This is a genomic window from Aureibacillus halotolerans (genome assembly GCF_004363045.1).
Taxonomy (GTDB): Bacteria; Bacillota; Bacilli; order Bacillales; family DSM-28697; genus Aureibacillus; species Aureibacillus halotolerans.
In genome coordinates this window covers 57,672-115,342 of sequence record NZ_SNYJ01000004.1, presented here as the reverse complement: position 1 = coordinate 115,342, position 57,671 = coordinate 57,672, and the positions used below count along the sequence as shown (strand labels likewise).

The following is a 57,671-nucleotide window of genomic DNA, read 5'->3' as shown; positions in this document are numbered from 1 at the left end:
AGCAACCACCAAGTGGCGCATCTCTCTATCGGTCAGGTTCGGGCGCCTCGGGAAGACCTTGTTACGGAGTTGCGCCGATTGGCTGCTGAGAAAACAGCCATTGTTACGGCTGATTCCGTGGAAGATACTGATTTGCGCCGTCTGTGCGAGGCATCCGCATCCTCTGGCTTGCGTGTTGTTTATGCGGGTTCGGCGGGGTTGATTCATTATTTGCCTGAAGCTCTTGGCAGGCAGGTGCAACAGCCTCGCGTTTTAGGAGAATTGTCTCCGGAGAACGTATTGTTCGTCGTTGGGAGTGTGAGCACGACTGGCCGCAGCCAGCTCAAGCAGTTAATGGCATCTGGAAAGAATATTACCTTTATCGAAGTGTACCCGGAACAACTGTTGCAAAAAAATTTCCCGTCATCTGATGACTGGAAACGGCTCGTGGAAAAAGCGGGGGAGGCAAGTGATTCAGGAAGGCATATCGTTTTGTTTTCCTCGCCGGCAAAGCCCGCTGCCTTAGATGGTAACGATGCGATTGAGCAAAGTGATCGAATTGCCGCTATGTTGGGGGAGCTTGCCGCCTTCATTGCAGAGCATAAAGGAATTTCCCGGTTGTTTTTGACAGGTGGTGATACAGCTGTTCGTGTCATGGAAAATCTCCATGCCGGTTCATTGCAGCTGTTAGGTGAAATAGAGCCTGGCGTTCCTTATGGGAAGCTGTCAGGGTCAGACAGAATTGCCGTGACGAAAGCGGGAAGTTTTGGTTCGGCGGACGTCATGGAGAAGGCGCTCGTACTGCTAAAAGGAGTTGATCATGTTGAAGCCGATTATCGGAATTACAATGGGTGACGCTGCAGGCGTTGGCCCGGAAATTATCGTCAAGTCTCTCAGCCATGCCTCAGTATATGAGCAGGCAAAGCCGTTTGTCATCGGTGATGCGAAAGTAATGGAGCAGGCGGCTGCCGTAAGTGGCATAAACACAGCTTTTCACAAGGTCCAGTCGCCGGCGGAGTGTCGGTTTGAACCGGGGACCATTGACCTTCTTGACCTCCACCTTCTGCCTGATGGTGTCAAGCAGGGAGCTGTTTCCGCCGAAGCTGGAAATGCTGCTTTTCATTATTTAAAAAAGGCAGTTGAGCTCGGCATTGAAGGCAAGCTGACAGCCATCTGCACGGCCCCTTTAAATAAAGAAGCTCTTCATCTGGGAGGGCATAACTATCCTGGGCACACGGAAATTCTCGCAGAATTGACTGGGACAAAGGATTATTCCATGATGCTGTCTTCTCCGAAGTTGCGCGTGATCCACTTGACAACGCATATCGGTCTACTGGATGCAATTGCTTCTATTACGCCGGAACGCACATATACGGTCATTAAGTTGGCGCATGACACGCTTGTCAAGGCCGGCTACGAACAACCGCGCATCGCTGTCTGTGGCATTAATCCGCATGCCGGTGAGAATGGACTGTTCGGAAACGGTGAAGAAGAGGATAAGCTTATTCCTGCCATTCAAAAAGCCGAGAAGGAAGGCATCGAGGTAAGCGGTCCACACCCGGCAGATACGCTCTTTTTCCGGGCTGTTAGAGGAGATTTTGACATTGTGGTTGCCTGTTACCACGATCAGGGTCATGTTCCGATTAAAGTGCTGGGGCTGGAAGAGGGAGTCAACATTACCGTTGGCCTGAATGGCGGACTCGTAAGAACGTCAGTTGACCATGGAACCGCCTTTGATATTGCCGGAAAAAATAGAGCGGATGAACGCAGTATGTTGGCGGCGTTAACGTCAGCCGCTGATTTGGCCCCAAAAGTCTAAAGATATAAGCAGATACCTCAAGACTATCTGCTTTGCTTTCATATGGAATGTAAGCGCGAACAATGGTCGTAGGGAAAGCTCAATGATGAAATGGTTCTGCCTGTCACGAAGGAGTTGTGTGGCATAATTCTGCGTTTCATTATGGATACGCGTTCAAAAAATCCACTGTTCAGCAACGGGAAAAAGCTAGAAAACGGATGGGCGGAACGCAGGGAGGCTTACGCGAGCACTTTCAATGGAGCTCACTCCCATCGTGATCAACAGTGGACGTTTTGACAATCAAAAAAGCAGTAATCAGAAAATCAATCAAAAGAAAAGGTGATGATTATGAGGAACACTAAACTGGTCGTAAATGAGTCCATTCCAAACGGTAAATTATATCACGATGCATATACAAACATAGATTTCTCTTTAATTCCATCAGGACCTTTCTCAACGGCACATGCACCAACTGTTACAAAGTTGGAAAACGGGGATGTATTATGTGCATGGTTTGCAGGATCATATGAAGGCAGTCCCGATATCTCAATTGTGCTATCGATATTTGATAATAAAACGCAAGAGTGGAGCGAACCGAAAATAATCTCACAGGACGATACGCGAAGTGAGCAAAACCCATCCTTTTTCCATGCGCCAGATCATTCGGTTTGGGTGATCTATACGTCCCAACAAGGAAGACAACCAGACAAAGATAATATGCAATTCACGTCGATTATTAAGTACCAGAAAACGTACGACAATGGCGAAACGTGGTCTGAACCAGAGGTGTTATTCAATCAGGAAGGAACATTTGCACGGCAAGCGATTCAAGTATTAAGCAATGATCGATGGATATTTAGCACGTGGGTATGTGAAGATTCTAAATTCGGACTAACTCACGATCCTACTGTTTTTCAAGTGTCTGATGATGCGGGACAGACATGGAAAGAAGTACGTATGCCGGATAGTAACGGCCGAGTACATGCAAATGTTGTAGAACTCGAAGCGGGTCATTTAGTGGCCTTTATGAGAAGTCGATTTGCGGATTATATTTATAGAAGTGAGTCAACCGATTTTGGAGATTCTTGGTCCGTTCCTGAGCCTACCACCTTGCCAAATAATAACTCGAGTGTAAGCGCGATTAAGCTAGAAAACGGCGCAATTGCTATTGCATACAACGCCAACTCTGCTAGTAACCCTGAAAAAGGGAAAGTGGCATGGCCAGGATTAAGAAATCCAGTCGTTGTTTCAGTGTCTGAAGATGGAGGAAATACGTGGCCGATAGGTAGAATCATTGAACACGCAGAAGGTTTCATCGGTGCAGAGAATAAAACCAATAATTCTCAATTCGAATACCCAACCATCTATCAAGATGCATCGGGCCACTTACATTTGGTGTATGCATATAAGAATCGAATTTGTGTAAAATATAACGGCTTTTCAGTAGAAGATCTTTACGGTAAAAAGCGCGAAAATGAAGGTGTTTACAACCCTACTTCTGGAGAAATAGGCTAAGAGCTTTACGATTCAATGGATAGACTAAGGGGTCGGTTATAAGACTCAAATTCTCTGGCAGCGGTGTGCTGCGTTTCAATTTAGCGTAGCACACTTCCTACAAATTGGTTGCCTACCAGATGAAAAAATATCTTAGTCATACTGCATTGCCCATGTACTGATGTACAAGGGAGAGAAGGTTACTATCTATTTGTTCCTATCACGGAACTCTTCAATATGTGTAACCGCTTTCCGTATGAAAGTGAGCTGGGGAGAAAAGGAGTAGAAATTAGATTACAGTAGAAGCTCAAAAGTACTAGAACTTTAGTATTTTTTGGATGATGACATCGTGTGATCACTTAGGAGAGGAGTCATAAAAATGACACTTGAAATGTATCTTGCACTTGGAATCTTAGTCCTTATGATTGCAATGATTATGTCAGATAAATTTGCATTTGGGGCACCACCACTTATCGCTTCACTTTTACTTGTGGTGACAGGACTGGCTACAGTTCCGGAAGCGTTTGCCGGCTTTGTCAATTCAACCGTTATCATGGTTGCCGGTTTTATGGTTGTTATGGCGGGACTGATGAAGACGAGCTTAATTAGTAGGGTTCAAACCTCCATGCTGAATTTGGTGAAGAAGGGAGGATACAAAAGTTACGTTCTTTTAATTATCGTCGTTATGGGTGGGGCAAGTTTAACGGGTACTGGTTCTACAGGGTATTATGTCCTAATTTTATCTCTTATCGCTATGATTCCTTATAATAAAAAAATGCCTACGTCTAGACTGATGATGCCTTTAGGATTTGCAACAAACCATCCGTTAGTTCCTTTTAATGTAGCGCTTTTATATGGCGTTACTGTTAGTGTTTTAGAAACAGCCGGTGTTACTGGCGGACTTTCAATGTCTAAATTTGCTATCGTTAACTTGATCGTAAGCCTAGGATTTTTGATATGGGCCTTGGTTGCGTATCGTCTGCTGCCGGATCACCCGGTGGCGGGAGTGGAAGATTCGGAAGTAGATGATGCGGCCGTTTCAACTCAAGTAGATGCCATGCCTGCTTGGAAAGAATACGCTACCATCGCTGCATTTATCATCAGTGTTATTGGTATGATGCTTTTGAATGTTTTAGGAGATGCGGCTTATGTTATTCCTGGTCTTGCAGGAGCCTTCTTATTAATTATCAATGTTCTTGGTTTCAAGGAAGTTCGAGATAACATGGGAGCACCTGTAATCCTTTTAATGGCGGGGGTCATTGGTGTAGCCAATACATTGGCTGATACTGGGTTTACAGCGATGATTGGTGAATATGTAGCGACTTCATTGGGTACGGTTGTTAGTCCATTTCTGCTTATCCTCATCTTTGCCCTATTGACTAGTGCTTGCGCTACATTTACTGGTTCAGCTATGGGTTCTGTCTATATCTTTGCGCCAATTGCGATTGCAACTAGCTTAAGTTTAGGACTTGACCCTACTGCAGCAGCAATTGCGGTTGCGATCTCTGCATGGAACGGTGGCTTCATGCCAGTCGATGGGATGCCTGCGATGATTTTAGGGATGGGGAATTACAAGCTTTCGCACTTCTGGTTGTTCTCAATCCCAATGTATTTCGTTCGTATTGTGTTACTAGTGATTGGTGCGATGCTAATGTTCCCTGTAAGTTGAAAAAATGATTGTGGCACTGTTGAAATCGTCCAGAACTCTTTATTGGTCAGATCAAGGAGTTATGTAAAAAGATAAGAAAGTATACATTCTGACTTGCCAAAGTGCCCAATACTAGTGCTTTTTCAGGTAATGTAGATCCTATTTTATTTAGAAAAAAGTGATGTGCGTGTACTCTTGCAACTGACCATTTAGAAAACATTTTCTATAAGCAAACCCAAACGTTCGCGCTCACCCCAAAGGGCACAAGTGCATCACCGATACGAGGGAACCTCGTCGTGATTTCTTTGCCGTGGAGTCTCGCTAGTAGCCATTTTTGGTTTATGATAAAGGGAGAATCAAATGAGATCGACCTTTTATGGTTCACTTGACTCCTTTACCAAACGAATTTCATGTAAATGGTACTAGGTGATCTAACTTGAAACGATACACTTACTTGCCTTATTTGGTCTCAACACGGCTTTTTATCCGCTATACGAGACCGAGCCACAATAAAAACAATGTACGCAGAAACAAACATCAGCGTAGTCAACATACGTAGACTCCAGCGGGAACAGCGCGAGCTGAAGATCCCGCAGGAAAGCTTTAGCTTTCCGAGGAAGCTGAAGCCGTGCCCGCGGAAAGCGAAGTATGTTGACGAAGCGGTCGTAATTCCAGTGCACCCTAGCGCATCTTCAACTCGAAAAAACCTCGTCGTGTTTTCTTTTCACCCTAAAGGGCACAAGTGCAACATCGACTCGAGAGTACCTCGTCGTGATTTCTTTGCCGCTGGAGTCTCGTTATTCGTCGCTTTTGGTTTTATGTAAAGAACGAATGAAATGAGAAAGACCTTGATGGTTCATTTTCGACTATTACCAACTAAATTAGTGGAAAGGGCACTAGTACAAATGATCGAATGTGCTCTAGCCCAAAAAGGACTGAGCGTGGGTGGTTTTCCTGCGCTCAGTTTTTCATATGAATCCTCCTAAAGTCTAATGAGAAAATCAGACCTCAACCTCTTTCAATTCTGAAATGAAAAGGTATACTTAAGATAGATAAAATTTGTCCAATGGATACATAGGTGCACGCGACAACGAAGGATATGTTGCACGCTGTAAAAAAGTATGGAACAATGAACCTTCTCTAATAGATTGAAAACAATAGCTAGGAAACAGGAGTGTGTTATGGAAAACTGGATTACGGACATTATGGAGCAGTTTGGGTATTTCGGGATTTTCTTATTGATCGCCATTGAAAATATTTTTCCGCCGATTCCGTCAGAGGTCATTCTTACCTTCGGTGGGTTTATGACAACTCAGACAAGCATGACCATTCCTGGGGTTGTGATTGCATCGACGCTTGGTTCTGTTGGTGGAGCGGTTGTCCTGTATGGAATTGGTGTGCTCGTAGATTACAAGCGGCTTGAGAAGTTTATTGAACGCTGGGGGCATATTTTTCGTTTGACGAAAAAGGATATTTACCGTGCCGATACATGGTTTCAAAAATACGGCGTTTGGACCGTTTTTTTCTGTCGCCTTATTCCACTAGTAAGAAGCTTAATCTCTATTCCAGCCGGGATGTCCCATATGAATTTTTGGGTCTTTCTCTTTTTCACTACATTAGGGACATTGATTTGGAACATCTTCCTTGTTTGGGTTGGAGCTGCCGTTGGGGACTCATGGGAGGACATCGTAGTGTATATGGATGTGTATTCAAACATTGCCTATGCGGTTCTGGCCGTCCTTTTAATCGTGTTTATCGTATTATTTATCCGCAGGAAACGCAGGGACTAACAATGAAACTAGAAGCAGAATCACGTATGGATTAAACGTGATTCTGCTTTTTAGTGCGGCATTCTAAGCTTCTATGGGCTAGTGGCTAACGTAGATGTTGCTTCTCAGCTTGTTTTAGCCATTACGGAAGAGTACACTTATTACGAAGTACTTACAACGTTCATTATGAAAAGCGCTCACACCAGTAGAAGGGATGAAAGTTACATATGAAACAAATGATGTTGTTGCTTGCCCTAACAATGTTGATGGTTAGCACGGCCTGTCAGGGTGGGGCACCGGAGGATACACAAGAAACTGGGGAAACAGAACAATTGCTGACGGGCGACATTGACGTCGAGCTGATAGTGGCAGGGGCTGTACAGCCTGAGGAAACAGCTGAAATACAAGCAATTCTCACAGAGAATGACGCGCCAGTGGTGGAGGCTGATACAGGCAGTGTGACCTTTGAATTTTGGAAGGCTGGAGAGAGAGAACAAGGATGGAAGGAAGAAGGAACGATGGTTGAGGAAGGCACATATACAGCTGAAGCCACATTTCCAGACAGTGGCGTCTACTTTGTCCAATCGCACGTAACCGCCAGAGGCACTCATGCCATGCCGAAAGAGCAGATCCTTGTCGGAGACGTAAGCGAGGAGGACATCAAGGCAGCTGAGGAAGCTGAAGCTGAGAGCGACGTGTCTGATATGGACAGCATGGACGGAATGGAAGGTCACCATCATTAATAACGAAAAACGATCAAGGCACAGAGGTGTGCTTTGATCGTTTTTTCGTGTGAGGCACCTCTATTCTTTAACCGATCCAAGGACGATCCCTTTGACAAAATAACGCTGCAAGAAAGGATAGACCAAAAGAATTGGCAATGAACCGATAAAGATCTGCGCAGATTGAACCGCTCGCTGGGAAAGCATGCTAATCTCATCGGGGTTAATGTTCATCTGACTAAAATCTTTTTGCACAATCAATGTCTGCAAAAATGTGGAGAGGGGGTATTTAGCTGAATCTGTTAAGTAAATCAAGCCATCAAACCACGAGTTCCATTGACCGACCATCGTAAAGAGCGCGATCGTTGCCATCGCAGGGAGTGATATAGGCACATAAATCGTAAACAGGATGCGAAAATGCCCAGCTCCATCCATGAGCGCTGCTTCATCCAGTGATTTGGGAACACTCGTGCGAAAGAAATTGAGAAGCAGAATGAGATTAAACACATTCACAGCACCAGGCAAAACGAGCGCCCAGATTGTATTAATCATCCCAAGGTTCTGTATAAGAATATACGTCGGGATAAGCCCACCATTAAACAGCATGATAAAGACGAAGTAAAAGATATAGATTTTTCGTCCCTTAAATTCATGGTCTTCTTTTGATAGAGCGTAGGCGGCCAACACTGTAATGGCGAGTGAAATCACGGTCCCTAAGGCTGTACGATAAAATCCCATGCCTAAAGCTCTTAAAAAACTTTCATTTTCTAATGTGAGTGCCCAAGAAGCGACGGTAAAGTCAATTGGCCAAAACTTCACAAGATTGGCGTTTGCGGCAGGGGCGGCACTGAATGAGACCGCCAGTATATGCAAGAGCGGTGCAATGCACGTGATAGACAAAAGCGCGAGAAACACAATGTTAAGAATGGAGAAAATCCGGTACGATCGGCTGATATGAAACATAGAACCCCTCCTAAAAAATCCGATAGTCTGCGTATTTGTAAGCTAGGCGGTACCCTGTAATGATGAGAATGAAGGCAATCACTGACTTGAACAGTCCAACGGCTGTGGCATAGCTGAACTGCCCGCCGAGCAAGCCTTGACGGTAGACATACGTATCAATGATATCTCCTTTTTCATACACCATCGGATTGTACAGATTTAGGATTTGATCGAAGCCAGCATTTAAAATATTTCCAAGTGCGAGAGTGGCTACAACAATCGTGATAGGCAATAAAGACGGTAACGTAATATAGAGCACCTGTTGAAAGCGGTTCGCTCCATCTACGATTGAGGCTTCATACAGACTAGGATTGATCCCAGCTAAGGCAGCTAAAAAAATGATGGCTGAAAAGCCAAATTCCTTCCAAATATCACTTAAGATGATTGTAAAACGAAACCAATCCCCGTCTCCTAAAAAGAAAATAGGCTCAATGCCAAAACTCCCTAGAAATTGATTCACAATGCCACCTTCCACAGAAAGCATATCAAGAAGAATGCCCCCAAGAATGACCCATGAAAGGAAGTGAGGGAGGTACACGAGCGTTTGTACGGAACGTTTGAACCCCATTTGCTTCACTTCATTGAGGAGAAGCGCAAACAAAATAGGAACGATGAGCTGAAACACAACTTTTAACGAAGCGATAATTAATGTATTCCAAATGACCTGACGAGCTTCAGCAAAGGTAAACAGCTTATTAAACTGCTCCAAGCCTACCCATGGCGAATTGAAGAACCCTAGCCAAGGCTTAAATTCTTGAAAGGCCATGACGATACCTGGAAGAGGAAGATAGCTGAACACAAAGGCAAGCGCAACGGCAGGAAAAAGCAACGCGTGCAAGGGCCAATTTCTCTTCAAGTTCCACTTTGTTTTAACACGCAAGCCAGAGCTCGCGCGGGATTTTGTTTTTGTTTCATGAGAAACACTCATTTGATCGCTCCTTTCAAAACCTCTGTGAGCAAGCAGCTCACGAATAATGGTGTCTGTATTCCGCAGGCGTTTTCCCATAATGCTTGCGAAACACGCGGATAAAATAGGATGCGTCCCGAAAACCAAGCGTCCCAGCAATGTCGGTGATTTTTTGGTTTGTTTCTGTAAGTCGCTGTGAGGCAAGCAGCATCCTGTAATGCAGGACGTAAGAGCTAAAGCTTTGACCAGTTTCTTGCTTGAATATTTTTGAGAGATACGTAGGGTTCAAAAACACGTGATTTGCTGTATCCTGCAAAGTGATGGAATGCTGAATTTTGCCTTCTATATATTTTTTGGCCTGCGTGACAGCGAAGGTGGTTGAATTGCATGATAGTTGATTCGTTTGCGCCAAGCAATCCTGAAAATAGCTTGCGAGATCAAAGGGAAATGTTCCCCATGGACTCACTGCAATATGTGAAGTGTTCATCTGTACGGCAAGGTCTTTCATTAGCGCTTCTCTTTCAAGTGCATCATCGAGGTATTCTCTACTATGAAATGGTGAGGCACAAAGGTACACCGCATACCCATCGACCGTACCATGCCAGAAGGAGAACAAACTCTTCATTAACAATGGTGCTGTTTGGTCGACTGCTGTAGCGGGGCGAACGACCATACAAAAAGGTGTCCCATACTGCACAGAAGCATCTAAAGGAAGATATTCGTCGAGCAAATCTTCAGTCGTTTTTTTAGGTGAAAGGAGGTGTTTAATAGACGCGCTAATTTCATTCGACTGATACAACTCCATCGTGTGTAATGCTTCATTTAATGAGGCATAGTGTTGACCATCATAAGAGCGCTGAACCGCTTTTTGTACAGCATCAAGGAGGTCTTCATCAGCAACGGGCTTTAGAAGGTAGCTCACAGTCTGTAACTCAAGCGCTTGCTGTGCATAGTGAAAATCGGCATATCCTGAAAGCAAAATGCTCTGAAGCGACTGCTCTTTGGAAAGGGTTTTAATTAGTTCTAGGCCATTCATGCCAGGCATGCGTATGTCCGTCACTAAAACGTCCACTTTCTGACGTTGAGCAAGCGTCAACGCTTCGGCAGCGGATTGTGCTGTAATGACATGATCAATATCGACTTGACTCCATGTGAGGAGTTTTAGCCCTTCAACAGTGGCCCACTCGTCATCAACGATCATCAAGCTAGCCATCCTCATTCCTCCTCTTGTTCCAAATCAGAACAACCGTCAATCCACCTTCAGCATTTGACTGCAACGTCGTACTTCCACCAGGAAGATGGTGAACCATCCGCTGATGGACATTCCATAACCCGATCTGGCTTTGGGGGGCAATAGAACTGTATATCTTCTCACGAAGGTCAATAAGCGCGTGGTTTTCCATTCCTTGGCCATTGTCACTTACGGCAATGAATAGCTGCTCGCCATCCTCTTGAATGGAAACCGTAATACGACCATGACCGGTCAACGAATTCATACCATGCTCAACGGCGTTTTCTACTAAAGGCTGCAACAAAAGTCGAGGAATCCGAATGGTTCGCATATGCTCTGGGAGTGAGATCTCGTAACTGAGATGTCTTACCCTCAGTTGATGAATGTTTAAGAAGCTTCCGGCAAACTTACACTCCTCTTCAAGCGTGGCGTGGGTTAGTTGATTTTGCGTCATATAACGATAATAATGGCCTAAGTGCAATGCCATGGCTTCGACAGCATCATTATGGCGAATTTTTGCCATATTTTTAATATAAAACAAACTATTGTACAAGAAATGCGGGTTGATTTGATATTGCAGTTGGCGCAATGTCGCTTCCTGTGAGTGGATCTTCTGCTGCAGCACTTCTTCAATTAATTCCTGCGTTCGAGCTGCCATTTGATTAAAGCTCATAAACACATACCGAAACTCGTTTTTCATATCCTTCTCTAGGCGAACAGAGTAATCGCCTCGACGAATTCGCTGAATGCCTTGAATTAAAGATCGTATTGGAACATGCACGTGACGATACAATAAAATAGCTGCCAATAGACCGACGGATACGAGCAGGGCGATGGAGCCATAAAACCACGCACGTGACACGGTAATCGGTGCTAGGAGCGTATCTAGCCGAATAAAGTCAACAAGCTGCCATCCATCTATTGACGATTGCAAATAGCTGACATGATACGTTTGATCGTCCGCTTTAAGTCTTGTGGTCCCTTGAGCGTCTGAAAAAAGTAAGGAAGACAACGCTGGGAATGACGATAGTTGGGTGCGATCGTCAGAAATAATACCGTGCTCTTTGTGGTATAAAAAAGGTGAAGCGGTTACATTGTCGTTCATGTCAATTGATGCGAGCAGCTCGCGAATATAATCTGCAGGGAAGTTCGCTTCGATCACTAAGGACGCTGCATCTCTTTTGGCATAGGACGGACGGTTAATTTGATAGTAAAAGGCGTCTTCTTCCGGCACATAGGTCCAATTCCCGGTGTTGTCTAACAATGGCGTATCATGGACGGGACGATCATTAACACGCAATAACAGCGCTTTGTCCCCATCATAGATAGCGATGTCCCCGAGGAAGGTGTTTGTTTGACGATATAACTTCAATTTCTCAAATAAATTTCTCCGGATCATAACTTGTTCATACGGGGTATATAAGGAAAGATTTTTAAGCTGGTTCACCTGTGAATCAACGCTAAGCGTCACGAGAAGCTTTGCGAGCTGTTCCATATTGGTTTCTAATTGATGGAGTGTGATCGCCAAGCGGTCAATCACCCGTTGATCCGTTTGTTCCCGGATGACTTGCTCACTTACATGGTTTGAATACGCATATAAAAAGACGATAGGGGCCAGGAGGGCGATCACGAGCCCTATCGTCTTTTGGAAGACATTAAACGTTTGGTTCAATAGCTCCATCCCCTTTCTTAACGAAAGTATACGGGATGTTCTTTTTCATTAGCGAGAATTATTTTACAGACTCGTACCACGCATTCACTTCTTCAGTGATCGTGTCGCCTCCGGAGGATTTCCATTTCTCTACAAACTCGTCATAGGCATCGACCGGCAACTCCCCATAGATGATTTTGTTGTAGGTTTCCTTCCACATCGTCGTAAGGGCATCCCCTCGAGATTTCATCGTGTCAGTTGGAGGTCCAAGGAAAAGACTTGGCATTTTTATGTCCATTTCATCAACGACAATTTTTGCAGCATGTCGCATTCCTTCTGGGTAACGAATGGCAATACGTTTTTCAAACGGCGTCTCTGCTTCACGGTCGGTAAGTGCAGCTAAAGAGTTAATATACACCGATGGCTTTCGAGCCGCATCAAAGGTTAATGTGTATTTTTCGGCAGGGACGAGATCTTCTTCTGAAGTCGCCACATACAAAGGCTGGCCATCTTCCATCAAATAATCATAACCTTCGAAAAAGCCAAATTCGAATTCACTGCCCTCGGCGGGGTCAGCATAATGATCAAACAGGTAGTTTTGATAGACGAAGAAAGCTTGAATTTGTTTTTCTGTGGCATCTTTGTTAATAAGGACAACGCCGTTATGGCTTGTCAAACCCCCACCTTTCCCAGACTCTCCATCCGGCCCAGTAGGCATATGATAGGCTTTGACCTCAGCTCCAGCCACGTTTTCCGCTAGATCCTTGAAAATCCAATCGGGTAGGTAATGTGGACCTGCCATAATACCTGCGTTGCCCGCTGAAAAAAGCTCACTTGCTTTAAAAGCATCCCATAAGCCAACTTCAGGATGCATGTAGCCGCTTTCCATCCAGCTGTGCAATGTGGAAAGCCCTTTTTTTACATCAGGATTAGTAAAGCCATTAACGAGAGTGCCGTCATCTCCCTCCAGCCAAGCGTTTGGCATCGTACCGTACGCGCCGAACACCCAACTGCCATCAGATATCCACGTATTTACATCAGTAGCAAGACCAAATGTGACGCCATACGTGTCGTCCTCGCCGTTGCCGTCGGGATCTTGTGTCACAAATGCTTCCATCATAGCTTCATAATCTTCTAAGGTTTCTGGAGGATCGATCCCGAGCTTCTTACGCCAGTCCTCACGGATAAACATGACACTGTCGCCGTTGCCATTGTAATCAAGGATGGGGATGCCGTATTTTTTCCCATCTCTCATATACGGCTGCCAGGCTTTCGGGTCATTTTCCATCGCTTCTTTCCATGATTCAGAGGCGTACTTATCAAACACTTCACCGACATCTAAAAATAGCTGTGAGTCAATCAAGTCTTGAGCCACATTGCTGCGTAATGGAAGGACGTCAGGCATTTTCTCCCCAGCAGATAAGGCAAGCTGCAATTTTGTATCAAAGGTATCGCCTGGACCACTTGTTGTCCAAAGGTAATCAAATTCAAGGTTGAAGCTGTCTTTTGCCCATTGCGTGACGACATTGTCTTCAATGGACTCCCCATCTTTAAACGTAATATCAGAACTGATATGTTTGATGAGGGAGAGTGTAACAGGTTCATCAAAACGTTCGGGAAGCTCTTCAGCGGATGCAACAGGTTCGATATCAGGCTCTTGTGGTTGTTGTGTCTCCTGACTCGTGCATCCTGCCACTAGCAAGAGCAGACCGGCGAAAAAACTAACCATCTTTTTCATTTAAATCGCCCCTTTTTCTAATGATAAAGCGCTTACATATTTAGTTTATTTCATTTTCCTAATCGTGGATATATGAAAACGTTTAGGTTTATAGAAAGATCTTTGGCTCTTAGGTCTATGCAAGCGGTTATACGCTCGCTTTTCACAACGTTTAGTTAAGGAGTCTCGCGATTAACTAAGGCACTGACTCAAGAAACATGTAAGGTTCATCGACGATCATTTGTATCATTTTTAGAGAGGCGAGTGTTCATTACGAAACCGCGGATTTCTTGGCCTTTGTTAAAGTTTTGAAGAGGAAAAACACCCCGGGTAAAACAATCAATGTACCGATAACTACGTATAGTTGACGTGTGCTTAAATTTAGGAAGGACGTCGAGGCGAATAAAATTCCTAACGGCATCGTCACTCGAAGGAAGAGCAAGCGAACAGCACTAAGCTGCGTCAAACGATCTCGAGGCGCTTCACGCTGAAAAATGGCTGCGCTTTGAGCGTTAAATAGAGGAAATAACAGTCCTCCCAGTAATTCACACAACCACGCTAATGGAATAGTGGTTACAAAAAACAAAAGGATAAATGAAAAACCTCCTCCGATTAAACCGATGTACATCGTAGGCTCGTTTTTTGGGAGCTTTGCGACCAGCACCATTCCAATGGCATACCCGATTGGGAATGCGCCCGAGAAGAGTGCATATTCCCATGCCTCTCCATTAAGGTCTCCACGAATAAAAGGAACACCTACAACCAGCGTTGCTCCAACCGCAAATCGCACAATTGAAGAGAGCAACGTGAGTCGTAAAAGATTAGAATGTTGAAAAAACAAAGTGTACCCTTTTTTCATTTCTTCCCACCAAAAACGTTTTGTCCATGCAGCTACTGTCTCCACACTTGATTGCGGGAGTCGCGAAAGTGCTAAATAGCTAGCTAGAAACATTATAGAGGAGACGCCATAAATGAAATGCATAGGCATCAATAGTAACAGTAGGGACGTCATGCCAGGAGCGATAAAGCTCATTAATCGGATCGTTCCATCAAGTAAACCATTTGCTTCAGCAAGCTCTTTCTCTTCACAAATATCAGGCAGAAGCGAAAAAGAGAGGCTTGCGTAAATGGGTTGAAGCAAGCCTAACAAACTTTGCAAAATGATTAGCCCCACAACAATACCAATCGTGTTCCCGAAAACGAATCCGACGAAAGGAATCAAATAGGCGGCAGCACGAACGATTTGGATGTTCTTAAGCATTTTTTCTTTGACGACATGATTGAGAAAAGGAGCACTCAGACCTTGTAACACTAAAGATGGTATGAAATAAACCAGCCAAAGTGCGCCCATCCACTCCTTCGAACCTGTGATTTCATAGAGGATGAAGCCATTGATAATTGCCCCGGCGGCTCCACCAAACTCGGATATAATCTCACCGACCCAAAGGGCTTTAAATGATGTAGAGCATCGTTTCATTCGTGAAGCCCCAGATACTTTGGAAGCCCTGCAGAAAAGGAATGAATCTGTGTAGGATTTAGCGAATAAACCCCTTTTTCAGCGCGAACAAACTTTGCTGCTTTTAAGATTGAAAGCTGATGGTGGAGTGTGGTTTTAGATATACTGAACTGTACGCTCAACTCTTGAAGCGATAAAGGACCTTTGACAAGCTGGTAAAGCAACCTCAATCGGAGTTCATCTCCTAATGCCTTATGACTCCGAACTAAAGCTGTAGGAGGCACTCCTGGTTCTATTAAATAGTCTTCGTTCAAGGGGTAAAAGAAAAGCTTTGTATTCGCTGTGCGGTTTTCTAATACCCAAGGTCGATAGGAGGCATGTGGGATTAATTTTACAGTCCAAATAGAAGGCTCGGGGTAATATTGAACGCCACCTGTAATTCTTTCGATGGCTTCAATCGGTTTAGTGAGATCCACTGACCGATGTCGCTTGCTTTCATATGTAAGGGCCTGGAGCCATTGTTTCCAGTCCGGATGTTGGCTTATCCAATTTTCCCACTCTTGAAGCGTCGTTGTGAATAAAACGCAAATGTCTCGATATGAATAATGACCAAGGCTACGTACATATCCGCCTAAATATTCATGTGTTTCAAAACACGAGGCATACGTCTCAAACATTTCTTTTTTATCATGATGTTTCGACGTTTGTTTTCTTTTTGCCTCAGTCTCTCGATCTTTGTATGGGAGAAGCATCTCGTAAAAATCATCCACCTCAATTTCATAAAGTAGATTCGAAAACTCTTGAACAGACGATGCTGGATGCTCATTCTGAAGCATTATAAGCCCGAACCATAAATTCGTTTCTTGTATTTCCTTCAAACGCTCTACGAGTATCGGTGACATTGAGACTAGGTAGGACTCCCATGCTTTATCCATATCAAACGTGTGTCTTAGGTTTTCATAAGTGTATCCTGCAATACCAAGAATCATTTCCCAAACCGGTGACCATTCTACTTCTAAGGTAATGGACTCGGTTGGTTGTGGGGAATAAAGATACTTCATAAAAAAAGACCTCCTCAGTGTTTTGTGTTGTTAATAATTCTATAATAATAGAATAATTTATTCAATATAATTCGAATAAAAATCGAAAAATAATGCTTGATCAAATTCTTAAGTAAATTGCAGAATGAATACCACACGCTAGATGGGTTCATGTTCCCCTTATGCGCTTGAATGGATTAGTATTTCAAACTGCATGATATTCCAATCGGATTAGAGTAAAAAAAAGAGATGTAGTGTTATTGAGTATTCTTTTCTATAAAATGATAGAGAAGGGGTTTTTGTTTGGGATGGAATAGATGAGGAATATAAATTCTTACATTTGAAGGTGTGGAAGATGACATTACAAACTAAAAAATCAATGATAAGTGATTTGGAACAGTTAGGCGTCAAAAAGGGGATGACTTTAATTGTTCATTCTTCATTAAAGTCCTTAGGAGATGTAGTAGGAGGACCTGTTAGTGTAATTTTAGCTTTAGAAGAGGCAGTAGGAGTGGAAGGAAATCTTGTTATGCCCACTCAAACTGAACATTTGTGTGAGCCAACGGAGAATAACGATAATTTGAGTGAGGACGAAATAAGAATCATTAAAGATAATTTGCCGATATATTACCCTGACCTGACACCAACGTCATATATGGGTATTATTCCTGAACTATTCCGTAAACAGAATGGAGTACTAAGGAGTTCACATCCGCATGTCTCATTTTCTGCCTGGGGAAAAGATGCCAAAAGGATAATCGGAAATCATGATTTGAATTATGCATTAAATAAAGATTCTCCGTTAGGGAAAATTTATGATTTAGAGGGCTATATTTTATTTATTGGAGCTCCTACGAATTCGAATACGTCATTGCATCTGGCAGAGTACAGTCAGAAGAACACGTACATTCAACCGAAAGTCTGGGGTGTGAAACTTTTGATAGAGGGAAGAGAGCAATGGAGTACGTATAATGATATTAATAATGAATCTGATGACTTTGGCCAGATTTTTAATGAATTCAATTCTGCTACCGGTTTGGTCAAGAAAGGATCGATAGGGGAAGCTGAAAGTTTTTTGATGCCTCAAAAAAATATTGTTGATTTTTCTGTGGATTGGATGAACAAGAATAGGAAGTGAGAGTAACTTAACAATAAAACGTACTATTTTGCGCTTTTGCTTTTGATTGTTTTTGTTCACCCAATTGGTAGATACGCTGTTCTTTATAGTGGGTGAAGTCGGAGCCCTAGCTTAGACTTCTAAAAACTATGTTTCCCTTGCTAAGGGGATGGTTTTTTTCAAAGCATATATTTTGAACATTTCGAAGCGAATGTCTATATTGAAAATAGGACGATACTACATAGAATGGAGGAAGGTACATGAAATACGCTACTCTTGGAAGAACGGGAATGAAGGTTAGTCGCTTATGTCTTGGCACGATGAATTTTGGTGTAGAAACAGATGAAAAAGAATCGTTTGCCATCATGGATGCGGCTGTGGATGCAGGGATCAATTTTTTTGACACGGCCAACGTGTATGGTCGGGAAAACCCTGGCAGGACGGAGGAAATCATTGGGCGTTGGTTTGCTCAAGGTGGAGGTCGCCGCGAGAAGGTCATTTTAGCGACAAAGGTGTTTGGCAAAATGAACGAAGAGAATGAAGGACCGAACAATGAGCGTGGCTTATCAACGTATAAAATACGCCGTCATTTAGAAGCTTCATTAAAGCGTTTACAAACGGATCATATTGATCTATACCAAATGCACCACATCGCACGTAACGTCTCATGGGACGAGCTTTGGGGCACTTTTGAACGTGAAGTCAATGCGGGCAAAATCGACTATATAGGCTCTAGCAACTTTGCAGGCTGGCATCTTGTTAAAGCACAGGCTGCCGCACAGGCGCGCCATTTTCTTGGTTTGGTAAGTGAGCAGCACAAGTTTAGCCTGTTAAACCGCCTTCCTGAGCTGGAGGTGCTCCCCGCAGCAGAAGACCTTGGCATTGGTGTCATCGCATGGAGTCCATTGGATGGTGGTCTTCTCGGAGGGAGTGCCCTTACCTCATCTCCAGGGAAGCGTACTGCCAGAAATCAAGAGGGTATAGAAAAGCATCGCAGTAAACTGGAGGCATTTTCGGCCCTGTGTAAGGAGATTGGGGAAAAAGAAGCAGATGTTGCCCTGGCTTGGACATTAACACGCCCTGGAATGACTGGGCCTATCATCGGTCCAAGAAGCATCGAGCAGCTAGAAAACACGCTGCGTGTGACTGAAATTGAATTAAGTGATGAAGTACTGGTCAAGTTGGACGACATTTTCCCAGGTCCAGGTGGAAGAGCACCAGAAGCGTATGCATGGTAAGTGTGCAAAAACCAACTTGAATTAAACATGCGTAATGCGTATTGAACAAAGCGAGCGTTTATGAAGCCATGAATGAGAGGGAAAATAACCATTCCCCTCCATTTAGTGGCTTTTTGTCGTGACCACACCTTTACAGGTTTGCTATTCAGTCAATCTGCCCATGCTAAAAAGACACATTCCATTCATAGTTCAGGGCTTTGGGAAAGAACTCTGTATGCTAAGATGGAGGAGAAAGTTACGATTGGAAAGGGGCTCTATCAACCAATGCAGGATCAAACGGTCACACCTAGAAAAAGAAATTATAAGCCATTTATCATTACGGTTTCGATCGTCATTAACGTATTAGTCCTTGTGCTCTCAGGAATGCCTGGATATCAAGGTGACGTGCCTTTTGATATGCATGTACTGCCGATGCTCAATGCCATTTTTAACAGCTTCACATTTGTCTTTCTGCTGATTGCGTTCATTGCTATCATAAAGAAGAAAGTGAACGTCCACCGTGGTTTTATTTATGCCGCCTTCGGTAGTACATCGCTTTTTCTTATGACGTATGTGACCTATCATTTTCTAGCGGAATCCACCTCGTTTGGTGGCCCACAATGGCTAGCGTATATTTACTATTTTATTTTAATTTCGCACATTGTTCTTGCGGCGGCGATTGTCCCGCTTGTGCTCATTACCGTGACCAGAGCATGGAACATGGACTACCCAAAGCATCGTAAAATTGCTCGTTGGACGATGCCTCTATGGCTTTATGTAAGTCTTACGGGTGTCCTTGTGTACGTGCTGATCTCTCCTTATTACTAAAAAAGCTTGAATCGTCCCATAAAATATGGCAGACTATATCACATTCAACTGAAACAAGGGGATGAACGGCGATGGAGGTCACCTATGAAATAAATGGCAACGTGGAGGCAGGAGAGCTGAGCCGTGTGTATGCATCGTCAGGAATGAAACGTCCTGTGGATGACCCGGAACGTCTTGCTCGTATGCTGGCTAATGCCAACTTGGTCGTTTCCGCAAGAATTAATGGGGAATTGATTGGCGTTGCACGTTGTTTAACAGATTTCAGTTACAGCTGTTTTGTTTCCTGTCTTGCGGTTTCGAAAGAAGCACAGGGAAAAGGGGTCGGCAGGCAACTTCTGGAGCATGTCAAGCAGGCAGTCGGTGAAGAGGCAGCAGTCGATTTGTACTCTACGCCTATCGCCATGACATATTACCCTCACTTAGGATTTGATACAATGGACAACGCGTTTCGTCTGCCACGAAAAAAATAATGAGTTATAAAGTGCTGCCTAAAAGGTAGCACTTTTTTGGTGCGCGTTATTTCTAGGATGTGTCTGAAAACTCATCACGTTTAATTTGAAAATAGCAGCGACGTAAACAAACGCTAGGAAAGACTTGCCCAACTTGTTGTAACGAGTAGACACACGGAAATAGTGATTTATTTTATTGGAAAAGCACTCAACTAAGTGGCTTTGGGTGAATCCCCTTAGCCGACAATATAAAAAAAACGAGTGGTCCCTTTGATGTATTTATTCGAAATGAGTTCCTCAGAAGCTCCATTCTTGACGAAATAAGAAATGTTGTATTAAAGTTTTGTAAATTTTATGTGTCAGAGTTAACGAATCTCTTTTTTTTGCTTATTAAATTCTGTATACTTTTCTCTAATACTGTTCCAGTGGGAAGGGCTCCTAATATTCGGTGCGATCTTTCTTTGAATCTCTGGACAGTAATACAATAACAAAATGTTAAAAAGACTGGGGGGACTAACATTGGGAAGGCGTTATTGCACACTCGTTACTTGGAAGAAGTAAGCTCCGTTCCAAAAGTTCATATGAGAAGAAACAATACCATTCTTTCTGTTCATCCCTTCATCTTTCCTATAAGGAATGTGCTACTACGTAAGAGGATGGCTTAAAGACAGAATGTGCTATTGTAAAATCTTATCTCCTACTAAAGAGAAATGGACTTGAAAGTAAGTGTATTATTCAAAACTTGTGGAGGTGAATCCCTCACTGGAGGGAAATAATTGGATTTAATTACAATAGCTAATCTTGTTCTGCTTGTCATTTTACTAGCACTAACGGCTTTCTTTGTTGCTTCTGAGTTTGCGGTTGTAAAGATTCGTAGTTCGAGGATTGAACAATTAATCGCAGAGGGAAATAAAAAAGCAGTTGTGGCCAAAAAAGTAACTCAAAATCTAGACTACTATTTATCAGCCTGTCAGCTAGGTATTACTGTGACAGCTTTAGGTCTTGGAGCCCTTGGTAAACCGGCTGTAAGCAGCATCTTGTATCCTGTTTTTGACTTTTTCAATGTTTCAGAATCGTTATCTTCAGTTATTTCGTATGCTTTAGCTTTTATGCTCGTGACGTATTTGCACGTGGTCATTGGCGAAATGGCCCCGAAGACCTTGGCCATCCAGTTTTCAGAAAAGATGACACTTCTGTTGGCCAGTCCCTTGTATTGGTTTGGGAAAATTATGTTTCCTTTTATCTTGACGTTAAACGGTGCTTCGCAAATTTTGTTAAGAATGTTTGGTGTCAAACCAATGGGACATGATCAATCCTATACAGAGGAAGAATTAAAAATTATTATGACCCAAAGCTATCAGGGTGGAGAAATCGACAGAGAAGATCTGCAATATATGGAAAATGTTTTTTCTTTTGATGAACATGTAGCAAAAGACATCATGCTTCCACGAACAGAGATAGTAACGGTCCATCAAGATATGACAAAGGAAGAGCTCGTCGCGGTAGTCGATGAACATAACTATACGAGATACCCGGTCATTGAAGGTGGAGACAAGGATAGAATCATTGGTGTGGTCAACGCAAAAAAAATGCTTCAAGCCATTGTTGCCGGTCAAGATGTAGATATGGGAACGTATATGCGCGACCTTCCCTTTATTTTAGAAGCAACTCGTATTCAAGACGCGATGCAGAAAATGCAACAGGAGAAAGTCCATATGGCTGTTGTTATAGATGAATACGGTGGGACATCAGGTATCGTCACAATGGAAGAGGTCATTGAAGAATTAGTCGGTGAAATTCGCGATGAGTTTGATGAAGATGAAGAAGCGGATATTGAAAAGGTAGGAACCGGTGAGTATGTCATTAATGGTCGTGTCTTACTAGATGATTTGGAAGAGCAATTTGGACTGGAATTTGATGGCCCTGAGAATATTGATACGATCGGTGGCTGGTTGCAATACAAGACCCAGGTTATTGATGGCACCAAACAAAAGACGGATGTTCAACTTGAAGAACATATATGGTCGGTGTTTGAAGTAGATAACCTTCAAATTAAAAAAGTAAAGTTTTATCAACACGCTGATAAAACTCGTCTAGAGCAAGCGTAATAAGCAATTACAAACCATGGAGGTGAATCCCTCTCAGGTTGAGAGGGAATAATTGGACCCAATTATTTTCGTTAATTTATTTCTTGTAGCTGTATTTATTTTGATGACCGCTCTTTTTGTTGGTGGAGAGTTCGCTATTCTTAAAGTCCGTATGTCACGAATTGACCAGCTCATTTCTGAAGGGAACAAGAAGGCCGTTTTAGCTAAAAAAGTCGCGCAAGAACTGGATTATTATTTATCGGCGTGTCAGTTAGGAATCACCATTACAGCTCTAATCTTAGGGGCGTTAGGTGAACCAACTGTGCAAAGAATGCTTCAACCAGTATTTGAACACTACAGTGTTCCTGATGCGATGGCAACAGCTCTTTCCTATGCAATCGCACTTGCGATAGTCACCTTTCTCCACGTAGTGATTGGAGAACTGGCGCCAAAAACATTAGCGATTCAATTTCCTGAGAAGATGACGTTATTATTAGCCCCACCGCTTTATTGGTTCGGTGTCATTATGGGACCAGCTATACGTATATTAAATGGTTCATCACAACGTATCCTCGGTTGGTTCGGAGTTAAACCAGCAGGGCATGAAACCGTGTATTCGGAAGAGGAACTGAAGCTCATTGTTTCTGATAGTTATAAGGGCGGAGAAATCAATAAAACAGAGCTTGCTTATTTAGAAAACTTTTTTTCATTTGATGGAAGAACGTTAAGTGAAATCATGGTGCCTAAAGAACAAGTCATCATGTTAAAGGCCGAAATGGATTTAGATGAAATCCTTCAAGTGCTTAATCAATATGATTACACCCGTTATCCAGTCATGAAAAGCAACAAATTGATTGGATTTGTGAATACAAAGGAAATGTTAACGAGTATTGCAGCGGGTCGAAATGGTGGAATTGAGCAGTTTCTGCATCATATCCCCCGAGTTAAGGAGTCAATGTTTATCCGTGACGTCTTCATAAAAATGAAGCAAACGCGCACCCATATGGCTGTTGTGAAGGATGAACATGGGGATCTAGTTGGATTAGTGACAATGGAGGACATCCTCACCGAAATTGTTGGTGAAATGAATGAAAACCATGACGGAAATGTCGGTTTTGCTACTTAAAAACGTAGCTTGATCGAATAGTAATTGCATTTAATACAGCTCTCTCTAAAGTGATTGGTTTATTCGTAATCGCTTTATGGAGAGCTTTTTTAGGGGGAACATAGATTCAGACTCCCTTATCAATGGAAGAATTTTTTATTACGTAGTATTTAAAGTGCTGCCTAAAAGGTGGTGCTTTTTTGCGCGCTGATTCTAAAGGATCAAAAAAAAGATTGTTCCTTTTACTGAAATTAGGTACAATTGATTGAGAATGAATATCATGATCAATTAAAAATACAAATGATCTTAGGGAGGGGAATGCACAATGAGTCAACCCGAGCTCTATGATGTAACCATAATTGGCGGTGGACCTGCAGGCTTGTACTCCGCGTTTTATTGCGGGATGCGTGACATGAAAACAAAGATTATTGAACATAATGATCGTTTAGGCGGGAAAGTATTGCTGTATCAAGAGAAAATGATTTGGGATATCGGTGGGATGACCCCACTAAATGGGGAGCAGCTCGTTGAAAATTTGATTCAGCAAGCCAACACTTTTGACCCTACTTTTGTGTTCAAGCAACGCATTCAATATATGGAGCGATTGGAAAATGGACATATTCGTCTGACCGCAGAAACAGGAGAAGTTCATGAGAGCAAAACGGTCATTATTGCTGCTGGTTCAGGTGTCCTTGTGCAGCGAAAGCTAGAGATTGAGGGTGCGGAGAAGTACGAAGTCAGCAACTTACATTATACGGTCACTTCACTGGAGCAATTCAAAGGGAAGCGCGTGCTTATTTCTGGCGGAGGCGATTCAGCCGTTGATTGGGCAAACGAAATTGCGCCGATCGCTGAAAGCGTCACGATTGTTCACCGTCGTGATATGTTTGGAGGGCTTGAACGTCACGTGCGTCACATGAAGGAAGTGGCTGAAGTGCTCACACCCTATGCATTGACGACATTGCACAGCACAGACGGATCAATGATTAATTCTGTGACCATTTCCAACGTCGACACCGAAGAAGAGGAAACGCTTTTTGTAGATGAGGTCATCGTGAATCATGGAGTTCACGGGGATCACGGCTTGCTTAGGGAGTGGGGCCTCGACATGACGCAGTATCAAATTTATTGCAACAAATTTATGGAAACCGAGCTTCCTGGCGTTTTTTGTGCAGGAGATACAGCTTTGCACGAGGGCAAGCTTCGTTTGATCGCAGGGGCTTTTGTTGAGGCTGGACTTGCCGCAAATGCGGCCAAAACGTTTATTGATCCAGAGGCGACAAAAGCAGCGTATGTGTCCTCCCACAATGAACGTTTTAAAGAAAAGAACAAGGAATTGCAACAACAGCAACGCGTCGGCGTGTAAGTAGGGCGAAATGTATGCCGTGATAGACGAGGATCTCACTGTGCATAAAGATGAGCCGAGGATCGTAGCAAAATCTATGACTCCTCACTCTGTTATGTCTTCGGCCAGCGCTAGCAGCTTATGCATTGTGTTCCAGTTCCTTGTCGTCACATCAGTTTTGATTGCTTTTGCCAATGGTGTGGTTCGTATGCTTTGCCGTAGAAAAAGGAAGAGTGTATGGCCTGTTAAAGTATAGTCATCTTTTCCATCTGCACGCGTAGCAAGCTCCGTTTCCATTGTGTCAGGTAGCTCATCTGTTGCCAAGACGAAATAAACATTCCCACCTTCAGGTACATCGTTGATATCGTAAGGGCAGCTGGAGATTATATCCTGGAGCTCTTTAAGGGTTTTTAAGGCAATATCAATATGAAAACCGAACACCTTTAAGCAATGGGCTTCCATGTCTGAACGAAGTGACACCTTGTCTGCATTTGACGTAAACACCACATTGCCGCTTTGAATATACGTTTTCACATGTTCGAGTCCCATGCCCTCTAATCCTTTCCTGAGGTCTGCCATGGGCACTTTTTTATGTCCGCCAACATTGATGCCACGAAGAAACGCAATATATGTTGTCATGAGAAGTGCTCCTTTCTATGAGTATGTCCATCGTATACGAAAACCCCTTCCAGTTCACCCTCTTTCTCTTAAAACCATGGTATAATGAGGGCGTTTACATAGATTGAGGGAGGGAAACAAAAATGGAGCTCTTAGTGGATGCAAAGGCACAGCTCGGTGAAGGCCCAAGCTGGTTTGCCAACGAAAACAAACTGTATTGGGTTGATATCATTGGCAAGAAAGTCCACCAGTACGATCCAAAGACCGGCAAGGATGAACAGATTCAGGTAAGTCACATGGTAGGCACACTGGCGCCGGTCGCATCGGGTGGCTTGATCATCGCCATGCAAAACGGTATTCATCTTTTAGACTGGGAAACCGGGGGCGTGACGCCAGTGATTGATCCAGAGCAAGATCTGCCTGACAATCGATTTAATGATGGAAAATGTGACCCTGCTGGCCGCCTTTGGGCTGGTACGATGCACTTGCACGGTCAAAAAGAGGCAGGTGCTTTGTATTGTCTCGACACAGACGGCACGGTGATGAAAAAGCGTTCACAGGTGAGTACCTCCAACGGCCTAGCATGGTCTCCAGATGGGACGAAAATGTACTACATCGACACGCCAACGCAGCAGGTTGTGGAATTCTCTTACGACCAAGCGACTGGTGACATCTCGAACGAAGAGGTCATCATCACAGTGCCAAGAGGCGCAGGATCTCCTGATGGCATGACGATTGATCAGGAAGGTATGCTATGGATTGCTCATTGGGGTGGGAGTGGCATCTCCCGCTGGGACCCGAATCAGAAGAAACAGCTAGATTTCATTGATGTTCCCGCATTAAACGTCACATCATGCGCGTTTGGTGGCGATCAGCTCTCCGATTTGTATATAACGACAGCAAGAGTAGGTACAAGCGACGAGCAGCTTGAGAAATATCCTCATGCTGGCGGAGTGTTTCTCCTGCAAACAAATGTAAAGGGCAGCCCGACGTTTTCCTATCAGGGGTAGTATATTGATTATATTCATTCTGCAACCCATTGCAAATTCTCTTGCGGTGGGTTTTGTTACGCTCTTTTTTCTGGCTCATAGCCTCGCAGTACGGCAGCTAAAAGTCCTGGAAAACGAGTCTCTAAGTCTTCCCTTCGAAGGGAGATAAAGCGATGTGTTCCTTCTGTTCGAACGTGCACAACGCCGGCCTCGCGTAACGTTTTTACGTGATGTGAGACGGTCGACTTTCCGACGGGCACAGAGAGGTTGCCACAGGCTAATTCTTCCCTGTCAGATAAACTGGATACAATGGACAAGCGAATCGAATCGCTTAGTGCATAGAGCACAGTTGGTAACTGGAGGGTTGAAGTGGCAGGGTGATGAAGCGGTTTCAGAATAAGCACTCCCTTTTTAATAGTAGGCGTGGTCCAGCAAAGTTGGTTGCATTGTAACACAGTGCATGCTATATTTCTATAGTTCGATAACTATAAAACTATATTGAGGTGCACAAAAGTGCCTTCTACAAAAAACACTGAACGGCCTGTCATGAATGAAGGTCTTGTCACCTTGTTGATCAGCATTACGCTAGTGTTTGTCGTGATGAACACGATGATGTTCAATATTGCTTTGCCATCCATTGCAACCGAATTTGCTGTGTCTGAAGCGACTGCAAGCTGGCTCGTTACCGGGTATTCAATCGTTTTTGCCATTTCATCGATTACATATAGTCGCCTATCCGATTTTATTCCGATACGCCGGTTGCTTGCCATCAGCATGTCGATTGTCAGTCTGGCTGCCATTGTTGGTCTCTTCAGCCACTCGTTTTTCGTACTAATGGGTGTCCGAATCGTCCAAGCGGCGGGGGCAGGAGCCATTCCTGCGTTAGGCTTGATTCTCGTGAGCCGCTTTATTCCAACAGGAAGGCGGGGAAAGGCGATGGCTGCAGTGATGGCGGCGGTTTCCCTTGGTTTAGGGCTCGGCCCCGTTGTTGGTGGGATCATCGTAGAGTTTGCAGGCTGGAATACGTTGTTTGGAGTCACAGCTATTATTTTACTTCTTGTTCCTTTTGTATACAAACAAATCCCAGCAGAAACGCCTGTAAAAGGGAGTTTTGATGTGATGGGTGCGCTTTTCATAGGCGTGGGAACGACATGCGTCCTGTTGTTTTTGACAACGCAAGTATGGCTCGCGTTTTTGATTGGTGTGGTGTCTTTACTTTTGTTTGTATGGCGCATTCGGACAGTAAAGGAGCCTTTTGTGGAGCCGACTCTTTTTCGTCATCGACGCTTTCTTTTGTTGAGTGCGGTAGGCATTGCCGCTTATTTATGTAACTTTGCGACCCTGTTTTTACTTCCACAGCTACTGCATCATTCGCACAATCTTAGCGCCAGTTCGGCAGGCCTTATTATTTTTCCAGGTTCATTGCTTGCCATGATTATTTCTAATCGAATAGGAAAGTGGATCGATAATCGGGGCAACGAGCAGATTCTTTCCTATATGCCATGGATACCGCTGGTGGCAATGGTGTTATTCGCCTCCTTTGCAGCCGAATCATTTGTAGCAGTGCTCTTGATTTACATGCTTATGAGCCTGGGCATTACTGCTTTAAACAGTAGTGTTTCAAACGAAATGTCCCGTGTCCTCGAAGCGCGTCAAATTGGCACCGGCATGGGATTATTTCAGCTGCTACAGTTTTTCAGTGGTGCGTTTGGGGTGGCTGTTACAGCAAGCGCCTTAACGTGGCAAAAGGAGCTGACATTGTCTGTCGCCTATAGCAATATCTTCTGGGGCATGGCCGTGGTAGCTCTTTTATCCATTGTGCTTGCGATGGGCTATCGTCGGGCAACAGCCATTCATGTAAAGCAGTCGCGGCATGGTGCATAAGTGAAATAGGAAACAAGCGTTTAAAGCATGGTGTGTGCTCTAAGCGCTTGTTTTTTTAGAAGGATGTCTCGTCTTTTAAGTGCTAGAACAGATAGTAGAAAGACCGTGATAAAAAAAATTCTCAAGCTCGTACCGATTTTACAATAGTCTTTCTAGACGATGGGTTGTCACATAGTGCTGCAACTTCTGGACATCCTGCGTTTTAGAGGCAAGAGCGATATGACTGTCCGGGCGCACAAGGTACAGCGCATCCTTTCGCAAACCTGCTTGTCTTGCTTTATCCGTCCATGGCATGGTATGGATTGGAATATTTAAAGTGGCCGCTTTTTCGGTGAGTGCTGGAGTGCAATTGCCGTAGACATGAATTTGCCAGTCAATAGATTGAAGATGACTAAAATTATCACCTGTCCAAGGCAAACGATCACCACTCTTTCGTTTTCCAACAGCCCCTTCACTTAATACGCTTGAACGATAGGAAATGCCAATTTGACTCACGGTATGAAAGGCGATTTCTCGAACAAACGGCCATTTGAACAACAATGGCGCGAGCTTTGGTGCGATGAAATTCCGAATTGTGCGACCGAAGACATTTTGCATCATCACCGTACTAAACGCGCGATCTGTTGTGGCAACGAGCGTTTTGGCAAAATCGATGCGCTCTGTTTCATAGGTTTGCAGAATGGAGACATCCGCACGTTTGTGAATAGCCGCAGCGAGCTTCCATGCGAGGTTGACGGCATCGCCAATCCCTGTATTCATTCCTTGCCCACCAGCAGGGCTATGAATGTGAGCGGCGTCACCAGCAATGAACACACGGCCTTTTTGGAATTGTTCGGTGACACGGTGGTGGACACGGTATTCGGAATACCAGTTTACGCATTGAATTTGAATTTGACACAAATCTTCGACAAATGATTGAAACTGAGGATGCTGTCCACCATCCTCCCCACGGAATTCTTCTGGTAGAATGCCGAGCAGACGTTGGGTTTTTGCCGTGCGAACAGGGAGCATCAACAGCAGACCTTTTTTATAAAGATAGGCGTCCATGCCGCCGTCAATCGCTTTCCCCGTGGCCTCGACATCGGCGACAAAAAACGGTCTTTCGTAGGTTCCACCAGGAAATGCGAAGGCCAATCCTTTGCGGACAGCGCTGTGGGCGCCATCACAACCACAAAGATAAGAGGCTTCAATACGGTCCGTATGTCCATCAAGTTGGACAGTCGCTACAACGTCCTCACCTGAATCGATGAAGTGAACAAGTTCTGTATTCCATTCTACGTCGACGCCTTTTTGTTGAAGGTGGCGAATCAGCAACTCCTCATGCTCGTCCTGCGCAAAACTTACCACATAGGGATACGGACTCAGCTTTTGGCCAATGTCGCCAACATGAATGTCACCTCGAACCCCTTTTTCGCTGTGAATCTGTGCGTGTTCAACCTTTATCCCTCGTTCAATCACTTCATCGGCAAGCCCCATTTGCTGATAAAACTCTAGTGTCCTCGCATGCACCGCCATGGCACGCGACGTATTTCCTGGTCCCGGCTGTTTATCAATAATTCGCACAGAAACATTGTAGGAGGTGAGCCACAGCGCCAGCACGAGACCCGTAGGACCAGCGCCAGAAATTAGCACGTCTGCTTTCATCCTCTTCATTCCCTTCACGTAAACCTTCTCTATACCATTAGTATACCCCCCACATCAGAAAGGTTAACGGCGCAAGGAGTGACGATTATAGCACAAAACGTGATGTGGAAATGGATTGTGTCGAGGGGAAGTATAGGGCGTATAGAGAAATCTGTCATGTGATTGAAGGAACAGAAAAAGCATAATGTAGAATGGCTTACCCTGACGTTCGTTTGCTTCGCATGCCAGAAAGCTTTGTTATGGATTTATCTTGAACAAATTCCTCATAGGCATTTGTTTCACTGCCGTAAAGAGCGATTTTGCCTTCTTGATTAAAATGGAGCCCCCATCCATACGTTTTTGGTAGCGCAGAGGCACGTAAACAGGCGTGGGACTTTTGAAAAAAAGCTTTTCTAGCTTGTTCATTCTGTTCCTCGACAGGAATCTGTTTGTGGTGGAGATGCACTTGATAAAGAAGCTCCTCCTGCGTGTAGCTGTAGGGGTGGGCAGAAAGCATATCGTATTCAATTCGTGCCTTTGTCAGAGCTTTCCCCTCTTTCACTTTAGGAGCAGTTCCCTCCAACGCACGACAATCTGGTGACGTCGTAATAAATGTCTGATAATAGTTCAAATCTTGTGGCATAGGTTCCTCCTCTTGACAATGTTTTCTTTCCTCTTTAGCGTTAGTATATCTTACTATTGCAAAATTAATAATAAGGAGCATGCAAATGAACATTCGCCACTTATTGGAGAAAGATGCTTTACCAGTTAAACGGGTCATCAATGAATGGTGGGGTGGCAGGGATATGATCCAAATGGTGCCGCGTTTGTTCTTTCAGCATTTTAATGACACAAGCTTTGTAGCTGAAAGAGATGGAGAAATGATTGGTTTTATTATTGGGCTTCGGTCTCAGTCAAGAGCTAATGAGGCGTATATCCATTTTATTGGTGTCCATCCGGGGTATCGAAAGGAAGGGGTCGCTGGAATGCTATACGAGCGCTTTTTTCAAACAGCTCTTGCAAACAACGAAGCTGTTACCGTTCGCTGTATTACATCGCCAATCAACAAAGCATCTGTTGCTTATCATAAAGCAATGGGCTTTGAAGTCGTCTCAGGAACGGAAAATGAGGATGGCTTACACGTACAGAGTGATTATGATGGCGATGGAGTTGACCGTGTTGCCTTTGTGCGAACGATTACGCGGGAAGATATGCCCAATGTCTTATGCGAAGAAGTGTAGCACGGGCAAAGTGTCCGGAAATGGTGCTTTTGTGCCCGGAAATGCTATGGTCGTGCCCGAAAATGAACCTGAAGTGCCCGAATTTCAACCTATCGTGCCCGAAACTAAGGAAAGTGCCCGGAAATTCGTCAATAGTGTCCGATAAACAGGTCGGAGTGTCCGGAAATCTGTAGGCGGTGTCCGAAAAAACTTCTGAAGTGCCCGAAAATGAATAACAAAAAAGGCTGCCGTGGCAGCCTTTTTGCTTAAAACGTAGCGGCAAGCGTTTTAGCCTGGTCAACGCCTGTGGCAATAATGTTCTCAGCTTGTTCAGGTGCTGCATTATGTCCTTCAACGATGACTAATTCCGGTGTTGTGATGCCGGCAAGCCCGAGCGTTTGTGAGACAAGACGTAGTGCCATCTCAGCATTGGCAAGGTCACCGGAGTAATTGCCACCACGAGCTGTAAGAAGTGCGACGGTTTTATCACTGGCTAACCCTTCAGGACCATTTGCTGTATATCTAAAGGTTTTCCCTGCTTGCATAATGTAAGACAGGTACGTAACAAGTGGGGCAGGTACTGTGAAATTCCATAATGGGAATGCTATAACAATTTTCTCGGCAGCTAAAAATTGGTCAAGGTATTGCACAATCGTTTGGGATAGGTCAGCTTCTTCTGTCGTCATCTCTAGCTCATTTGCTCGTTTATACATTGACGTAATCGCCTTATTGCCGTAGTAAGGAAGGTTCAAATCAAAGAGATTGAGCTCTGTGATGTCGTCCTCAGGGTGATTTGCACGGTACGACTCAAGAAATGTGTCGTAGAGCTTAACACTCACAGATTGCTCGGCTGGGCGATCGTTCGCTTTAATAAATAGAACTTTAGACATTAAAATAACCTCCAATAAATGTTTTTATGTGTTTCTGTTGCAAGCACAGTTAAATCGATGAATAACAACCAAACAAATTGTTTAATTGCAACTTGACTAAGCACATTATATACCGATTTACGTCTAACTGCAACTAACTCAGTCACATTATGCGCTGAACTAAAATTAACTGCAACTAACTTAAGCACATTATATACTGACTTATAATTAACTGCAACTAAAATGAGCACATTAATACCGATTTCGATTTAATGACAAAAAATAAGACGTCAAGGTTTATCCTTGCGTCATTAAGTCTTCCAACGTGTACATCTGAAGTGTGTCCAACACCGTCACTTGTGTTTTCTTTAAAACTTCTATGATCTGCTCATCGAGGTCATGGACGACCTGTTCACACGCTTTTGAAGGGAGATGACCGATATGTTCTTCACATTCATGTGGAGGTTCTAAAGCTAAATGCACATCAGCTAGTGTAATTAGGTGAGCAGGTACCTTCAATAGGTATCCTCCGTCACGTCCCTCTCTTGCTTCAACAAGCCCGGCTTGTGTAAGTGCGGACATCACCCTTCTGAGAAAGGTGGCGTGAGATTGAATATGAGCGGCCAACGTGGCACTGGAAACAACAGTCCCACGGTTTGCTAAAAATGCCAGAGCGTGAACAGCTGCTCTAAACTTCGATGGTCCAATTTGTTCAGTCCTTTGTGTAGTCAACATGCCACCTCATTTCTTTCATCTCCTGTTATTGTACATGACAATGAATTTTGAAAGCAATGGATAGACGTATGAATCGGATAGAATAAACAGTAGAAAGTTATGAAAAGTGTGATAAAATAATTTATCATTTTATGTGGAGCTGAAAAACATGAGGCGTATTTTAACTGGAAAATCCAAGGTGTTTTTGGCTATGCTGTTGTCTTTCCTTCTTGTCTTCTCGATTCCTGTTTCATTTGAGGTTCTTTTGTATCGTCAGATGGAACAAAGCATAAGAACACAGCATAGCAAAGGAAATGTAGCAATGCTGGAGCAACTTAGACAAGTGCTCGATCAACGCCTTAATGAAGTGGATCAATTGGCCGTTCAGGTCGCCTTTCATCCGCACCTTCAATTGGCATTAAGTACGAATCATGAAAACTATTTGTATTTCCAACTCATTCAAAGCTTGAAAGCCTTGGACAATAATCCGTTTATAAAAGATTTTTTTATTTACTTCAAGGAGAAAGACATTGTACTGACACCAAGTATAAAAACAAATTCATCAATATTCTTCTCGAAATACTATCGGTACGAACAGAGTCAGTTGAATCATTTACCAAATTTTATAACAACATATTCAGGGGAAAAAAATTATCTACCAGCGCAAATTGTTCATAACCCTTTTACAAATGAAAAACCTTCTGTAATTACGTTTTTACAAGGACTTCCTTATGGTGATTCAACTCCAACAGCGTTGTTAGGTGTCCTTGTCTACAAGGAAAAGATATCATCTCTACTCCATACTATAAATGATGTGAACCAGAGCACCGTATTTATTTTCAATGAACAAAGGCAATTAATTATGCGAACAGGAGGCGATGATAAGCTACCTATCCCTTCAACGCAATTAATGGAAGGGAATCACGGGAGTATTGAAACAAATGTAGACGGTGTTATGCAAAATATATCCTATGTAAAATCTAATCATAATGGGTGGACGTATGTTTCAGCGATTCCAAAACAGACGTATAGTGCGCCACTTGTAAAGGTACAGAACACGGCTCTTATTTTTTTAATTTTATGCTTATTTATCGGTCTGGCAGCTTCGTATTTTCTCACCGTGTGGCATTACAAGCCGTTAGAAGCACTTGTTTCATCTATTATAAAACCTTTTCATCAAACAAAGCTTCCTAGAAATGAATATGCATTCATCACAGATACTTTTTTTGACATGCAGGAGAAGGAAAAAACATTAGAAAAGCAACTTCATTTGCAAGAGCCAACAATGAATGAGGAAAAAACGCGGCGATTAATCCAGGGAATTGACAATGTATCAGGGGTCATCGAACAATTTGTCTGTGTCTCGTCGTATTTCGTCGTTGTGGCGTTAGAGTTCGAAGACGATTCATTAGAAGAAGGGAAATCTAGTCAGTGGAAGCTCATTCAGTTTTTAATCCAAAATATTTGTGAAGACTGCTTTAGCACACAAGGGAATATCTACACGACGTGTGTTGAGAAAGATCGTATCGCTATTATTCTCAATTACAAAGCTCCCCCATCTGCACATTGGATCAGTGAAATGGAGGAGAGAGCAGTACATATTAAACAAGTTCTTGAAAACACATTTCAACTTTCTGTCACCATCGGGATTGGAAACGTACAATCGGATATTCGAAAAGTAAAAACGTCTTATCAAGAAGCGCTGCAAGCCCTCGAATATCGATTTATTAAAGGCAAACAAGTGATTACGTTTTTCGAGGAACTTTCTGTTGAACCACATTATTATTATCCTACGGACGTCGAAGAGCAGCTTATTAATACCATAATGTCTGGGGATACCGCTAAGGCTCTTCAACTTATAGATGAACTGTTCACACTGAACTTTGAAGATCGAAACATCTCGTTAGAAGTGGGTCAATGTCTTGCTTTTAATTTGACCAGCACATTGTTAAAAGTATTGAATCGATTGTCTGTAAAAAAAGCACCGTGGCCAGCGAAGTTACTCGAAGATATGACAATGTGTCGAACGGCAGTCGAGGTCTTACATTTAGTGAAACAATATTGCGAAACCATTTGCGAGTATGTGGAGCAGGATCGAACAGATTATCAAAATGAAATGTACCTTGAAATTAAACGCATGGTCCAAGAACACTATGCTGACCAATCATTTAACGTTGCAGCAATCGCAAATAATCTCGATAGAACCCAGCAGCATGTGTCAACTTTTTTCTCAAAACATCATGGAGGTTCCTTAAAAGATTACGTAGCAAAAGTGCGCCTGTCTCATGCGAAAAGTATGCTTCGAAATCGAAATAACACAATAGCTGACGTCGCCAAAGCGATTGGATATGCAAACGATATCGGAGTGATCCGTTTGTTCAAAAAGTATGAAGGAATTACCCCTGGACAGTACCGAGACCAGCAAGATGATGGCGAATCTTACAAATAAATAGTCCATCTTAAAAAGTGTCTATAGGCGGATGAACGTTGTTTTGGCAAGATGGAAAAGCACCTTCATAAAAATGAGTAGGAGGATTTGTTTATGAAAAAGAAAGCGCTATCAATTTCGGGTGTTATCGCTATGGGGGTTCTTTTCGCTCTTTCCGGATGTCAAAACAATGAAGCAGGAGGAGAAGCAGAAGATGGGAGTTTAAATGTTTCTTATTTTGTGGGGATGGTAAGTGAGGTTTCTGCAAATGTAAAAGATTTAAATGAAGTCGCTGCCTATAAACAGCTTGAGGAGAAAACAGGCGTCACCGTCGATTTTCAACATCCTCCTGTTGGTGGTGATTATAATCAACAGTTCAATCTCATGATGGCATCAGGAGAACTGCCAGATGTGATTGAAAGAAACTGGGCCCAGGTTCCAGGAGGTATTAACAAGTACGCGAATGAAAAAAAGCTTGTGAAATTAAATGACTATCTGAGTGATCATGCACCAAATCTATCGAAAGTGCTTGCAGAGAATCCTGATTGGAAAAAAATGATTTCTACTGATGATGGCGGCATTTATGTGTTTCCATTTATTCGTGGCGAAGAAAAATTATTGACTTTTTTTGGACCAATTATTAGACAAGATTGGTTAGATACGCTTGGTTTGGAAAAACCCGAAACCATTGATGAATGGCATCACGCGTTAACTCAAATAAAAACAAATGATCCAAATGGGAACGGGGAAGCGGATGAAATTCCACTTTTGCCTGATTTAAATGCGAATGCATTTGTCGGGGCATTCGGTGCGGCTTCAGGTTTTTATCAAGAAGAGGGAACGGTCAAATATGGACCAATTGAGCCTGAATTTAAGGATTTTATCGAGCTCATGAAAAAGTGGTATGAAGAAGGTTTAATTGACCCTGATTATATGGCTACTGACAAAAAGCTGCGTGATGCTAAGGTAACAGGGAATCAACTTGGCTCATTTGTCTCTTACGCAGGGTCAGGAATAGGCTATTATATGGGGTTAATGGAAGAATCAAATCCTAATTTTCAATTGGCACCGACAGTTTATCCCTCTCTTAACAAGGGTGAACTAGCCGATTTTGCACATGTTGCTCCAGTATATGATGGCTACGGTGCGGCTATAACGACCTCGAATCCGGACATTGAAGAAACAATTGAGTGGATGGATTATAAGTATGGAGAAGAAGGACATATGCTCTTCAACTTTGGAATTGAAGGGGAAAGCTACGAGATAATCGATGGTTACCCTACGTTCACGGAAACCATTACAGACAATGAAGAGGGACTACCAATGGTTCAGGCGCTTGGTATGTATGTCCAATCGAGCTACTACGGGCCTTTCGTTCAAGATGTTCGATATATTGAGCAATACATGACAAGCCCTGCACAGAAGGAAGCTGTGGTGATTTGGGGCAAAGGAAAGAATGAGAAAGACCTGCCCGTCATTACGCCTACAGAGCAAGAAAGCAGTGAACTGTCTTCTATAATGAACGATGTGAATACGTATAAAGATTCCATGGTCAATAAATTTGTCATCGGTGAGGAATCTATGGAGAATTACGACAATTTTGTTGAAACAATAAAATCTATGGGAATGACCAAAGCCATTGAAATTAACCAAGCTGCTTTGGATAGATATGAAGCGAGGTGATGACATTTTAATGAGAGAGGAGCAGTGAGATGGGTAAGGTCATTACTGAAAAGCAAAAGACGGATTTATTGTATAAGAAACGGACGTACTGGTATCGATTGGGCAAAGATCTTAAGCGCAATCGGTATATCTATGCCATGGTGTTACCGGCTGTCTTGTATTACGCCATTTTTCACTATGCGCCAATGTACGGACTGCAGATTGCGTTTAAAGAGTATAGTACAACGATCGGCATATGGAATAGTCCCTGGTCTGGTTTTGAACACTTCAAGGACTTCTTTTCGGGCTATTACTTTTGGCCATTGATACGAAATACCGTATTGATCAGTTTATTCGAGTTGATGTTTGCTTTTCCGGCACCTATCATTCTTGCTTTATTGCTTAATGAGGTGCGACGACTTGCTTTTAAACGTACCATTCAAACGATTACGTACTTGCCGCATTTCATCTCCGTTGTGGTTGTGGTGGGAATGCTCGTCGACTTTACTGCCCGTGACGGATTAATCAACCAACTTACCGCCATGTTTGGCTTTGAACCAATTGCTTTTATGCAGGAAGCCTCCTGGTTTAGGCCAATATACATCGGATCGGGCATATGGCAAGGGATTGGTTGGGGATCTATCATTTATTTAGCGGCTATGGCAAATGTGAATCCGCAGTTGTATGAAGCCGCGAAAATGGATGGAGCCGGTCGGTTTAAGCAGGCGTGGCACATTACGATTCCTGGCATTTTGCCGACTATTGTGATTCTTTTCATCCTCCAAATGGGCAGTATGATGACAGTAGGGTATGAAAAAATTATATTGATGTACAATCCAATGACGTATGAAACAGCCGATGTGATCTCTACTTATGTGTATCGGAAAGGGATACTTGAAGCCAATTTCAGCTATAGTGCTGCCGTCGGTCTGTTCAATTCAGTCATCAACTTTGCACTTCTTATTGGTGCGAATATTTTGAGTCGGAAAGGGACAGGAAGCAGCTTATGGTAGGGGGTGGATTGAATAATGAAGCGAAGCGCTGGCGAAAAAGTATTTGATGCAGGGAACACAGTGTTCATGATCCTATTGATGTGTGCCACATTGTATCCATTTTTATATGTGTTGTTTGCATCGTTAAGCGATCCTGCCCTTGTTTCTCAACACCGAGGCCTTTTATTGTGGCCGGAAGGTTTTTCTATAGAGGCATATCGCTTAGTTTTTGATAACCCAATGGTCCTTGTTGGGTATGGAAATACATTAATTTATGTCATTGGCGGTACGGTATTAAATATGATTCTAACCTCGATGGCTGCCTATGCGTTGTCACGAAAAAAAGTCATGCTAGGTAAACCTATTATGATGGCGATCGTCTTTACAATGTTCTTCTCTGGTGGTTTAATTCCTACATATTTATTAGTAGGTGATCTAGGTTTAGTCGACACAAGGTGGTCGATGATTTTGCCAACAGCGATAAGTGCCTGGAATTTGATCATAATGAGGACGTCATTTCAAGGTATTCCTGATAGTCTTGAGGAATCTGCAAAGATAGATGGGGCAAATGATTTCACGATATTTTTCCGCATCATCATTCCTTTATCATTACCAGTAATGGCTGTTATTACGTTGTTTTATGCTGTTGGTCATTGGAACCAATACTTTAATGCATTGGTGTATTTGCGGGATCGAGATTTGTTCCCTCTTCAATTAGTTCTAAGGGAAATCCTCATTCAAAACAGCACAGATGAATTTATGACAGGGATTTCAGGTGGGGAAAGGCACATGATTGGGGAAACCATTAAATACGCCACCATTATTGTTGCGACCATTCCAATTCTATTCTTATATCCAATGCTACAAAGGTTTTTTGTGAAGGGTGTATTAATCGGATCATTAAAAGAATAAGGTTTTACTTTAATGATATACTCTGTCGACCGTAGGCAGGGTATATTTTTTTAGGAATCATTCAAGCCATATGAGAATGTCACATGAGCGAATAATAGACGAAGAGATCGTTAAGGTTATTTCCGACATAAATAAAGTGAAGTCATATGTAGTTTTTGTAAAACTACGACCTGCGCCCGTTGTATAACATACAGACGAATGGTACGATAAGGATGATAAAGTAAGAAAAATTTTGTGTAAGACGGGGCGTGCATAAATGTTCCAGGAGTTTTTGGATTTTTTGATGACGTTTGGAATATGGGGATTGATGATTCACTCGTTTTTAGACGCTGTCATTTTTCCGATTCCTGCATTTTTTTTGCAAGTACCTTTAAGTTTAATCGATCCGTCTCAGGCACTATGGCTTGCTACGGCAGGGTATGTGGCATGTTTACTAGGGACACCAGTGGGCTATTTTTTAGGACGCGTCCTTGGAAAAGGGATTCTTCAGAAAATACTAAAGCCAAAATGGGTCGATGCCGCTACGAGGATGTTTGAGAAAAATGGCGAAGCAGCGGTATTAATCGGTGCGTTTACGCCAATTCCATTTAAAGTGTTTACGATATTATCAGGATTCTTAAAGTTTCCCCTTTGGAAGCTCATTTTGTATGCAGCTATCGGTCGTGCTGTAAAGTTTTATGTTGTCGGAGGTCTGATTTTTGCTTATGGCCAAGCGGCAGAGGGCATGGTGAAGGGAGTCTCTCTTTATATTTTCCTTATTGGGGTGCCTTTGTTGTTGATTGGTTTATTCGTTAAACGAAAGTTTATGGCAAAGAAACAGAATGCCTCGAGCACGTCACTGAATAAGGTGCATGCAGACGATAAATCTTCATAAAAAAGCGATGGGAATCGAAGCCCATCGCTTTTGATTTAGCTCTTTGGTTTTCCCGTGTAGGCCAATACCGCATCACGTAAAAATTCGGCGCCACCAGGCTGATGATCATCATAATATTTTGTAAAACGTTCGTCATCGACGTACATTTGCGCAAGGCCTACGTGTGCCTCTGGAGAATAGGAGCTCCACGTGTAGGTAAGCCATTGCTTGTGTAGGTCCGCTGTTTTTTGACCAAGTGGACCTGCAGGGTCGCCTGTTTTGTATGCCTCAATGAGGGTGTCTAACACCTCTTGCTCCAATGCTTTAAAAGCCTCATACTCTTCAACAGTCATATTCATGAACTTCTTATTAGAAGCATCAATCCTGTCGCCTCCATATTTTTCACGAATCTCCTCACCGTATTTCGCTTCGTTTTCCTGTATTGCCTTCTGTTTAAAGGCTTCAAATTTTTCCTGATCTCTCATTGGAATGCCCCTTTCTGTTTGTTCAATCGTCTTCTTAACGTTTCCAAGCAGGGCGTCAAGAAGAGCTCGTTTTTGAAGGAGGTTGCGCTGATGTTCTTTAAGAGCAGCTAATCCATTGAACGTGGGATCCGTCACGATGCTTTTGATTTGCTCTAGTTCTACGCCAAGCTCTTTATAAAAAAGAATTTGTTGCAAGCGATCGACCTCCTCAGCTCCATATATTCTGTAGCCCGAGGAGTTGATACGAGCGGGTTTCAGCATGCCGATTTCATCATAATAGCGCAGTGTTCGTGCACTAACACCAGCCATCTGAGCAAGTTTTTTTACAGTGTATTCCATATCGAATGCCTCCTTCAAAAATAAGCTTAAACATTTACGTTGCGTCAAGGTCAAGGGGTAAAAAATATCTTTTTCGTTTTCAATAATACAGTAAAATAGTATGATGAATGAAAGCGCTTAAAAGAAATGAGGGACTAAAATGAAAGCAGCTGTTTTGGAACACCCATTGACGATTTCCATAAAATCATTGGAGCGTCCTGTACCAAACGCAGGAGAGGTTCTGATTAAAATAACGGCGGTTGGACTTTGCGGATCAGACGTGCACTATTATGAGCATGGAAAAATTGGTCGCTTCGTTGTTGAAAAGCCTATTATTCTAGGGCATGAGGCAGCAGGTGAAATCGTGGGCATAGGCGAAGGTGTCACTTCTCTATCAGTCGGTCAACGTGTGGCTATTGAGCCCGGGATGACCTGTGGCGAGTGTGAGTTTTGCCGCGACGGTACGTATAATTTATGCTCAGAGGTTGAGTTTTTAGCCACACCACCATACGATGGTGCGTTTTGTGAATACGTGACGATGAGAGAAGAGGTTGTTTATCCGATCCCTGACAGCATGTCCGATGAGACCGCAGCACTGATTGAGCCCTTTTCGGTTGGACTTCATGCGGTCCGTAGAGGCACGTTGACCGAAGGAGAGACGGTCATCATTATGGGCATGGGGCCAATTGGGCTTATGGCTGCGGCAAATGCCAGGCTGGCAGGTGCCTCTATGATTGTCGCTGTTGACCTAGAGGAGAAGCGACTCGACATGGCTCGGCAATTTGGAGCGACCCATACAGTAAATCTCAGGGAAGGCAAGCTAGAAGAGGAGCTTGCCCACATCACAGATGGTCGTGGAGTTGACCTTGCCTTAGAAACGGCAGGGCATCCTGATGCGCTAAGGCAGGCCATCCAAGCCGTTAGACGTGGAGGGCGCGTCGTCATCGTCGGTTTGCCCCCAGTAGATGAAGTATCCCTCCCTGTCCCATACATGGTAGATAGTGAGCTCAAGCTCATCGGCGTCTTTCGTTATCATCATACCTACCCAGACGCCATTAAATTGCTCTCTGATGGGAAAGTGGATATCACACAAATGATTACAGGGAAGTACTCACTTGAAGAAACAGGAGCTGCTTTCCAAGCAGCTATACACGACAAGGCGAATACGCTAAAGATGATGATTTACCCTGGCTGATGATTCACATTTTCATCCTTCTTAGATTCGCCATTTCTGTTGCTCGAATTGTACCGGATTAATATGCTACGGACGCAGGACTATGCGGATATCGCAGGTCCTCGTCCGTAGCATTTTTAAATTTATGAAATTAAGCTGGCTTCGTTGCAACGAGGGTAAAGGTCTTTGGCAGGCCGATGTCATTCATTTTATGATTAGGCTCTTCAGACAACACATCAATCGTAAGCCCTGCCTTTGCGACGGCGGTCACAATCTCCCCAAGTGTCCACTTCCGTTGGAAGACACGGGGTAGCTTGTCTCTTTTGTCTTCTGGCAAATGCTTTGAAGAGGCGGGAACCTGTTCATTTATTGTCGGATCAAAATAGTTTCCATCGACAGTGCGCATTTTGCCCGTTGAGGTGATAAGCTTTGTCGACACAGGATGAAATTCATGGAGCACAAAACGACCTCCATTGGCTAACATCTGAGCAACTACATTCATTAATGGCTGCAGATTGACAAAGTAATGAAGCACGCCAAGCTCAAGCACAACACGATCGTAATGATTATGTGGCTCTTCGGGCAGGCGTAGCACATCTGTAACGATGTAATCAAGATGTACACCAGCTTCTTCGGCAAGCGCCTTGGCATAGGCCGCATTTTCTTCTGAAAAATCAACAATGGTCACTTTGGCACCAAGCATTGATAGCGCGACCCCTTTTACACCGCTTGAGCCCATAAGATGAAGAATAGAGCTCCCATTGATGGGCTCAAGATGGTCTTTAAAAGGGTGAAGTCGCCATGCGGGGTGTTTTTTAAGTTTTTGCGCCATCTTATTTGGAGCGCCATGGCGTTCCACCAACGCTGTGTATTGATCCCGGTTCCAAACGTGCTGGTTCGTTTGCGTCACGTCGTTCTGTAAATCGTTCAAGTGTTGCTGAACGATAGGAGCCAGGGTTTGATCGCCTAGATAGGCATAAAGCGATAGGCACCAAACTCGTTCGCCATCGGAGGCCAACTGGATGCGTTGCGGATGCGTGCGAACGGTTGTCTGGAATAGGCAAGAAATCTGCACAGAGGTTCCTTCGACCTCAACCGAGCATGAAGCTTTACGTTCATTTTTACGTGTTTCTGGGGGCGAGCTATTGAACAATTGACAGGCAGCGTCAAACACATCCCACTGCACCTCCACAGAAAGCTGTTTGGGGGGAGAAGAGAGTGCCCCTTGGATATAAAGGGCGGTTTCGTTTATAAAATGGTAAGCGATTCTTTGACCTTCCAGTGCTTTCGCAACGACATGTAAGGCAGTTTTCATCATTGTCCTCCTTGAGAATCCGTACTTTATTTTATCAATGGACGAGCAGGGGCTCAAGGTGCCGTTAAACAAAAAACACGATGACCAAAGATGGCCATCGTGAGGCGAATGTTAATTAATGCATTGGCTGCTGATTTGCTTCACCTGGTGCACCTTGTGGAGATTTAGCGCGTTTTGTGAAAAACGAAAGAACGACAGCAAGGAGGGAGATGACAAAGGCAATGGTAAAGGCACCTTTTGTACCTGCAATCACGGCCATCGCTTCTGTGGCTCCATCGGCTTCTGCCGACATGACGCCCGATGCTTTAATGCCGACAAAGAACGCAATACCAATCGCACCGGCTACCTGCATTAAGGTGTTCAAAATCGCTGTCCCGTGTGGATAGAGCGATTGATCAAGCTGATTCAGTCCGTTGGTTTGTGTTGGCATCATAATCATTGAGATGGAAAGCATCAAGACGATGTGAAGCGCAACAAACAAGGCGAACGGAGTGTCTGCATTGATGTTGGATAAGAAAAACAGCACAATGCTTAACGCAATCGTTCCCGGGATGATCAACGCACGAGGCCCAAACTTATCAAACAGACGCCCCGTTATTGGCGAAAACAACCCGTTTAGTAGCCCGCCGGGAAGCAAAGCCAAGCCGGCAATCGTTCCGGTCAATCCGATGCCATCTGTTAAAAGCATGGGCAATAAAATCATTGTTGAAAACATCGACATCATAACAATGACCATGAGGATCGTTGAGATTGAAAACATCGGGTACTTGAATGTTCGGAAATCGAGCATAGGCTCCTTCAGTCGTAGCTGCAATACGATAAACGCCGCCAGAGCGATTGCACCAACAACAATGGAGACGATAACCTGAGGCTGTGCAAAGCCCGCTTCTCCTTCAGCAGAACTAAAGCCAAACACGATGCCACCAAAACCAATGGTAGAAAGGATTATGGACGGAATGTTAATTTTAGGCTTTGTCACTCTCGTAACATTCTTCAAGTAAACCCATGCAATTCCAATAGACAATAAAGCAAACGGCACGACGAAGAAAAACAGCCATTGTGTGCCAAAATTTTCAACAATCAGTCCTGATAACGTTGGTCCAATGGCAGGTGCGAACATGATCACCAGACCAATCAGTCCCATGGCGCTTCCCCGACGTTCAGCAGGAATGAGCACTAAAATCGTGTTCATTAGTATGGGGAGCATCAAGCCTGTGCTTGTTGCTTGGACGAGACGACCGATCAGAAGAACCGGGAAGTTTGGTGCAAACCCACAAATGAGTGTTCCGATGGTAAAGATGATCATTCCACCGATAAACATTTGTCGTGTTGTAAACCAAGAAATAAGCAAGGCAGATATGGGAACAAGTATACCAACGACCAACAGATAGCCAGTTGTCAGCCATTGAATCGTAGTGTGTGGTACGTCAAACTGCTCTGACAGAGGTGTCAATGCAACGTTCAACAACGTTTCGTTCATTATGGAGAAAAAGACACCTGTGATTAAAGCGACCATGATTGGAACCACTTTAATGTTGGGGTCAATCCCAGCAGGTGCTGTGCTTGTGTTTGTTGTGTTCATAATAGTTCTCCTTTTGGATGAGATGCTCTGTCACGTTTTATAAGTTTCACGAGAGCTGGTTGAATCGCCAGAAGTGGTTGAGCGTTCTGTTGTGCACAGCACAAAATAATTGCCCCTTCGATCATGGCGATCATGCTTAAGGCAATTTGTCTGCTTTCATTTTCAGTATGCCCGTAGCTTTGTAGTTGTTCTGCCCACAGACATTGAATAACATCGTAATAGCTGTCACAGGCTTCGCGAATCCGTTCACTTTCCCCTGAAACTTCCAATGAGAGCAACCCAATCGGCCATGCGCCAAATGAAAAGTTCTTTGATTCATTAAAGCATTCGGCTTGCTTTGAAAACATCCGTTCAAAGGCTGAGACAAGATCATCCTCTTGGTGGAACAACTGCTTAAAGTAGGTAGTGCTATCTGTAGTGACACCAGCAATCGCCTCAGCCGCAAGCTGTTCTTTACCATTAGGGAAATAGTGATATAGCGATCCTTTTGGGCTACCGCTTTCTTTAATGATTTGGTTCAAACCCGTCCCATGATACCCTTGCGTACAAAAAAGCCTGCTGGCTGTTGATAGTATAATCCCCTTCACATCATTCAAAAGATCATCGTCATCTCCCCCTGAGTTGTAAAAAAAAAAATAATACGTCGAAATTATAACGACTAGTCTAGATACTAATTGTTTCTCTAAAAGGTGTCAATAGAATTGTGATGGGATTTACAAAGGTTTAACGATTCATTGTTTAAAGAAAAAAGCCTGGATAAAAACCCTTGTTTCTTAGGGTGGAGTCTTACTGGCACTGACCTCGCGCATGTTTGAAATAAGGCTTTTATCTCTTTTAGCCAACGTTTTAGCGATGTATTTATTTTGCTCTTTCAGGCGTTCAACTGAGGGTTTTAGATCGTATATTCATTGACCGTATTTAGGGCGTGTCTTAAAACTAGCTAAGAGGCATCTGTCACCGCCTTTTCGTCCCCTGCTTCGTTCCTTTTCCTTGACGTACGTTCGGTACGCCTGCGAAAAAGCGCCTTGCTTGGAACGAAAATTCGGCAACTTCTGCTCCCTTCTGAGTTCTCAGACACGCCCTAATATTAAAATGAATAAGTTATGACAAGTTACATAAAAGTTCATAAGAAGTATGAACTGAAGTATGAAATTCACCGTATTCTGTGATATAATTATCTCAATAAGTGGAAACACTAAAAAAGCCACAAGTGCGGCTAACACTTGTGACTTACAACAACGATTCCGTAAATGGATCGGCCACAAACGAAGAGTAATTCGCCAGAGTGTCCTAACTCAGCAGGCGGGTTACTTTTTTCTTGTTGTTATCAAGAAAACAAGCGTTCCAAAGGCCAACATTAAAGTCAAAGCTTCATATGTGGTCATTGGTGGCACCTCCTTTCTAAAAGGAGTGCCGATCCACCTGTGAGTATCGTTATTGTTATCTAAATTATACCATGTTATCGCCTGGAATTAAGCAATTTTTACAGAACTAAACAGTGTTGGAAATGGACGATACATACCGCCACAAGTTCATTAACAAAACCTGTGGCTTTTTCTGTTCAGCAAAAGGAAAAGAGAGTTTGGGGAACACAATAATTGAGGGAACTATACCGACTAAACACATGCAATCCATCAGTCTTCTATAAATGCCAACCCATTCGCAATATGCTACACTGAAAACTATAATAAAGCTATTGCTAAGGAGTGGATTCCCATCGCAACGTATACAGCATTTATCGGAGCTTACACAAAAAAAGACAGTCAAGGGGTGTATTCAGTAGAACTAGATACCGCTAGCGCTAAGCTCACTGCCCCAGTTCTAGTGGCTGAACTGGACAACCCGACTTACGTGAATCTTAGCACAGATGGCCAAGTGCTTTACGCTGTTGCCAAGGAAGGCGACAGTGGCGGCGTGGCGGCTTACAGTGTCAGCTCATCAGGTGAGTTGACGCCTCTCAATAAGCAAATTGGTGGAGAAGGATCACCGTGCCACGTGAGCGTCAATGATGCACGAACACAAGTGGTAACGGCCAATTATCATACGGGTCTCGTCGCATTATACCCTGTAGAAGCTGATGGTTCGCTTGGCCCTGTAGCAGCAACGGTACAGCATAAAGGCAGTGGTCCAAACTCTGATCGGCAGGAAAAAGCCCACGCCCATTACGCAGGCTTCACCCCAGATCAACGCTACGTCGTTGCCGTCGATTTAGGGACAGATGAGCTTATCACATATGATCCATTAAATAACGAACTAAACCAGGTGGCTCGATTCGTTTTTGCGCCAGGTTCTGGTCCTCGTCATATCGCTTTTCATCCCGACGGAAAGCATGCCTTTGTATTAACAGAGCTGAGCAATGAAGTTGTTGTTCTTTCCTACGATGCGAAGACGGGCGTTTTCGAACAGGAGCAAGCCATTTCCACGCTGCCTAGTGACTTTTTTGAAAACAGTCAGGGCAGTGCGATCCACCTTTCCAGTGACGGTGCTTTTGTGTATGCTGGAAATCGTGGACACGACAGTATCGCCGTCTTTTCGGTAGATGAGACATCAAAAAAGCTTTCGCTCGTTCAGCGTGTATCCACTGAAGGTCATTGGCCGCGTGATTTTGTGCTTGATCCGACGGAAGGCTATGTTGTCGCCGCCAATCAGGAAAGCGACAATGTGCTTGTATACAAAAGAGACAAAGACACAGGGAAACTCACGGCATTGGCTGGTGAACAGACAGTATCTGCAGGTGTTTGTGTAAAGTTCTTGTCCAAATAGAGGTGAAGAGAACGGAAGGCAGACGCCTTCCGTTTTTCTGTGGGGAAAAAATTATAGACTTCATGAGGAAGTACGATAAGTCTGAGTGTACCGGTTACCGGATTAGAGAAAGCGAGCCTAAATTGATCGGAAGCGAGCCCGAATGGGAGAAAAGCGAGCCGCAAAATAGGGAAAGCGAGCCCAAAAAGTGCACAAGTGAGCCGAATCAGTTAAAGCGAGCCTAAAATGATCGGAAGCGAGCCCGAATGGGAGAAAAGCGAGCCGCAAAATAGGGAAAGCGAGCCCAAAAAGTGCACAAGCGAGCTGAATCAGTTAAAGCGAGCCTAAATTGATCGGAAGCGAGCCCGAATGGGAGAAAAGCGAGCCGCAAAATGGGGAAAGCGAGCCCAAAAAGTGCACAAGTGAGCCGAAGCCACGCTCGCTTGTTTTTTTACTGGCTTCTACCTTATTCTTCAAACGCTATCAATGTCGGATTCTCATCTAATATCGACTCATACTGGGCAGAGTCTCCATAGTGCGCGTCTTTGTCCAGGGCTTTATAACGTTCATATTTAGAGAGGCGATCTTCTTCCCTGGACCAGCCTAGATGCTTGACTCTTAGCGTGGATAGACTGTTAGGCAGGCTCCAAAGATTGTTCGGAAATCGCCCACAGTGCTGAGCCGTTTCATGCCACGTGTAGAGGAATTCGGGCTGGTAGCGGAGCAGAAATGGTCTGTAGAGGTGATGGGCGTTCCAGTGTGCATCCTCACGGTAATGGGTCTCGTTCCAAAAATCATAAAGCTGGAAGGAATATAGGTCGTAGGCTTCCTGGTCAATGAGGTGCTTTATCTTCGTAGCGGCCGCCTTTTCAAACATCTCATCGGCGTCGAGGTTTAAAATCCAATCCGGCTTTGTCAGCAATGTCTCCTTCCATTGCTGTTTACGTAACGAGATTTCATCTGCGAACTGGGACGTGTCGTTTCGTATAAGGGTTAATGGAATATCCTTTAAAATCTCCTGACAAAGCTGAGCCGTTTGATCGGTACTGCCATCATCAATGATGACAGCATCGGTAATGTAGGGGAGATGGGAGTGGAGGACCTGTTTTAGAAAGCGCTGCTCCTCATTTCTCACGATCATCGACAGCGTTACTCTTGGGTGGGCCATCACTTCGAGCCTAGGCTCTTCTGGAGAAGTGCGCCCAAGGAATTGTTTAGCTTCCGCAATGTCAGAATCTCGGTAAATGTGAAACGCGGGATAATGTGTATCAACATAAAGTGGAAAGCCTAACGCTGCGGCACGGACGCAAAAATGGCGGTCTTCGCCCCAAAAACTCAAATTGTAAATTTCCCCGAAATGAACACCGCGCTCCAAGGCATGCTTGGAGAGAAACGTACATGCTCCAAGACCGCCTACCTCATACACGCCGGGCTGCTTCAAAGTTTCTAGAAAGTTTCCAAAACGTTTCATGCTTTCGGCATCGGGCACACTTTCGCCGCGTTGTTGATCCCATTGTGTGTACTCGTCCTTTAGCCAGACTTGTGGTTGCGCCATCGCCCCTGCTTGCCACTGTGTCCAGAACACTTCAGAGAGGATGTCTTTCTCCTGCTCGGCTAAATGCCGCAGTGTGTCAGGGTGAAGCAGTAGATCGGAATCGACCAAAAACAGTCCATCTACATTTTGAATCAAGGCAGCATCAATCATTTCATTTTTAAAAGCTGCCACTTTCCAAACGAGGTGGTCGCTCCAAAAGTGGGTATCTTCGGTCTTCGTATAGTTATCCTGCTTGTTAGATGGATCAATGCGGACGTTTGGCCATTTCTCAGCAAAGGCTTTAAGGAGCTTTGTGCTCTGCGGATCTGTATTGTCATCAATAAAATAAAACGAAAGCTCCTGTGGTGTTTCGTCAATGACCCGCCCTAACGATTGCAGGAACAGTTGGAGAATTTCAGGTTTTTGATGAATTGGGCTTGCAACAAGAATGCGATCGATAGACATGACTAAAAGCTCCTCCTTCTACGTGCACTTTGTTCAGCCTATGCAGCGCTGGTTTGTCCAAGTGCCATTGAAGTTTTGCTTTTTCAAATGAGCGGTCTATGGTACTCTAGGAAAGACAATTTCATCATCATTCCGTTTAACGGGAGAGGTTCTAGAGCACCCTCTATAAAAAACTAAGGAAGGCTGTGTTGCACAGCTTTGTTTGTTTATGATTATTTTGGTGTGATAGATTCTCTCTTTCAGAAGTGAAAGGAGAATTTTTTTTATGGGATTAAATGAAGAAAAAGCTGTCGTTGTATTTAGCGGCGGACAAGATAGTACGACATGCTTGTTTTGGGCGAAGCAGACATTCAAAGAAGTGATTGCAGTCACCTTCAATTATGGTCAGCGGCATGCGGCTGAAATTGAAGTGGCGCAGGCAATTGCAGCGGAGCAAGAAGTGGCACACCATGTGCTCGACCTGTCTTTGCTGAATCAGCTGGCACCAAACGCGCTCACGCGAGCAGATATTGAGATTGAGCAGAAGGACGGAGAGCTTCCATCTACTTTTGTCCCTGGGCGAAATCTCGTCTTTCTTTCCTTTGCCGGTATTTTGGCGCACCAGGTTGGCGCAAAGCATCTCGTCACGGGGGTATGCGAAACGGATTTTAGTGGGTATCCTGACTGTCGCGATGCTTTTGTGAAGTCCCTCAACGTCACCTTGAACCTATCGATGGACAAGGACTTTGTGTTGCATACACCACTCATGTGGTTGGATAAAGCCGATACGTGGGGCATGGCCGATGACCTTGGTGTACTGAATTATGTCCAGCAAAAAACGCTCACCTGTTATGAAGGCATTGTAGGTGTGGGCTGTGGCGTTTGTCCAGCATGTGTGCTACGTGCTAACGGACTTGCTGCGTATTTGCAACGCAAGGAGGTTCGTTAATGGAGGCTTACGGATTTCGCATTGTTGACCAGCTGCAAAAAATCGACGTAGATATAAAAAAAGACCAGCTTCGGTATCATCAGAAGCGTGTTCTCGTCTCCAAAGAATTTACGTTCGATGCGGCGCATCACCTCCACCATTACGAAGGCAAATGTAAAAATCTCCATGGGCATACCTACAAGGTAATATTTGGGGTAAGTGGGTTCGTGGACGAACGGGGTTTAATGATGGATTTTGCAGATATTAAGCAGATCTGGAAGGACGAGATTGAGGTGCATTTGGATCACCGCTATTTGAATGAAACCCTTCCGCCTATGAACACGACAGCTGAAAATATGGTTGTATGGATATATGAAAAAATGGCTGACGCCTTAAGCCACGCGGTGTGTGAAGAACAGCAGGCGCGTGTTGAATTTGTTCGTTTGTTCGAGACACCTACGAGCTTCGCAGAGGCGCGAAGGGAGTGGATGGAATGATTCCAGTTCTTGAAATTTTTGGACCGACGATACAAGGCGAGGGCATGGTGGTAGGGAGAAAAACCATGTTTGTCCGAACTGCTGGTTGTGATTATCGCTGCACTTGGTGTGACTCTGCGTTCACATGGGATGGGAGTGCGAAGGAGGATATTCGTCAGTTGTCGGTCGAAGACGTATGGCACGAGCTAAAGCAGGCTGGTGGTGAGAACTTTGACCACGTGACCATTTCAGGAGGGAATCCTGCACTGCTCCGACATCTTGGTGACCTCATTGACCTTCTTCACAACAATGGCTGCCAAGTGGCTCTTGAAACACAGGGCAGTGTTTGGCAAGACTGGTTTCTTAACATCGATGATTTGACAATTTCGCCGAAACCACCAAGCTCAGGCATGGAGACAGACTTTTCCAAGCTGGATGACATTCTTTCAAAGGTAGAGGAGGCAGACCGGACAACCACGCACACTAGCTTAAAGGTTGTTGTCTTTGATAAGGCAGACTTTGCGTATGCTGAACATGTGCATCAGCGGTATCCTCAAGTGCCGTTTTACGTTCAAGTCGGCAACCCTGATCCCCTCACAGACGAGCAAACAAACCTAGTTTCTGGGCTTTTGGACGATTATGAAGCCTTGGTCGATCGTGTTGTTGCCTCTTCTGCGATGAACAATGTTCGAGTGCTGCCACAATTGCATGTGTTGATATGGGGAAATAAACGAGGCGTTTAACATTGAAGGGGGATGTGCTGTTATGGAGAAGCAAATCGAGAAGATTCTTGACCATTTGCGAACAAGCCTGATTGTACCAGCAAACTGCTCAGAAGTGACTACTCTTACAGGTGGCACGGAGAGCTCGGTCTATGCCATTGGCTCTTCCGCACAGCCCTATGCCTATGTTCTCAAACGAAATGCGAACCATCATAGCGAAACCGAATTTTTGCGTCAGTATGAAGACATCACACTCTTCCCAAATGTCGTGTATGAAACAGACGATTATTATGTGTATGAATTTTTGTCGGGGACTACTGGCGCCTCTCCCTCAGGTTATAAAGCAACGTGGTTACGAAAGCTCGTTTTGCAAGTGATTAACGCCTATGCTCAGCAAGTGGAGACGTCATCAGTGCACTGGCGGGAGGCGCCAGCAACGGCAGCGCAATGGCAGCAAGAGGCAAGAACAGTCATTGCTTCACGCTTCACAGACGCTGAACATGCGATCGCACGAGACCTTCTTTACACGCGTTCTAAGAGTATAGAGCATGCCCACACCTATCTGCTTCACGGGGACTTAGGTGTTCATAACATGGTGTTTGAGGACACAGAGATGGTTGGTGTGATCGACCCAATCCCTTGTGTGGGAAGGCCGTTGTACGATGTGCTCTACGCATTTTTTTCCTCACCGGACGATTTGACTTTGGACGTTTTGCAGCAGGCAGTAACTGTCATGAAGCATCCGTACCGAGGGACCCAACAGCATTTTGCCGGGGAAGCTGTTTTGGCATTGTATCAACGAATGGCCACCTGCCTCATTCATCATCCTGACGATTTTCCTGCCTATCAACTGGCATGGACGTATTGGACTGAGCTACTGGATTGACACTTTTACGGTTGATGTAATCACTGCTTACGTTCGCAAGGATGTGCCTACCGAATACCATTCTATACGCGGTCATTCGGTTCCGTTTGTTATATAACCACTATTTTCCTTAGCATCATGCCAAGAATGTGCTAATTTTCCTCGGCGCAAAAAAAATTATATATGGACAAAATTCTCCGCTGACACTCATGTGTAAAACGTGATGTCTCCCTCATTTGCCCGTTTTTCGATTCCGGATATACAGCACGGAAACATGCATTAATTCCCATATTACGTATGCGAATGTAGGTTCAGATTTCATCAAATGATTGCCACGTCTCTTTTTGGGGAATGTCCTTTGAAAGACATCCTATTTAGAAAGGAGGAGAAAAGATGAGCTTAGGTCATCGTTATACATCGGTAAAGCACATGGCTGAAAAGGATGGTGCCATTGAAGCGATGTTCATGTATGACATGTTTACATCGAACAAAACAAGGCATTGGGCAGATTGCAAATTTCATTTGCTTGTCCCAAACATGAACGACTTTTCAAAACATGACTGGCTTGGACAGTTATCACCTGTGGCGCTTCAGTATGAAGAGAACGGAAAAACAGTTGTGCTGTTTGAGCATTTAGGACGTGCAGAGTTTCATTTTTACGATCAACATGAGCCCTTCATTGGGAAATACGTTAGCATGAAACGCTCCTTTAATTTATCACTTCAATATGATAACCTTGGCATTCTCAGTCTTCCATCAGAAGCTGAAAAGCATAGCGTCCTTTCGAAAGATATCCAGCTCTTGTTTTATCAATGGATTGATTCTTGGATTGTAGGCATGCGTAGCTTCCAATACGGCGAGCACGCGAGAAGCATGGCGATATTATGTGATGTGAGAGCGAGCCTAGTCCAAATAGCACGGATACTAAACCAAGCGACAATTGATGGCGAAGATCCCTATCAAAACATTGAAAAGGATTTAACTGATGCATCGTATACAAGGCTTCGTGCCACAACAGCAAGGCTCCAGCCAGAAGAAATTCGTGCAGGCTATATTGCATCTTGGCGTTGGGGCAAAGACATGTTCACAGCAATGGCGCCCTTATATAACGTTATCATTGATCCTACATTCATGAAAAAAACTGAATGCATGATGAACGTAAAAACACCCCAATGAGAGATCATCGTTGGGGTGTTTTTTTATGTAGATATTTAAATGTTACCCATACAAAGAAGCTTGATAATGATAGTTTGGGGAGAGCACTTTGTTTTCATAGGATTGATGAAAGATATGCGTTGTTGCAGGAGAAACGGGTGGAATTAACCATGACCAATCACCAGTAACGTGGCGGCACGCTTTGTGTTCTTGCGCTTCAAAATGCTTGAATTGCTTGGCGGCTGTGTGATGGTCAACGATGGTTACTCCATGCTTCTTAAACGACTCAATCACGGCGATATTTAGCTCAAGTAACGCTTTATCTCGCCATAAGGTACTTTCCCTTGATGAGTCAAAGCCTGCGATCTCCGCCATCATAGGAAGCAAATTATATCGGGCCTCATCTGCAAGGTTACGTGCACCAATTTCGGTTTCCATATACCAGCCATTAAATGGGGCTGCGGGATAGGTGTGGCCTCCGATCTCAAGCGACATATCTGAAATAATCGGCACAGCATACCACTCAAGAGACAGATCCTCCACCTGCTCATAAGTAGGGTGTGAGAGCGGCACACGTAAAATGTAGGCTTCAGGAATCGGGAATAGCGTTGGTGGAGAAGCGCCCGTTTGAATGACTAGCGGCAAGATGTCAAAGGCGGTTCTCTGAGGCTCCCAACCAAGATCAAGGCAATGTTTGGTAAAACGAATCGAGTGAGGGTCGCCGAGAACGCTTCCGTCGGCTTGCTCATACCCGGCATAGCGAAGCAATTGGTGGTTCCAAATGCGTACGTTTTCGGGAAACACCGTAATCGTAGGACGAATACGACCTTTATTGGTTGCGAAAGAAATATGGTCCAAAAGAGAAGTGTAAACATCTTTGACATTATGGACATGCCGCGCATCAAAAACGTGTAGCTTATCCCAAAATAAGCGCCCAATGCATCGATTGCTATTGCGCCAGGCCACCTTTGCGCCATAGGTCAATTCCTCTGAGGTGAGTTCGTATGTACCTTTCGTTTCAATACTTGCCAACACATCCGTCAACCGGCTTTGTTTTTCCGATGCAGGATAGTTCATTTCAGTATAAAACAGTTCAATAAACTCCGCTGCTTCCTCTTTCATAGGCATGTTCTACGCTCCCTCTTTTTCTTTCATTCTAAAGATGTGATGACCTTGGCGTCTAGTGCTATCCAGAGAATTAAACAAAATGTTTACGAAGGTAGAAAACTCAAATGTAATTTAGGAAGGTCTATAGGTAACGAATGATCAAAATCATTTAGGTATCGCCAGTCGTATTTTTCCGATAGTTCAATAACCAAAAGCGGTCACTAGTGATACTCCAGCAGCAAAGAAAACACGACGAGGTGCATGGGAATGACGACCGCTGCGTCAACAAACTTCGCTTTCTGTGGGGCACGGCTTCAGCTTCCTCAAAAAAGCAGGCTTTCCGAGGGGATCTTCAGCTCGCGTTGATCCCACTAGAGTCTACGTCTGTTGACTACGCTGATGTTTGTTTCTGCGCACATTGTTTATTGTGGTTTGGTCTCGTATAGAGGGTAAAAAGCCGTGTGGCAACCAAATCAGGCAAGTACGTGCAATGTTTCAAGGTAGATCACCTGGTGCCTCTTACACGAATGCCGTTTGGTAAAGAAATGAAGTGAAACCATAAAAGGTTGGTCTCATTTCATTTGTTCTTTATCATAACCAAAAGCGATGACTAGCGAGACTCCTGCGGTTGGATTACATCGCCTTGAATTGGTTCGATGTTGTTTTGAAAATGGATGCGAATTGATGCAGCATTATCAGGATTGGCATGGTCCATTAGTTGAAAATGGATATGCGCCTCTGATGAATTTCCAGAGTTACCACACTGTCCAAGAAATTGTCCTTCCTGCACTTCTTCGCCTTCTTCGACAACAATCGTGCCCTTTTTAAAGTGTGCAATCATACTATATTCGTTATTTGGATGTGCGATGATTGTGTGATTACCAGCAGGGTTTTCGGTTTCCATTTCTCCAGGGACATTGTCTCTAATCCCATCCACAACTGACACAACTTTGCCTTCATACGGCGCTACGACGTCTGCCCCAAAAGCGTAATAGTTATCATTAGAGAACGTCGTGTCTTTATATGTTTTATTGTCTTTTACCATGACTAAATCGTACGCATAGCGTTGCTGCTCATACGGATAATGATAATTTACAAATTCATTCGTGCCACCCCAGAATACAAACCACTCCTTCTGAATTGGCATACGATATGTATTTTTCGAGTACCGTTTATCTGTTGTTGGAAAACTGACATAAGGCTTTATAGCTAGCCCTGATATCAAAGCGTCTCTGTCAAAGGTAACATGAATAGACTTGGTTTTACTCTCATCTAACCAAAGGGTTCGCGTACCCCCTAAAAACTCATTTTGCAAAGCGGTGCCATAACTCTCGACCCCCTCGTTAAAAGAGTGCCCTACCTCATGAAGCTGTTCGGGCGTAATTAAATTTTGCAAATCCTTTGACATTGATTTATAAATCCTTTCAAATTCACCATTCAAAAAGTACGAACCAAATGAATCTTGATTGATCGTCAACTTTATTCCCCTCCAAAGCTTCAAATAAATCACTTAAAAGATCACCTAAATCTTAACATAAATATCAAGATTTATTTAGGGCGTGTCTTAAAACTCGCTCAGAGGCATCTGTCCCCGCTTTTTCGTCCCCATCTGCTCCCTTCTGAGTCCTCAGACACACCCTAGAAGTAGTGTTCAATATGGTTTTCTAATTGGAGAAGATATAGATTATGACATTTAATAAATAATTAATAAATGGATAAGGGTTCTATAAGCTATTGATCTTATAGTACGTACTGTAGAGATTAAACAAGGAAAGGAGAGATCAATATGTCAACCAATAGTGCGTACAAAACCTTGAATTGGGGACTTATTGTCACACTATCTATAATCGCTCTTATAAGACCATTTATGAGCATTTTGGGAATATCAGAGGCCGTTGGGAAACCAGTCGCAAGTATAACGGCGACAATCATAATTTCGATTGTTTGGATAGCGGCAGTTTATATGAAACGAGCATCTAAACCAATCGTCACATTAGTTTTTGTCGGGATTAATTATGGAATTTTAGTAATTATTATTAGTGGTATTTTATCACCGATTCTAACGGGTCAATTGCAAGGACCTTTAACAAGTCCGTATGCAATTGTTAGTGTCTTGGTGACAAATGCGATATGGGGGCTTATCACAGGATTCATCGCAAGTGTCCTGCTAAAGATAAAAACAAAATAAGTGCCTGGGGTTGTTTTCATAGGAACGACCCCATGAAAAGGTGAAAAGGAAATGGATGAGGGTGTTTATGAAAAATGTACTTTCTAATTTTACGAGCGTGATTGTTTTGATTTATGCATGGCTACAGATCATATTCCTTGGAGGATTTATCATTGAAAACATACTTCTGTACCCTAATGTATTTCACGATGTTCCACACTCAGTCGAAGTGACTTCGGAGTTTTTGCAAGTGACAAGTCCGGGGACCTACTTTCCGATAATAGGCATGTCAGTCATAGGTGCCGGGATTGTTACTTTAATCTTTACATGGAAATTAAAAAACATCCGAGGTTGGATATTAGGTAGCCTTATCGTCTTTATTTTAGGTAACTTCATTTTTTCCGTCATTTATGCCTGGCCAAGGAATATCATATTGTTTGAAGAAGGGGCGGCTGTTCATTCCACAGTCTATTTGCAGCAAGTTGCTAATGAATTTATTACAGGAAATTGGGTTAGAGTAGTCACATCAGTTACAACGGCAATACTTGCATTTATCGGGTGGATGAGATTCTATCGTTATAAAATGACAATTGGAGAAAGGTCCACTGAAAAATAAGCAGGAGCATATTCTAATACCATATAGGTTTATTAGACAAAGACTGTCGTTAAACCGGCAGTCTCTTTATAGTATAATGTCGACGAATATATGGCGATTTTATAATTAGTGAACTCAATCGGTATGTTTCGGAAAAATGATTTTTAAGAACTATAATAATTGATCACTTAAGCAGGTGGTAGCGTTGTCAATCAAGAAAAGATTAGTTTTATCAAATATAGGGATGATTATTATTCCTGTCGTTTCCATCGTTATCTTTGAGATTTTTATTGGATATTTATTATTTGTTGTTTTCAAGGGCAATCCGCAGAGTGAAAATCTTGATTTATTTATCAGCCTTCGCTTTATAGGGATGTTACTTATTTTAATCATAACAAATGGGCTACTCACCTATTTTGTATCAAAAAGTATTATCAATCCCATAAAGAAATTAATGAATGCAACTAAAAAAATCAGTGAAGGAGATTTGGATTTTAGTGTTGCATCGGATAAAAAGGATGAACTCGGTGAACTTTCTAATACATTTGAAAAAATGCGTTTGGATTTGAAAGAAGCGCAAGCAGATCAGTTACGATATGAAAAAAGTCGCAAGGAGCTAATTGCTAGTATCTCCCATGATTTGAAAACACCATTAACATCGATCAAAGGGTATGTAAAAGGTATTCAAGATGGGGTGGCAAATACTCCTGAAAAAGTCGAACGATACATTCGAACG

The 57,671-nt window shown here is 43.6% G+C and carries 52 protein-coding genes, 1 pseudogene and 1 riboswitch (2 of these 54 cut by a window edge); of the genes and pseudogenes, 31 read left to right on the top strand and 22 right to left on the bottom strand.

Annotation, left to right across the window (positions count from 1 at the left end; translation table 11 throughout):
• The 6 genes from EV213_RS06505 to EV213_RS06480 form a co-directional block, all read left to right on the top strand.
• Positions 1-834: the 3' portion of a four-carbon acid sugar kinase family protein gene (locus EV213_RS06505; RefSeq protein WP_133579702.1), read on the top strand. 468 nt of this gene lie to the left of the window's left edge; only the last 834 of its 1,302 coding nucleotides appear in the window; the start codon falls outside the window, past its left edge; the stop codon is at positions 832-834.
• A complete protein-coding gene (pdxA, locus tag EV213_RS06500) occupies positions 800-1,798 on the top strand; it encodes a 4-hydroxythreonine-4-phosphate dehydrogenase PdxA (protein WP_133579701.1) in 999 nt (332 codons plus the stop codon). Before EV213_RS06505 ends, pdxA begins: the two co-directional genes overlap by 35 nt.
• A gap of 327 nt (positions 1,799-2,125) precedes the next feature.
• Positions 2,126-3,292, top strand: coding sequence for a sialidase family protein (locus EV213_RS06495; RefSeq protein WP_208112717.1), 1,167 nt, complete (start codon positions 2,126-2,128; stop codon positions 3,290-3,292).
• Positions 3,293-3,650: 358 nt separating this feature from the next.
• Positions 3,651-4,940 (top strand): SLC13 family permease, encoded by a 1,290-nt coding sequence (locus EV213_RS06490; RefSeq protein ID WP_133579699.1) that lies wholly within the window; start codon positions 3,651-3,653, stop codon positions 4,938-4,940.
• Between the two features lie 1,160 nt (positions 4,941-6,100).
• Positions 6,101-6,709 (top strand): DedA family protein, encoded by a 609-nt coding sequence (locus EV213_RS06485; RefSeq protein WP_133579698.1) that lies wholly within the window; start codon positions 6,101-6,103, stop codon positions 6,707-6,709.
• A 206-nt stretch (positions 6,710-6,915) separates the two neighbouring features.
• A complete protein-coding gene (locus tag EV213_RS06480; protein WP_133579697.1) occupies positions 6,916-7,431 on the top strand; it encodes a FixH family protein in 516 nt (171 codons plus the stop codon).
• A gap of 60 nt (positions 7,432-7,491) precedes the next feature.
• Here EV213_RS06480 and EV213_RS06475 read toward each other — a convergent pair whose 3' ends face one another.
• The 7 genes from EV213_RS06475 to EV213_RS06445 form a co-directional block, all read right to left on the bottom strand.
• The gene (locus EV213_RS06475; protein ID WP_133579696.1) at positions 7,492-8,373 is read right to left on the bottom strand and encodes a carbohydrate ABC transporter permease; all 882 of its coding nucleotides are present in this window, start codon (positions 8,371-8,373) and stop codon (positions 7,492-7,494) included.
• A 10-nt stretch (positions 8,374-8,383) separates the two neighbouring features.
• Entirely contained in the window at positions 8,384-9,340 is a 957-nt protein-coding gene (locus tag EV213_RS06470) for an ABC transporter permease (protein WP_133579695.1), read from the bottom strand.
• 37 nt (positions 9,341-9,377) lie between these two features.
• Positions 9,378-10,532, bottom strand: a complete 1,155-nt coding sequence (locus EV213_RS06465) for a response regulator transcription factor (RefSeq protein ID WP_166639186.1) — start codon at positions 10,530-10,532, stop codon at positions 9,378-9,380.
• Positions 10,525-12,222, bottom strand: a complete 1,698-nt coding sequence (locus EV213_RS06460; protein WP_166639185.1) for a sensor histidine kinase — start codon at positions 12,220-12,222, stop codon at positions 10,525-10,527. The genes EV213_RS06465 and EV213_RS06460 overlap by 8 nt, the downstream gene beginning before the upstream one ends.
• Before the next feature lie 58 nt (positions 12,223-12,280).
• Entirely contained in the window at positions 12,281-13,939 is a 1,659-nt protein-coding gene (locus tag EV213_RS06455; protein WP_133579692.1) for an extracellular solute-binding protein, read from the bottom strand.
• A 250-nt stretch (positions 13,940-14,189) separates the two neighbouring features.
• Positions 14,190-15,395, bottom strand: a complete 1,206-nt coding sequence (locus EV213_RS06450) for an MFS transporter (protein WP_133579691.1) — start codon at positions 15,393-15,395, stop codon at positions 14,190-14,192.
• Positions 15,392-16,435 carry an ArsR/SmtB family transcription factor gene (locus tag EV213_RS06445; protein WP_133579690.1) on the bottom strand — a complete coding sequence of 348 codons (1,044 nt, stop codon included), beginning with the start codon at positions 16,433-16,435 and terminating at the stop codon, positions 15,392-15,394. The genes EV213_RS06450 and EV213_RS06445 overlap by 4 nt, the downstream gene beginning before the upstream one ends.
• Positions 16,436-16,769: 334 nt before the next feature.
• Between EV213_RS06445 and EV213_RS06440 the strand changes: the two genes are divergently transcribed.
• The 7 genes from EV213_RS06440 (at position 16,770) to EV213_RS06410 (ending at position 24,583) form a co-directional block, all read left to right on the top strand.
• The gene (locus tag EV213_RS06440) at positions 16,770-17,552 is read left to right on the top strand and encodes an AAC(3) family N-acetyltransferase (protein WP_133579689.1); all 783 of its coding nucleotides are present in this window, start codon (positions 16,770-16,772) and stop codon (positions 17,550-17,552) included.
• A gap of 239 nt (positions 17,553-17,791) precedes the next feature.
• Positions 17,792-18,769, top strand: a complete 978-nt coding sequence (locus EV213_RS06435) for an aldo/keto reductase (protein WP_133579688.1) — start codon at positions 17,792-17,794, stop codon at positions 18,767-18,769.
• A gap of 264 nt (positions 18,770-19,033) precedes the next feature.
• A complete protein-coding gene (locus EV213_RS06430; RefSeq protein ID WP_133579857.1) occupies positions 19,034-19,576 on the top strand; it encodes a DUF420 domain-containing protein in 543 nt (180 codons plus the stop codon).
• Between the two features lie 71 nt (positions 19,577-19,647).
• The gene (locus EV213_RS06425; protein ID WP_133579687.1) at positions 19,648-20,046 is read left to right on the top strand and encodes a GNAT family N-acetyltransferase; all 399 of its coding nucleotides are present in this window, start codon (positions 19,648-19,650) and stop codon (positions 20,044-20,046) included.
• A 755-nt stretch (positions 20,047-20,801) separates the two neighbouring features.
• Entirely contained in the window at positions 20,802-22,133 is a 1,332-nt protein-coding gene (locus EV213_RS06420; protein WP_133579686.1) for a hemolysin family protein, read from the top strand.
• Between the two features lie 52 nt (positions 22,134-22,185).
• Positions 22,186-23,238 (top strand): hemolysin family protein, encoded by a 1,053-nt coding sequence (locus EV213_RS06415; protein ID WP_133579685.1) that lies wholly within the window; start codon positions 22,186-22,188, stop codon positions 23,236-23,238.
• A 304-nt stretch (positions 23,239-23,542) separates the two neighbouring features.
• Entirely contained in the window at positions 23,543-24,583 is a 1,041-nt protein-coding gene (locus EV213_RS06410; RefSeq protein WP_133579684.1) for an NAD(P)/FAD-dependent oxidoreductase, read from the top strand.
• Positions 24,584-24,667: 84 nt separating this feature from the next.
• Here the strand turns inward: EV213_RS06410 and EV213_RS06405 are convergent, their stop codons facing one another.
• The gene (locus tag EV213_RS06405) at positions 24,668-25,201 is read right to left on the bottom strand and encodes a DUF1697 domain-containing protein (RefSeq protein WP_133579683.1); all 534 of its coding nucleotides are present in this window, start codon (positions 25,199-25,201) and stop codon (positions 24,668-24,670) included.
• A gap of 122 nt (positions 25,202-25,323) precedes the next feature.
• Here EV213_RS06405 and EV213_RS06400 point away from each other — a divergent pair, with 122 nt between their 5' ends.
• Entirely contained in the window at positions 25,324-26,190 is an 867-nt protein-coding gene (locus EV213_RS06400) for an SMP-30/gluconolactonase/LRE family protein (protein ID WP_133579682.1), read from the top strand.
• Between the two features lie 56 nt (positions 26,191-26,246).
• Here EV213_RS06400 and EV213_RS06395 read toward each other — a convergent pair whose 3' ends face one another.
• Positions 26,247-26,573 (bottom strand): ArsR/SmtB family transcription factor, encoded by a 327-nt coding sequence (locus tag EV213_RS06395; protein ID WP_424923029.1) that lies wholly within the window; start codon positions 26,571-26,573, stop codon positions 26,247-26,249.
• A 109-nt stretch (positions 26,574-26,682) separates the two neighbouring features.
• On the opposite strand from EV213_RS06395, the gene EV213_RS06390 reads away from it, so the two are divergent.
• A complete protein-coding gene (locus EV213_RS06390; RefSeq protein WP_243740009.1) occupies positions 26,683-28,053 on the top strand; it encodes an MFS transporter in 1,371 nt (456 codons plus the stop codon).
• 138 nt (positions 28,054-28,191) lie between these two features.
• Here the strand turns inward: EV213_RS06390 and EV213_RS06385 are convergent, their stop codons facing one another.
• Complete coding sequence (locus EV213_RS06385; RefSeq protein WP_133579681.1) at positions 28,192-29,697, bottom strand: FAD-dependent monooxygenase; 1,506 nt, start codon at positions 29,695-29,697, stop codon at positions 28,192-28,194.
• A gap of 196 nt (positions 29,698-29,893) precedes the next feature.
• Positions 29,894-30,319, bottom strand: coding sequence for a DUF6157 family protein (locus EV213_RS06380; RefSeq protein WP_133579680.1), 426 nt, complete (start codon positions 30,317-30,319; stop codon positions 29,894-29,896).
• 85 nt (positions 30,320-30,404) lie between these two features.
• Between EV213_RS06380 and EV213_RS06375 the strand changes: the two genes are divergently transcribed.
• Positions 30,405-30,917 carry a GNAT family N-acetyltransferase gene (locus EV213_RS06375; RefSeq protein WP_133579679.1) on the top strand — a complete coding sequence of 171 codons (513 nt, stop codon included), beginning with the start codon at positions 30,405-30,407 and terminating at the stop codon, positions 30,915-30,917.
• A 245-nt stretch (positions 30,918-31,162) separates the two neighbouring features.
• Here the strand turns inward: EV213_RS06375 and EV213_RS06370 are convergent, their stop codons facing one another.
• Both EV213_RS06370 and EV213_RS06365 read right to left on the bottom strand, forming a co-directional pair.
• On the bottom strand, positions 31,163-31,786 hold the full coding sequence (locus tag EV213_RS06370; protein WP_133579678.1) for an FMN-dependent NADH-azoreductase: 624 nt from the start codon (positions 31,784-31,786) through the stop codon (positions 31,163-31,165).
• A gap of 276 nt (positions 31,787-32,062) precedes the next feature.
• Positions 32,063-32,500, bottom strand: coding sequence for an RrF2 family transcriptional regulator (locus EV213_RS06365; protein ID WP_133579677.1), 438 nt, complete (start codon positions 32,498-32,500; stop codon positions 32,063-32,065).
• A 148-nt stretch (positions 32,501-32,648) separates the two neighbouring features.
• Here EV213_RS06365 and EV213_RS06360 point away from each other — a divergent pair, with 148 nt between their 5' ends.
• The 5 genes from EV213_RS06360 (at position 32,649) to EV213_RS06340 (ending at position 39,347) form a co-directional block, all read left to right on the top strand.
• Positions 32,649-34,928: a helix-turn-helix domain-containing protein gene (locus tag EV213_RS06360; protein ID WP_133579676.1), complete on the top strand. Its 2,280-nt coding sequence runs from the start codon at positions 32,649-32,651 to the stop codon at positions 34,926-34,928.
• 93 nt (positions 34,929-35,021) lie between these two features.
• Positions 35,022-36,590, top strand: a complete 1,569-nt coding sequence (locus tag EV213_RS06355) for a type 2 periplasmic-binding domain-containing protein (protein ID WP_133579675.1) — start codon at positions 35,022-35,024, stop codon at positions 36,588-36,590.
• A gap of 29 nt (positions 36,591-36,619) precedes the next feature.
• A complete protein-coding gene (locus EV213_RS06350) occupies positions 36,620-37,582 on the top strand; it encodes an ABC transporter permease (protein WP_133579674.1) in 963 nt (320 codons plus the stop codon).
• Positions 37,583-37,597: 15 nt separating this feature from the next.
• The gene (locus EV213_RS06345; RefSeq protein ID WP_133579673.1) at positions 37,598-38,473 is read left to right on the top strand and encodes a carbohydrate ABC transporter permease; all 876 of its coding nucleotides are present in this window, start codon (positions 37,598-37,600) and stop codon (positions 38,471-38,473) included.
• Between the two features lie 256 nt (positions 38,474-38,729).
• Complete coding sequence (locus tag EV213_RS06340; RefSeq protein WP_133579672.1) at positions 38,730-39,347, top strand: YqaA family protein; 618 nt, start codon at positions 38,730-38,732, stop codon at positions 39,345-39,347.
• 35 nt (positions 39,348-39,382) lie between these two features.
• Here the strand turns inward: EV213_RS06340 and EV213_RS06335 are convergent, their stop codons facing one another.
• Complete coding sequence (locus EV213_RS06335; protein WP_133579671.1) at positions 39,383-40,150, bottom strand: MerR family transcriptional regulator; 768 nt, start codon at positions 40,148-40,150, stop codon at positions 39,383-39,385.
• Positions 40,151-40,289: 139 nt separating this feature from the next.
• On the opposite strand from EV213_RS06335, the gene EV213_RS06330 reads away from it, so the two are divergent.
• Positions 40,290-41,324, top strand: coding sequence for an NAD(P)-dependent alcohol dehydrogenase (locus tag EV213_RS06330; RefSeq protein WP_133579670.1), 1,035 nt, complete (start codon positions 40,290-40,292; stop codon positions 41,322-41,324).
• A 130-nt stretch (positions 41,325-41,454) separates the two neighbouring features.
• Here EV213_RS06330 and EV213_RS21045 read toward each other — a convergent pair whose 3' ends face one another.
• From EV213_RS21045 to EV213_RS21290, 5 genes and pseudogenes are all read right to left on the bottom strand, one after another.
• Positions 41,455-42,618: a class I SAM-dependent methyltransferase gene (locus EV213_RS21045; protein ID WP_243740008.1), complete on the bottom strand. Its 1,164-nt coding sequence runs from the start codon at positions 42,616-42,618 to the stop codon at positions 41,455-41,457.
• Positions 42,619-42,733: 115 nt separating this feature from the next.
• Positions 42,734-44,200, bottom strand: coding sequence for an MDR family MFS transporter (locus EV213_RS06320; RefSeq protein ID WP_133579669.1), 1,467 nt, complete (start codon positions 44,198-44,200; stop codon positions 42,734-42,736).
• The gene (locus EV213_RS06315; RefSeq protein WP_424923031.1) at positions 44,197-44,589 is read right to left on the bottom strand and encodes an LmrA/YxaF family transcription factor; all 393 of its coding nucleotides are present in this window, start codon (positions 44,587-44,589) and stop codon (positions 44,197-44,199) included. Before EV213_RS06315 ends, EV213_RS06320 begins: the two co-directional genes overlap by 4 nt.
• Before the next feature lie 41 nt (positions 44,590-44,630).
• Positions 44,631-44,796: pseudogene (gene yxaF / locus EV213_RS21295) on the bottom strand (transcriptional regulator YxaF); the annotation flags it as partial.
• Between the two features lie 711 nt (positions 44,797-45,507).
• Positions 45,508-45,585: a putative holin-like toxin gene (locus tag EV213_RS21290; RefSeq protein ID WP_424923030.1), complete on the bottom strand. Its 78-nt coding sequence runs from the start codon at positions 45,583-45,585 to the stop codon at positions 45,508-45,510.
• A gap of 331 nt (positions 45,586-45,916) precedes the next feature.
• Between EV213_RS21290 and EV213_RS06310 the strand changes: the two genes are divergently transcribed.
• A complete protein-coding gene (locus EV213_RS06310; protein ID WP_133579667.1) occupies positions 45,917-46,963 on the top strand; it encodes a lactonase family protein in 1,047 nt (348 codons plus the stop codon).
• 445 nt (positions 46,964-47,408) lie between these two features.
• Here EV213_RS06310 and EV213_RS06305 read toward each other — a convergent pair whose 3' ends face one another.
• On the bottom strand, positions 47,409-48,941 hold the full coding sequence (locus EV213_RS06305) for a glycosyltransferase family 2 protein (protein WP_133579666.1): 1,533 nt from the start codon (positions 48,939-48,941) through the stop codon (positions 47,409-47,411).
• Between the two features lie 139 nt (positions 48,942-49,080).
• Positions 49,081-49,124, top strand: a riboswitch (PreQ1 riboswitch).
• 82 nt (positions 49,125-49,206) lie between these two features.
• Between EV213_RS06305 and queC the strand changes: the two genes are divergently transcribed.
• The 5 genes from queC to EV213_RS06280 all read left to right on the top strand — a co-directional run bounded on the left by queC (position 49,207) and on the right by EV213_RS06280 (position 53,087).
• Positions 49,207-49,869 carry a 7-cyano-7-deazaguanine synthase QueC gene (gene queC / locus EV213_RS06300; RefSeq protein ID WP_133579665.1) on the top strand — a complete coding sequence of 221 codons (663 nt, stop codon included), beginning with the start codon at positions 49,207-49,209 and terminating at the stop codon, positions 49,867-49,869.
• Positions 49,869-50,345: a 6-carboxytetrahydropterin synthase QueD gene (gene queD / locus EV213_RS06295; protein WP_133579664.1), complete on the top strand. Its 477-nt coding sequence runs from the start codon at positions 49,869-49,871 to the stop codon at positions 50,343-50,345. Before queC ends, queD begins: the two co-directional genes overlap by 1 nt.
• Positions 50,333-51,067, top strand: a complete 735-nt coding sequence (queE, locus tag EV213_RS06290) for a 7-carboxy-7-deazaguanine synthase QueE (RefSeq protein WP_133579663.1) — start codon at positions 50,333-50,335, stop codon at positions 51,065-51,067. Before queD ends, queE begins: the two co-directional genes overlap by 13 nt.
• 22 nt (positions 51,068-51,089) lie before the next feature.
• Complete coding sequence (locus EV213_RS06285) at positions 51,090-51,932, top strand: phosphotransferase family protein (protein WP_133579662.1); 843 nt, start codon at positions 51,090-51,092, stop codon at positions 51,930-51,932.
• 372 nt (positions 51,933-52,304) lie between these two features.
• On the top strand, positions 52,305-53,087 hold the full coding sequence (locus EV213_RS06280; protein ID WP_133579661.1) for a hypothetical protein: 783 nt from the start codon (positions 52,305-52,307) through the stop codon (positions 53,085-53,087).
• A gap of 42 nt (positions 53,088-53,129) precedes the next feature.
• Here EV213_RS06280 and EV213_RS06275 read toward each other — a convergent pair whose 3' ends face one another.
• Together EV213_RS06275 and EV213_RS06270 are read right to left on the bottom strand one after the other, a co-directional pair.
• Complete coding sequence (locus EV213_RS06275) at positions 53,130-54,194, bottom strand: nitric oxide synthase oxygenase (protein ID WP_133579660.1); 1,065 nt, start codon at positions 54,192-54,194, stop codon at positions 53,130-53,132.
• Between the two features lie 589 nt (positions 54,195-54,783).
• Positions 54,784-55,650: a M23 family metallopeptidase gene (locus EV213_RS06270; RefSeq protein ID WP_243740007.1), complete on the bottom strand. Its 867-nt coding sequence runs from the start codon at positions 55,648-55,650 to the stop codon at positions 54,784-54,786.
• 309 nt (positions 55,651-55,959) lie between these two features.
• Here EV213_RS06270 and EV213_RS06265 point away from each other — a divergent pair, with 309 nt between their 5' ends.
• From EV213_RS06265 to EV213_RS06255, 3 genes are all read left to right on the top strand, one after another.
• Complete coding sequence (locus EV213_RS06265; RefSeq protein ID WP_133579659.1) at positions 55,960-56,361, top strand: hypothetical protein; 402 nt, start codon at positions 55,960-55,962, stop codon at positions 56,359-56,361.
• Between the two features lie 67 nt (positions 56,362-56,428).
• Positions 56,429-56,956 carry a DUF1772 domain-containing protein gene (locus EV213_RS06260; RefSeq protein WP_133579658.1) on the top strand — a complete coding sequence of 176 codons (528 nt, stop codon included), beginning with the start codon at positions 56,429-56,431 and terminating at the stop codon, positions 56,954-56,956.
• A gap of 184 nt (positions 56,957-57,140) precedes the next feature.
• Positions 57,141-57,671 carry the 5' end (the start) of a sensor histidine kinase gene (locus tag EV213_RS06255; RefSeq protein ID WP_133579657.1) on the top strand. 570 nt of this gene lie beyond the right edge of the window, so 531 of the gene's 1,101 nt are visible here — the first part of the coding sequence; the start codon lies at positions 57,141-57,143; its stop codon lies off the right edge, out of view.

Bases quoted from the DNA above. Each gene is read 5' to 3' on its own strand.
- pdxA (WP_133579701.1), top strand. From the start codon at position 800: ATGTTGAAGCCGATTATCGGAATTACAATGGGTGACGCTGCAGGCGTT.
- EV213_RS06495 (WP_208112717.1), top strand. From the start codon at position 2,126: ATGAGGAACACTAAACTGGTCGTAAATGAGTCCATTCCAAACGGTAAA.
- EV213_RS06490 (WP_133579699.1), top strand. From the start codon at position 3,651: ATGACACTTGAAATGTATCTTGCACTTGGAATCTTAGTCCTTATGATT.
- EV213_RS06485 (WP_133579698.1), top strand. From the start codon at position 6,101: ATGGAAAACTGGATTACGGACATTATGGAGCAGTTTGGGTATTTCGGG.
- EV213_RS06480 (WP_133579697.1), top strand. From the start codon at position 6,916: ATGAAACAAATGATGTTGTTGCTTGCCCTAACAATGTTGATGGTTAGC.
- EV213_RS06475 (WP_133579696.1), bottom strand. From the start codon at position 8,373: ATGTTTCATATCAGCCGATCGTACCGGATTTTCTCCATTCTTAACATT.
- EV213_RS06470 (WP_133579695.1), bottom strand. From the start codon at position 9,340: ATGAGTGTTTCTCATGAAACAAAAACAAAATCCCGCGCGAGCTCTGGC.
- EV213_RS06465 (WP_166639186.1), bottom strand. From the start codon at position 10,532: ATGGCTAGCTTGATGATCGTTGATGACGAGTGGGCCACTGTTGAAGGG.
- EV213_RS06455 (WP_133579692.1), bottom strand. From the start codon at position 13,939: ATGAAAAAGATGGTTAGTTTTTTCGCCGGTCTGCTCTTGCTAGTGGCA.
- EV213_RS06450 (WP_133579691.1), bottom strand. From the start codon at position 15,395: ATGAAACGATGCTCTACATCATTTAAAGCCCTTTGGGTCGGTGAGATT.
- EV213_RS06445 (WP_133579690.1), bottom strand. From the start codon at position 16,435: ATGAAGTATCTTTATTCCCCACAACCAACCGAGTCCATTACCTTAGAA.
- EV213_RS06440 (WP_133579689.1), top strand. From the start codon at position 16,770: ATGACATTACAAACTAAAAAATCAATGATAAGTGATTTGGAACAGTTA.
- EV213_RS06435 (WP_133579688.1), top strand. From the start codon at position 17,792: ATGAAATACGCTACTCTTGGAAGAACGGGAATGAAGGTTAGTCGCTTA.
- EV213_RS06430 (WP_133579857.1), top strand. From the start codon at position 19,034: ATGCAGGATCAAACGGTCACACCTAGAAAAAGAAATTATAAGCCATTT.
- EV213_RS06425 (WP_133579687.1), top strand. From the start codon at position 19,648: ATGGAGGTCACCTATGAAATAAATGGCAACGTGGAGGCAGGAGAGCTG.
- EV213_RS06410 (WP_133579684.1), top strand. From the start codon at position 23,543: ATGAGTCAACCCGAGCTCTATGATGTAACCATAATTGGCGGTGGACCT.
- EV213_RS06405 (WP_133579683.1), bottom strand. From the start codon at position 25,201: ATGACAACATATATTGCGTTTCTTCGTGGCATCAATGTTGGCGGACAT.
- EV213_RS06400 (WP_133579682.1), top strand. From the start codon at position 25,324: ATGGAGCTCTTAGTGGATGCAAAGGCACAGCTCGGTGAAGGCCCAAGC.
- EV213_RS06385 (WP_133579681.1), bottom strand. From the start codon at position 29,697: ATGAAAGCAGACGTGCTAATTTCTGGCGCTGGTCCTACGGGTCTCGTG.
- EV213_RS06380 (WP_133579680.1), bottom strand. From the start codon at position 30,319: ATGCCACAAGATTTGAACTATTATCAGACATTTATTACGACGTCACCA.
- EV213_RS06375 (WP_133579679.1), top strand. From the start codon at position 30,405: ATGAACATTCGCCACTTATTGGAGAAAGATGCTTTACCAGTTAAACGG.
- EV213_RS06370 (WP_133579678.1), bottom strand. From the start codon at position 31,786: ATGTCTAAAGTTCTATTTATTAAAGCGAACGATCGCCCAGCCGAGCAA.
- EV213_RS06365 (WP_133579677.1), bottom strand. From the start codon at position 32,500: ATGTTGACTACACAAAGGACTGAACAAATTGGACCATCGAAGTTTAGA.
- EV213_RS06360 (WP_133579676.1), top strand. From the start codon at position 32,649: ATGAGGCGTATTTTAACTGGAAAATCCAAGGTGTTTTTGGCTATGCTG.
- EV213_RS06355 (WP_133579675.1), top strand. From the start codon at position 35,022: ATGAAAAAGAAAGCGCTATCAATTTCGGGTGTTATCGCTATGGGGGTT.
- EV213_RS06350 (WP_133579674.1), top strand. From the start codon at position 36,620: ATGGGTAAGGTCATTACTGAAAAGCAAAAGACGGATTTATTGTATAAG.
- EV213_RS06345 (WP_133579673.1), top strand. From the start codon at position 37,598: ATGAAGCGAAGCGCTGGCGAAAAAGTATTTGATGCAGGGAACACAGTG.
- EV213_RS06340 (WP_133579672.1), top strand. From the start codon at position 38,730: ATGTTCCAGGAGTTTTTGGATTTTTTGATGACGTTTGGAATATGGGGA.
- EV213_RS06335 (WP_133579671.1), bottom strand. From the start codon at position 40,150: ATGGAATACACTGTAAAAAAACTTGCTCAGATGGCTGGTGTTAGTGCA.
- EV213_RS06330 (WP_133579670.1), top strand. From the start codon at position 40,290: ATGAAAGCAGCTGTTTTGGAACACCCATTGACGATTTCCATAAAATCA.
- EV213_RS21045 (WP_243740008.1), bottom strand. From the start codon at position 42,618: ATGAAAACTGCCTTACATGTCGTTGCGAAAGCACTGGAAGGTCAAAGA.
- EV213_RS06320 (WP_133579669.1), bottom strand. From the start codon at position 44,200: ATGAACACAACAAACACAAGCACAGCACCTGCTGGGATTGACCCCAAC.
- EV213_RS21290 (WP_424923030.1), bottom strand. From the start codon at position 45,585: ATGACCACATATGAAGCTTTGACTTTAATGTTGGCCTTTGGAACGCTT.
- EV213_RS06305 (WP_133579666.1), bottom strand. From the start codon at position 48,941: ATGTCTATCGATCGCATTCTTGTTGCAAGCCCAATTCATCAAAAACCT.
- queC (WP_133579665.1), top strand. From the start codon at position 49,207: ATGGGATTAAATGAAGAAAAAGCTGTCGTTGTATTTAGCGGCGGACAA.
- queD (WP_133579664.1), top strand. From the start codon at position 49,869: ATGGAGGCTTACGGATTTCGCATTGTTGACCAGCTGCAAAAAATCGAC.
- EV213_RS06285 (WP_133579662.1), top strand. From the start codon at position 51,090: ATGGAGAAGCAAATCGAGAAGATTCTTGACCATTTGCGAACAAGCCTG.
- EV213_RS06280 (WP_133579661.1), top strand. From the start codon at position 52,305: ATGAGCTTAGGTCATCGTTATACATCGGTAAAGCACATGGCTGAAAAG.
- EV213_RS06275 (WP_133579660.1), bottom strand. From the start codon at position 54,194: ATGCCTATGAAAGAGGAAGCAGCGGAGTTTATTGAACTGTTTTATACT.
- EV213_RS06265 (WP_133579659.1), top strand. From the start codon at position 55,960: ATGTCAACCAATAGTGCGTACAAAACCTTGAATTGGGGACTTATTGTC.
- EV213_RS06260 (WP_133579658.1), top strand. From the start codon at position 56,429: ATGAAAAATGTACTTTCTAATTTTACGAGCGTGATTGTTTTGATTTAT.